Here is a 54,707-nt window from a genome sequence, read left to right on the forward strand (position 1 = left end):
CGCCGCGCCCCAGCAGGCCACCCGGCTGCGGGAGCCGCTGCCGCTGCCAGCCGTTGTCGGCGCCGGGATCGGGCCAGGTGGGGCCCCGCAGCAGCGAAATTCCGAGTGTTTCGGCCGTCGCCGACACCCCCTGGGGGCCGTCCAGCAGCACCGCCAGGCCATCGCCGCGGCCTGGCCCCACCGAGGCCAGCCAGCTGATGGCGCTCACCTCCCAGCGGGCCCGCTCCCTGGCGGTGCGGGCCGTGGCTGGCCGCTCGATCACCCCACCGGAGGTGTCGGCCGCCCAGCGACAAGCCGGAGCGGCCAGGGGGATCTCCAGCCGCAGCAGCTCATGGCGCTGCTGCCACTGGGTGCTCAGCACCAGCTCCAGCCAGGGGCTGCCCGCCAGCAGGCGGCCATCGAGGCGCACCGGGCTCGCGCCGCAGCGACCGCGCCAGACGAAGCGGGCACACAGCGGCCCCGTCTCCAGCCATTGCGGCGCCCCCTGCCAGCTCCACTCCAGCGGGTGCTGGCGGTAGTCGGCGGCCAGATCCCAGGCATCCCAGAACTCCCCCCGGTCGCGCCAGCGGCACCAGGCCAGCGGCCCCCCCAGCTGGGGCGTGCCGGTCCCGTCGAACAGCTGCTCCACCCCCCGCGGACCGACCAGCACGGCGAGCCGGCCGTTGCTCAGGCGCCAGTGGTCAGGCCCCCCGCCCCCGGCCCGCTCCACCTGCACCGCCCCCTCCACGGGCCGGGCCCCCGCCCCTGTGGCTTGGCGCCGCAGACGTTGCACCCCCACCCCGTCGATGCCGGGGATCTGCAGCCACTGGCCGCCCCCGGGGGCCGGCTGCCCGATCAGGCGCCGGTCGCCGTCCGTCTCTGACAGACACCAATCGCCCGCCGGCAGCCGCAGGGTGCGGGGCTGGGCCGGCAGGGGCTGGAGCTGCACGGCGCACCAGGCGTCAACAGCTCCGGCTGGCGCCCCCGCAGCCAGGCCACGCCGCAGGGCCCGGTCGCGGCGGCGGGCGGCCCGGCGGCGGGCGCCCCGCCACTCGGGTTCGGCCTGCTCAAACACCTCCGGGATCGAGGTGCCCGGCAGGATGTCGTGGAACTGCTGGAACAAAAGGCTGCGCCAGCCATCCTCGGCGGCCTCGGCCGGCAGAGCGAACAGCGCCGCGGCCAGATCCGCCTCCCGCAGCAGCCGCTCCAAGGTGCGGTTGTGGCGCTTCTGGTCCGGGCGGCTGGTGGCGCAGCCCCGGTGCAGCTCCAGGTAGAGCTCGTCGCGCCACACCGGCAGCTGCCCCGCTAGGGATTCCAGGGGATCGAGGTAGGCCCGCAGGCTGCCGTGCCGCTGGCCGGCGGCCACCGGCTGCCCCTGCCAGAGCTCCAGCTGCTCCAGCATTTCGGCGGTGGGTCCGCCGCCGTGGTCGCCGACCCCCGGCAGCCAGAGGGCATCGGCGCAGCCGCTGGCCTGCTGCCACTGCAGCCGGTAACGCTCCATCGCCACCGGGTCGCCATTGGTGCCGATCGGCGCCGTCATCAGGGCCAGCACCTCGGCGCCGCAGCGGCTGCGCCAGCGGAACAGGCGATGGGGGAAGGGGTTGGTGGCGTTCCAGGCCAGTTTGTGGGTGCAGAACCAGCGCACGCCGGTGGCGGCCGCCAACGCCGGCAGACCGGCGGCGAAGCCGAAGCTGTCCGGCAGCCAGGCCAGCCGGTGGCTCCACTCCGGGAAGGTGCGCCGGCTGTAGTGCTGGCCCTCCTGGAACTGGCGCAGCAGCGAGGTGGTGGACAGCAGAACGCAGTCGCTCTCCACCCACGGGCCATTGAGGGGTTCGAAGCGGCCCGCCGCCATGGCCTGGCGCAGGCGGGCGAACAGGGCCGGCCGGTGGCGCTCCAGCCAGGCGTAGAGGGCCGGGGTGGAATGGCCGAAATGGAGCGAGCCGAAGCGTTCCATCAGATCCAGCGCGGAGCCGAAGGTGCGCTCCGCCGCCTGCCAGGTGTCGGCCACCGGCCACAGCCAGGCCAGGTCGAGGTGGGCGTGGCCCAGCACCTGCAGCCGCCCCTCCCCAGGGGCCTCGCCATGGCCATGGGCACGGCGCAACTCACGCAGCTCTGCGGCGGTGGCGGCCAGCAGGCCGAGGGGATCGGCCGGATCGAGCGGCTCGAGCTCGATCCGGCTGCTGATCAGGGCGCCGTCATCGTGCACCGGGCTGCGCAGCCGCAGCTCCAGGTCCAGGGCCTCCCCCTGCCACCAGCGCTCGGGCAGGGGCCAACGGCAGGCGGTGTCGAACAGATCGCCGCTGTGGACCCGCTGTCCATCGACCCACAGCTCGGCCCGGTCGGCCCACCAGGACAGCACCAGCCGGGCCCGGGCGCCGGCCGCCAGGGGCCGCCAGGGCTCTGGGCAGGGGCAGCGCAGCTGCAACTGGCGCCACTGGCCGCCCCTGGGCCAGATGATCAGGCCCCGGGCCGCCCAGTCGGGGCGGTGGCTGCGTCCCCACGCCTCCTCCAGGGCCGGACCGCCTCCGCCCCCGGGCTGCAGGCCCTGCCAGAGCGGTTGGAGATCCAGGGGCCGAAGCATGGGGAACGTGACCGAAACGTTTCAATCGGAGCCGGTTGTCCCTGCCAAACGGCATCGGACAGCCTGGATGGCCAACCACCACCCATAAGATGATGCGGCTGCCGAGGGGTCATCGAGACCCGTACCGGCGCCTGTCACTCCCTGTCACCCGCCGGACAGACCATGCTCGCTCTCAAGATCTCGGTTTACTCCGTCGTCTTCTTCTTCATCGGGATCTTCGTCTTCGGCTTCCTGGCCAGCGATCCCACCCGCTCCCCCAGCCGCAAGGACCTGGAGGACTGAATTTTTTTCTGCCGCGGCGCCACCCGACACCCGTCCCGACAACCGGACCGCTGCGGGGGAAGCCCCCGATCTCCCATGGCAGGATCGGCCGCGTCCTCGCCGCTCATCCGCCACCTGTGGTGCTCCATCCCCGCTCGGGACGTCGCCAGGCCCCTGAAGGCCTGACCCCTGGGCTGGGCCTGTGGCTGGGTCTTTGCGGCGTACTGGCGCTGACCAGCGCACCGGCCCAGGCACGACCGGAACTCCCCTCCAGGCTTCAGGCCGCCCTGGCGCAGCTCACCCCAGCGACGGCCGCACCCGCCACGGCCAATCCCTTCGACGACGAGCCCCAGAGCGAGCCGCAAGGCCGGCCGCAACCTGAACCGCAAGCTGGGGTCGAGCCCCCAGCCGAACCAGCAGCCCCAGCTGCGGCCGCAACGACACCGGCGCCAGGCGTCGAACCCGCCACCGCCAGCGATGCGGTGCCCCTGGAGCTGGAGCTGACCGCCAACCAGCAGGGCTACGACAGCCAGCTGCAGCGTTTCGTGGCCACCGGCAGCGTCATGGCTCGCCTCGCCGGTGGCCGGCTGCTGGCCGACCGTCTGGAGTTCGAAGCCAGCACCCGCACCCTCCTGGCGGTGGGCAATGTGCGCTTTCAGCGCGGCCAGCAGTACCTACAGGGAAGCCGCCTGCGCTACTCCCTGCTGGAGGGGGTGGGGGAAATCGACGACGTCTACGGCGTCATTGATCTGGACAGCACCAAGGAAGACTTCGACCTCGAGCAGGCCGCCTCCACCCCCGTGCCGCCGCCGGAGCCGATCAGCTGCACGCCCTCCTATCCGGCCGTGCCCCAGTGGCAGCCGTACCCCTGGGCCGTCACCACTTGGGCCGGCCAGATGTATGCCGGTGAATTCGGCGACACCTTCACCTTCAGCGGCCGCTTCCGGCCCGAATACCTCGGAGGGATCGGGATGCAGCGCCGCCTGTTCCAGGCAGGCCCGCTGTCGCTGGAGTTCGATGCCAACCTGCTGGGGCACCGGGCCAATGCCCAGCCGGGGGGCGGCTTCAACCAGCTGATCCCCTTCTCCAACACCGCCGCCCAGAACTTCGGTGAGTTCACCGGTGGTCTAGGCCTGCGCTTCTGGCTGCGGCCCTGGCTGAATGTCTTCTTCGTGGAGGGCCTGAGCGTCACCTCGGCCAAGAGCAACTACGAGCAGACCTTCCGCCAGAACTCGGCGCGGCTGCTCAACTACCTGGCCTTTGAGGTCGAGGCCCTGGTCACGCCCCGCTGGTCGGCCGTGGGCCGCATCCACCACCGCTCCGGGGCCTACGGCACCTTCAGTGGCGTCAGCGAAGGCAGCAACGCCTACCTGCTGGGCCTGCGCTACCGCTTCGGCACCGACAAAATCGCCAGCCAACCGATGCCGGTGCCGCCCGCCCAGGGCTGCCCAGAAGCCCCGCCCCTGTCCAGCGAGCAGCCCGATGGGCTGGCCCAGCAGCTCGAGCAGGTGACGATGGGACCCGGCTGGACCGGCACCAGCGGCCAGCCCGCACCGCCGCCGCCGGTCCAGCCGGTCCAGGACAAGGGCGGGGTGTGGCGCAACGCCCGGTATCAGGAGCGGCGGCGGCGCGAGGCCATCGCCAGGATTCCCCAGCGGGTCGAGAACGTGACCTTCGAGCGCAGCCTCAAGGCCGAGCGTCGCTTCGGCTTCCCGCGGGAATTCACCACGCCGGACACGGCCAACGATTTCGGCACCACCCGGCCTGAGCAGCTCAAAGACCAGACCACCGAGGGCAACCAGGAACTGATCAAGGGCACTGTGAGCCGCTGGCGCATCCAGGCCCGGCGCCTCAAGTTCACCCCCAATACCCTCTCGGGCGATCGGGTGGGCTTCACCAATGACCCGTTCACTCCCGCCCAGTCGTGGATGGATTCGGAGAAGGTGGTCATCACCCTGCTGCCCAACGGCGACACCCTGGTCAAGGCGCGCCGCAACACGTTGCGGCTGGAGGATCGCCTGCCGATCCGGGTCACCCGAGAGCGCCGCATCCAGAAGCAGGAGGAGGTGAGCAATCCGCTGGTGCTCGGCAATGACCGCGAAGACCGGGACGGCTTCTTCCTCGGCTACAACGTGCCGATCAAGATCGGTCAGAAGGGGCTCCTCAACCTGCAACCGCAGGTGATGATCCAGCGCCTCTACACCGGCAACACCGACGCCTATCCCCTGCCGGGCGCACCGGCGGGGTCCACCACCATCGTCGAGCAGCCCGCCAAGGGTGGCGACTACCTCGGTCTGGATGCCCGGCTCACCGGGCCCCTGCTGGGCTTCAGCGCCGATGCCCGCCTCAGCCTCTCCACCCTCAACCCCGACAACATCGCCAACGGCACGCGCAGCTTCGGCGACCTGGCCCGGGTGTTCAACGTGCCCGTGCTGGGCCCCAGCACGTTCCGCCTCTTCGGTGCCTACCGCTTCCGCACCTGGAACGGCTCCCTCGGCGAGCAGGACGTCTATTCCGCCTACGGCGTTTCGCTCGAAAAGCAGGGAAGCCTGCCCAGCTGGGGCCAGTTGAGCCGCAGCTATTACTGGCGCATGGGGGTGGGCAACTTCCAGGCCGTCCAGACCAACGGCACCGATCTGCTGCAGTTGTGGCGCGCCAACGCCATCGGCTCCTTCAACTTTTCCTACCCGATCTGGACCGGCAAGCCCACCACCAGCCCGCCGGTGATCTCCCTGGCCAATTCACCGGTGCCGATCGTTCCCGGCCTGCGCTTCAACGCCAACCTGCTCGGCGTGGCCGCGTACTTCAGCGACGGCACCAACCAGAACACGGTCGGCCTCTCCGGTGGCCCCACCCTCACCCTGGGCCGCTTCGAGAAGCCCTTCCTCGACTACACCCAGCTGACGGTCACCGGCGGCATCACCCTGCGCCAAGGCCAGAGCCCACTCAACTTCGACCGCGCCGTCGACCTGGGCACGATCGGCATCGGCCTGTCCCAGCAGCTGGTGGGCCCGCTGGTCTTCAGCGGCGGCATCGGCTTCAACGTGGATCCCAATTCGGGCTTCTACGGCGATGTCACCGGCTCCTATGTGGAGCTCCGCTGGCAGCGGCGCTCCTACGAAATCGGCGTCTACTACAGCCCCTACGACGGCCTGGGCGGCATCCGGCTGCGCCTCAACGATTTCAACTTCAAGGGTCCAGGCACCCCCTTCATCCCTTACCACCCCACCCAGGGGGCCCTGCAGCGGCCCTTCTAGGCCGCCGCGAACGCGTTCATGTAGGGGAGACGGCTGGCGGTGGCCCGCAGCTCGCCGTCATGGGCCACCAGCTGGGCGGTGCCGTTCCATTCGCCGCTGACCAACATGCGGCGCGGGCCGGCAGGCAGGTTCAACGGCCACGCCTGAACGTCGCTGCCGGCGTCGAGCGTCACCCAGGGTGGCTCGAGATCGAGCTGGAGAACGGCACCGGGATGGGCGGCGATGGCGGCCTGCAGGGCCAGCACGGCGTCGTGGTCGGCGCTGAGACAGGGGATCCCCAGGGCCAGGCAGTTGCCGAAAAAGATCTCGGCGAAGCTTTCGCCGATCACCGCCCGCAGGCCCCAGCGCATCAGCGCCTGCGGGGCGTGTTCGCGGCTGGAGCCACAGCCGAAGTTGCGGTTGACCACGAGGATGGCGGCGCCCTGGCTCTCGGCCCGGTCGAAGGGGTGGTCACCGGCCCGCTCGGTGCGGTCATCGGCGAAGACACCCTCCGCCAGCCCGTCGAAGGTGACGCACTTCAGGTAGCGGGCCGGGATGATCCGGTCGGTGTCGATGTCGTCGCCGGGAACGACCACGGCGCGGCCCTCGCAGCGCTGGATCGGTCCGGCCGGGAAAGGGGTGGCGCTCATGCTCGGGTGGTGGCGGTCTCTGGTGCTGGGGTCATCGGGACGGCAACCAGGCGGCGCACGTCGGCGACATGGCCGCTCACCGCCGCCGCCGCCACCATGGCGGGGCTCATCAGCAGGGTGCGGCCCGTGGCCGAGCCCTGGCGCCCCTTGAAGTTGCGGTTGCTGGAACTGGCGCTGATCTGACGCCCCTCAAGGCGGTCGGGGTTCATGGCCAGGCACATCGAGCAGCCCGGTTCGCGCCACTCGAAGCCAGCGGCGCGGAACACCGCATCGAGGCCCTCGGCCTCGGCTTCGGCCGCCACCTGCTCACTGCCCGGGACCACGAAGGCCTTGATGCCGGCGGCCACCTGGCGGCCACGGGCAACGGCGGCGGCGGCCCGCAGATCGCTGAGGCGGCCGTTGGTACAGCTGCCGATGAAGCACACATCCACCGGCAGGCCCTCGATCGGCGCACCGGGACGCAGATCCATGTAGCGGTAGGCCTCCTCGGCGATCGGCCGCTCGTCGCTGTCGGTCTGCTCGAGGGTGGGCACGGTTTCATCGACGCCGATGGCCTGGCCAGGCGTGATGCCCCAGGTGATGGTGGGCGCGATGGTGGCCGCCTCGAACACCACCTCGTCGTCGAAGCTGGCCTCAGGACCCGAGGCGAGGTAACTCCACCAGGCCAGGGCCCGCTCCCAGGCCTCCCCGACAGGGGCGTGGGGCCGCCCCTTCAGATAGGCGTAGGTGACGGCATCGGGGTTGACGTAGCCGCAGCGGGCACCGCCCTCGATGGCCATGTTGCAGAGCGTCATCCGCTCCTCCATCGAGAGGGCCTCGATCGCCGGGCCGGCGAACTCATAGGCGTAGCCGACGCCGCCCTTCACCCCCAGAGTCCGGATCACGTGAAGCACCAGATCCTTGGCGTAGACGCCGCTCTGCAGGGCCCCGTCCACCCAGATCCGCCGCACCTTCAACTTGCCCATCGCCAGGCTCTGGCTGGCGAGCACGTCGCGCACCTGACTGGTGCCGATGCCGAAGGCGATGGCACCGAAAGCGCCGTGGGTGGAGGTGTGGGAATCACCGCAGGCCACGGTCATGCCCGGCTGGGTGAGCCCCAGCTCCGGAGCGATCACATGGACGATCCCCTGGCGGCCACTGCCCAGACCATGCAGGGTGATGCCATGGCGTGCACAGTTGCCCTCCAGGGTGGCGAGCATCGCCTCCGCCAGGGGATCGGCGAAGGGGCGCGCCTGGGAGGTGGTGGGGACGATGTGGTCCACCGTGGCCACCGTGCGCTCGGGATGGCGCACCGACAGGCCCAGGTCGTCGAGGGCGGCGAAGGCCTGGGGGCTGGTGACCTCATGGATCAGGTGCAGCCCGATGAAGAGCTGGGTGGCTCCACCCGGCAGCTCAGCGACCCGGTGCAGCTCCCAGACCTTGTCGTAGAGGGTGCCGGCGCTCAAGAGGAAGGATCAAGACGGTCTGAAACCACCCTAGAAGGCGTCTGTTCCGCCGGGGCGGGCTCACGCCGGAACAGGCCGTCGAGGTAGTGGCGGGCCACGGCGCGGTCATGGCTGGCGTGCTGGAACAGAAACCCGGCCAGGGCAGCCTGCATCAAGCGGTACTGATCCCACTGGGGGTGCACCCGGATGAACTCCCGCATGGCCTCGAAGAGGTCCTCCGGCATCTGGTTCTCGATGCTCACGGTCCGGGGGGCGTGGTCGGGGATCTGGCTCATGCGGCGCTGGTCGTCGGTCCCCCCCATCAGGCCATGGGGCTGCCCCCGGCGTCAAAGCGGACCCCACCGGGCCGGTCCCAAGGGACCGCCCCTGAGAATCACGGCAGGGGGCGGTTTCCCAGCCACCGGTCGGGGGCGGTGCTCGGACCTGCCTGCGGGGATGCGTCCGGTCAAGGGGGCACGGTCTTTCCCGCAGCAAGACGCGAGGGCCCCTGCGGCGGCTTTGGCCCGGCCTCAGCGACCTGTGGAAAAGACCCGCTCTTTCGGGGGAAAAGTGGCAGGCAGGGGGGAAAAGTCCATGCCACAGGATTCGTGATCGTTAGCGGCCGAGGCAGCAGATGTTCCGATGGGGCCCGATCAGATGGCCGCAATGTTCAGCCGTAACCGCAGGCGGTTCAGACTTTCCCCCACCGTGAGTGTCTGGATCCAGGTGCGTTCCCGGCCACTGCCGAAGCGCACCGCCTCGCTGCAGCAGCCATCGGGACCGGCCACGGCGATGTGGACCAGCCCCACGGGCTTCTGCTCGGTGCCCCCCCCGGGCCCGGCGATGCCTGTCACCGCAACGGCCCAGGTCGCCCCCGTCAGGCGCCGTGCCCCTGCCGCCATCGCCTCGGCCACAGGGTCGCTCACCGCCCCGTGCACGTCGAGGAGCTCGGCCGGCACCCCGAGCAGGTCCTGCTTCACGGCGTTGGCGTAGGCGATCACCCCACCAAGAAACACCTCTGAGGCCCCCGGCACTGCCACCAGGGCCGCGCCGAGGCCACCACCGGTGCACGACTCCGCCACCGCCAGGGTCTCGCCGCGGCGCCGCAGCTCCACCAGCACCACCGAGGCCAGACTGTCGCCATCGGCGCCGAAACAGCTGGGGCCGGTTCGGCGGCGCAGTTCCGCCTCCACCGGGGCCAGCAGGGCGGCGGCAGCGGCCCCATCGGCGGCCCTGGCCGTGACGCGCAGCTTCACCTCCCCCGCACCGGCATAGGGCGCCACGGTGGGGTTCTCCAGCGCCAGCAGGTCCTGCACCCGCTCCGCCAGGTCGGATTCGGCCACACCCCAGAAGCGGAGCATGCGGCTGGCGAACACCCCGCCGGCCAGGCCCGCCTGCTGGAGCCAGGGAGCGGCGGTGGCGGCCCACATCGCCCGCAGTTCGCTGGGCACCCCCGGAAAGGTGAGCACGGTGAACCCCGGCACCGGGGTCCAGATCATCCCGGGAGCGGTGCCCGTCGGGTTGGGCAGCACCGCGGCGCCGCGCGGCAGCAAGGCCTGCTTGCGGTTGCTGGCGGCGACGCTGCGGCCCCGGGCCGTGATCCGGGCCTGGATCGCCGCCCAGATCTCGCCGTGCTCCACCAGGTCGGCGCCGAAGGCCGCCGCGATCGCCTCGGTGGTGAGATCGTCGGGGGTGGGACCCAGGCCGCCGGTGGTGACCAGCACCCGGCAGCGGCCCGAGGCCTGCCGCACCGCGTCGATCAGCCGATCCCGGTTGTCGCCCACCACCTGCTGGCGGTGGTGCACCACCCCGAGGGCCGCCAGCTGTTCGGCCAGCCAGCGGGCATTGCCGTTGACGATGTTGCCGAGCAGCAGCTCGGTGCCGATGCAGAGCACCTCCACCCCGGCAGCGCCGGGGGGGCCGCTCACTTGGCCTCCTCCTGCATCTGGCGGCGGCACACCACCAGCACGGCGATCAGCACCGCCGTGGCCAGGGCCAGCCAGAGGAAACGCATCTCCGCATTGGCCAGCACCAGGGCGATGGACGCCAGCCACTGGGTGAAGGCATAGATGACCACCACGGTGCGGCGATGGCTGAAGCCAGCCCGCAGCAGGCGATGGTGCAGGTGACGTCGATCCGGATAGAAGGGCGAGCGGCCGGCCTTGAGGCGGCCCATGATCACCGCCGACATGTCGGCCAGGGGCAGGGACAGGATCAGCAGGGGCAGCAACAGGCTGACGCTGGTCAGACGTTTGGCCGGACCCACGATGCTGATCGCCGCGAGGGCGAAGCCGAGAAAGTAGGAGCCGCCATCCCCCATGAAGATGCGGGCAGGGTTGAAGTTGTGGCGCAGGAACCCCAGACAACTCCCGGCCAGGGCCGCCGCCAGCAGGCCGGCGGCGGGCTGGCTGAGGCTGAAACTCACCGAGAGCAACCCCACGGCGGCGATGCCGCTCACCCCGGCCGCCAGCCCATCGAGGCCATCGAGCCAGTTGATGGCGTTGGTGATGCCCACCAGCCAGACCACCGTGGCCAGCAGGCTCAGCCCCTCCGGCAGCGGCAGCGAAGAGAGCGAGTTCCCCAGGCCGAACGGCAGGTCGATGCTGCCGATGCGCACGCCCTGGTTCCAAACCGCCGCGGCCACCAGCACCTGGCCGAACAGGCGCGGCAGGGGAGGCAGGGCGAACAGGTCATCGGCCAGGCCGATGATGAAGTAGCAGAGGGCCCCCGCCAGGGTGGTCCAGATCAGCTGGTCCTTGTCCGGTGTCAGCTCGGCGAAGCCACCGAAGGCCCAGGTGCAGGCCAGCGAAAGGCTGAAGCCAGCCACGATGCCCACGCCACCAAGCCGCACCATGGGCAGGGTGTGCTGTTTACGTTCATCGGGCGGATCCACCAGCCCCCAGCGCAGGCCGAACCATCGGATCACCGGCACGATCAGCGCCGTGAGCAAGGCCGCCGCAGTGGCCGTGAGCAAAGCCGCCGCGTTGGGGCTGTAGGCGAGGGTCACAACGGCGGGCCGGAAAACAGCGGTCCTGAAGGCGACACGTTACGGGTGAACGGGGCCGTCAGGCGTGCTGGAGCTCACGTTGGCGCCCGTAGAGGGGAAAACGTCCGCAGAGGGACGCCACCCGTTCCCGGCAGCGCAGCTCGACGGCGGCATCGTCCTGAAGCAGCAGGCGATCGGCGATCACATCGGCCACCTCTCGGAAGGCCTCGGCATCGAAGCCCCGGGTGGTGAGCGCCGCGCTGCCCAGGCGCAGGCCGCTGGTCACGAAAGGGGACTCCGGATCGAAGGGCACCGTGTTTTTGTTGGCGGTGATGTTGACGTCGCTCACCAGGCGGTCGGCCTGCTTGCCGGTCATGCCGATGGAGCGCAGGTCGAGCAGCACCAGATGGTTGTCGGTGCCGCCGGAGACCACGGCGATGCCCCGCTCCTGAATCCGTTCGGCCAGGGCCTGGGCGTTGCGCACCACCTGCTGGCTGTAGCTGCGGAAGCTCGGCTGCAGCGCCTCACCAAAGGCCACGGCCTTGGCGGCGATGACGTGCTCCAGGGGGCCGCCCTGGGAGCCGGGGAAGACGGCCTTGTCGAACTGGCGGCCGAAGTCGGCGTCGTTGCAGAGAATCAACCCGCCCCTGGGGCCCCGCAGGGTCTTGTGGGTGGTGGTGGTGACCACGTGACAGTGGGGCAGGGGGCTGGGGTGCACCCCGGAGGCCACCAGGCCGGCGATGTGGGCCATGTCGGCCAGCAGGTAGGCGCCCACCTCGTCGGCGATGGCGCGGAAGGCGGCGAAATCAATCGTGCGGGGATAGGCGGAGTAGCCGCAGATGATCAGCTTCGGCCGGTGCTCCAGGGCCAGCTGGCGGATGGTGTCGAAGTTGAGCTGGTGGGTGTCGGGATCGACGCCGTAGTGGACGGCCTTGAACCACTTGCCCGAGACGTTCACAGGCGAGCCGTGGGTGAGGTGGCCGCCGTGGGAGAGATCCATCCCCAGGATCGTGTCGCCGGGCTCGAGCAGGGCCAGGAAGACCGCGAAGTTGGCCTGGGCGCCGCTGTGGGGCTGGACGTTGACCCAGGCGGCACCGAACAGCTGCTTGGCCCGCTCGATCGCCAGCTCCTCGATGATGTCGACGTGCTCGCAGCCGCCGTAGTAACGCTTGTGGGGCAGGCCTTCGGCGTACTTGTTGGTGAGCACCGAACCCTGGGCCTCCATCACGGCCCGGGAGGCGAAGTTCTCGCTGGCGATCAACTCCAGGTGACTCTGCTGACGCCGCAATTCCTTCTCGATCAGGGCGGCGATGGCCGGATCGCCACTGGCCAGGGGGCTGTCGATTGGCGCAGGTGCAAGGCCGTGATCCGCTCGGTCCGCCATGGGGCTACTCAATGTGAGACTGATCGTAGGCAAACGGCGCTGGACTGACCGGCCCCCTGGCGCGGACCCGCCCAGTGGCCAAAAAAAACCGCCCCGGAGGGCGGTGAGTCAAAGAACGCGCCTGGAGAGATTCGAACTCCCGACCCTCTGATCCGTAGTCAGATGCTCTAATCCGCTGAGCTACAAGCGCCTGCCAGGTCATTCTCACCCCACGGGGTGCCGATCCGTCAACAACGCCCCCACGGCCCCCGCCCCGATAGGGTCCGATCCAGAGCCCAGACCTTCACCCATGCCGATCCGCTGGTACGGCCCCGCCGATCCCGACGATCCCACCTATCGGCACTTCGCCCGGATCGTGAACCTCACCCTCCATGCGGCCCTGTTCGCCGCCGTGAACAGCGGGCTCTGGTTCGTCCAGGGGATGCGGCACCCCTGGTCCCACCTGAACTGGCTCACGCTCGGCTGGGCCGGATTGCTGCTGATCCATGGCAGCGTGGTGGTGCTGCAACGCCCCCAGCCCCAGCCATGACGCTTGCCGCTGCCGATCTCGAAGAACTGAGCCGGGCGATCGCCGATCGGCTCTACGTGCAGGTGGCCGGCTGGCATCTGTACCTGGGCGATGCGGGCCTGGCCCAGACCCTGGCGATCGAATGCGCCGCCCGGCTCGACCAGGGCGCCGAGGTCTGCGCCCGCCAGGCCCTGGAGGCTGTGCAGGTGCCGATCGGCGGCGGGGCGACTCGGCTGCCCCTGGCGCGGCTGGTGCCCGCCGGCCAGTTGAGGGATCTCGAAGACGTGCTGCAACCCTTTTGCTGACAGCCGCTGCCGGATGGCCCCTCTACCGATAGGGTGACGCCCCACGCAGGCGGGTCGTGCTGGTCATCGAAGTCACCAATGCCCGCGACGTGGTGCGCCAGCGCATCGGCAGGCTCGGAGGTCGTCTGATCGGCAAGGTGGTCGATGCGGAAGCCCAGGTGGAGAAGGCCCTGATCCAGGAGCTGGAGACGGCCTTCCGGGATTTCGGCATCGAAGCCAGAATCTTCTCGATCGATGGCCCGCAGATGATCGGCCGCTCCCATCTGGAGATTCCCGTGCAGGTCCGCGAGGAGCGCCAGGTGAGGCTCTCCCAGTAGGACGCGCAGGAAGGCCCCTGGTCAGGAGCGGCGACGCACCATCTGCAGCAGTTGGCGGGTTTCCGGCACCCCGGTGAGGCTCGCCAGCAATCCGTAGAGGCCCAGGGCCAGCCCGGCACAGAGCGCGTTCTGCAGCAGCAGCCCCCCCAGGCCCGGCGGCCAGGCCACCCCGATCGAGAGCCCCCAGCAGACGGCCCCGCCGGCCATGGCGGCCAGCATCAGCTTGCCGCTGTCCGCTGCCCAGAGCCGCAGGGGCAGGCCGCCCAGCCGCTTGCCCAGGGCCAGCAACAGCCCTGTGCAGGTGATCAGATTCACCGCCACGGTGGCCAGTACCAGGCCGGCGGCGCCGGCGTTGAGCATGGGCAGCTGGTTACCCCAGGCGGGGGTGGGGCCGCCGGTGAAGGCCCAGCAGAACACGGCGTTGAGCCCGATCCCGGCCAACGACCAGCGGAAGGGGGTGTTGCCGTCACCGAGGGCATAGAAGACGCGCACCAGCACGTCACGGCCCAGGTAGGCCGGCATGCCGATCCCGTAGGCCATCAGCAACTGGCCCACCAGGTCGGCGGCGCTGCGGTCGAAGGCGCCGCGCTGATAGATCAGCGCCACGATCGGCACCGCCAGCGCCACCATCAGCGCCCCCAGCGGCAGCATCGTGGCGTTGGAGAGCATCAGGCCCTGGCGGATGCGGGCGATCAGTTCGGGCCGGTCCTCCGGCGCCGTGAGGCGGGCGTACACCGGCAGCAATGGCACCAGCAGGACATTGGAGAGCAGGCCCAGGGGGGTCTGGACCAGCAGGTTGGCGTACCCCAGGCCGGCCGCCGCCGCGGGCATGCCCGAGGCGAAGAACAGCGACACGAACACGTTGATCTGCAGCATCCCTGAGGAAAGGGTGGCAGGACCCATCACCTGCAGCACTTCCCGCACGCCGGGATCACGCCAGTCCCACACCAGCTGCAGCCTGTTGAGACCCTCCTTCGCCAGGGCCGGCAACTGAATCAGCCACTGCAGGATCGCCCCCACCGTGGTGCTGGCCGCCAGCACCACCCCACCGATCAACGCCGTGGCGGGCAGGGTGATGCTGCTGCCCAGCTGCCACCAGAGCACGCCGATGCCACCGATGACGGCGACGCTGGAGAGCAGCGGGCTGACGGAGGGCAGCCAGAACACGTCGGCGGCGTTGAGGGCACCGAAACCGAGGCCGATCAGACCGGCGAACAGGGCCATCGGCGCCATCCAGCGCAGCTGGAGCACGGCCAGGGCATGGCGCTCCGGGTCCAGGCCTGGACCCACCAGATCAATGAGCGGATCGGCGGCCACCAGCAACAGCAGGGTGACGACGATCAGGCCGGCGCCCACCAGGGTGTTGATGCTGGCCAGCACGTGGGCGCCCTCGTGGCGCGGCCGCCGGGCCAGCACGCTCACCATGGCGCTGTGGAAGGGCCCGTTGATGCCCCCGAGCAGGATCAGCAGGAATCCCGGCAGCACGTAGGCGTAGTTGTAAGCGTCGTAGGCCGCCCCCACGCCGAAGGCGGCGGCGATCACCTGCTGGCGCACCAGACCGGCCACCTTGCTGAGGGCCGTGGCCGCTCCCACGATCAGGGCAATCCGGCGCAGGGATCGGGCCATGGCGGCTGGGCACTGCCCATCGGAACGCACGGCAGTATGGCCTTCCTCCCCCGGGCACCCCGTCCCATGGCTCCAGCGACCGTTGCCGTGCCCGTGCTGCCCACCGGTCCGCTGCTGGAAGGGGTGCTGCTGAAGCGCTACAAGCGCTTCCTGGCCGATGTGGCGCTGGACGATGGCCAGACGGTGACGGCCCACTGCCCCAACACGGGCCCGATGACCGGGGTGCTGCTGCCGGGCGGGCGGGTGCGCCTGCGCCACGACCCCTCCCCAAGCCGCAAGCTGGCCTGGACCTGGGAACAGGCCCAGGTGGGAGCCCATGGCGGCGGCCTGGTGTGGGTCGGGGTCAACACAGCGCTGCCCAACCGTCTGGTGCGGGCCACGATCGAGGCGGGGGGCCTGGAGCCCTGGTTGGGCCCCATCGGCAGCATCAGGGCCGAGGTGCCCTACGGCGAAGGCCGCCGCAGCCGCATCGATCTGCTGCTGACGCCGGCGGCAGGGGCCATCGATCCACGGCCGATCTATTTGGAGGTGAAGAACACCACCTGGAGCGACGGCGATCTGGCGCTGTTTCCCGACACGGTCACCGAACGGGGCCAGAAACATCTGGTGGAGCTCACGGCCCTGTTGCCCGGGGCCCGGGCGGTGCTGGTGCCCTGCCTGAGCCGCAGCGACGTGAGCCGCTTCGCGCCGGGGGACAGTGCCGACCCCCGCTACGGGGAACTGTTCCGAACGGCGGTGGCGGCCGGTGTGGAGGTGCTTCCCTGCCGCTACAGCTTCACGGACGCCTCAGTGACGTTCCTGGGCCTGGCCGCTCAGGCGTGGTGAGGGTGGTAGTGGGTGCCGCGATAGACGAGATCAAGCTCGACATCCATGTGGGAGGGCTGATGCAGCAGCGGCGAGGCGTAGTGATGGCCGCGGTAGACGTGCTCCATCGGCGCCGCTGAGGGGCGCTGGTCGTGGGAGTGGTCGTAGGGGAGACCGCGATAGCAGAGGGCGGAAGGGGCCATGGGGACAGGAGCGGTGACGGGAAGGCCGGGGCTGGGGCCCGCTCTGGTCGCGCCGGAGCGCGGAAGGGGGGACATGGACCGACCTCATACATTTCTAGCGCTTTTGCACTGTTCAGTCTGAACACTAATGGAAACTCTTTGCATTCCTTAAGGCCTGCAGGCCCGGGCGCCACCCCGCTTCGGAGGTGTATTCCGGGATTGCTTTGGTATCGAATCAGACATTGAACGGGCAGCACGTCATGGATATTCGGAACTTGTTGATGCCGGTACTGGCGTCAGAAGTCGGACATTCTCTTCACCACGTTCCCATGAACCATTCAAGTCGGCAGCCCAAGGTTCGACCGCCAAGAAGCCTCAGTGAGGTCAGTCTTCGAGAGGCTCCAGCCCTGTTAATGCGCAAGGTTCGTGGTCTTTCCTCGCAGGAGGGGCTCACCTGGCTCGCCTGCGTGCCTCTGGCTCTGTTCGGGCTGGGCGTGTTCAACCTCTCGGCCCACGCCGCCGAACTGCCCGAGCTCACTCCCGCTTTCCTGATCAACAACCTCTGGTTGGCCATCGCGGCCTTCCTGGTCATCTTCATGAACGCCGGGTTCGCCATGGTGGAAGCGGGCCTGTGCCGTCAAAAGAACGCCGTCAACATCCTGGCCAAGAACCTGATCGTCTTCGCCCTGGCGGTGACGGCCTACTGGTTCATCGGGTACTCCCTGATGTACGGCGATTCGATCGCCGGTGGCTGGCTGCACTTCAAGGGTCTGTTCTTTGACCCCACCGTCACCCCCGAGATGGTGACGGAAGGCAAACTCACCCCGAGCGTCGACTTCCTGTTTCAGGCCGCCTTCGCCGGCACCGCCGCCACGATCGTCTCGGGCCTGGTGGCCGAGCGGATCAAGTTCAAGGAGTTCGTCATCTTCTCCCTGATCCTGGTGGGCGTCCTCTACCCGATCGCCGGCAGCTGGAAGTGGAACGCCAACGGCTGGCTCAACCAGCTCGGCTTCATCGACTTCGCCGGTTCCACCCTGGTCCATACCGTGGGTGCCTGGGCGGGCGTGGTCGGGGCCATGATCCTCGGCCCCCGCATCGGCAAATACATCGACTCCAGGCCCCAGGCCATCCCCGGCCACAGCCAGGCCCTGGCCACCCTGGGCTGTCTGATCCTCTGGCTCGGCTGGTACGGCTTCAACCCGGGTTCCGTCCTGGCCATGACCGAAGCCGTTCCCTACATCGCCGTCACCACCACCCTCGGCGCCGCCGGCGGCGGTATCGCCGGCACCCTCTTCTCCCAGATTCACTCCGGCAAGCCCGACCTCACGATGACCATCAACGGCATCCTGGCCGGACTGGTGGGCGTCACCGCCGGCTGCGACGGCTTCCCGATGTGGGCCGCCTGGGTCGTGGGCTTCATCGGCGGTGCCCTCGTTGTCTACGCCGTGAGCTTCGTCGACTCGATCGGCATCGACGACCCCGTGGGCGCCTTCTCTGTCCACGGCATCGGAGGCATCTGGGGCACCCTGGCCGTGGGTCTGTTCAACAAGGACGCCGGCCTGCTGCTCGGCAAGGGCTTCAACCAGCTCGGCCTGCAGATCCTTGGCAGCTTTTCCTATTCCCTGTTCACGATCGTCACCGCCTGGCTCCTCTGGAGCATCCTCGGCGCCTTCGCCGGTGGCATCCGGGTGCACGAGAAGGAGGAGGAGCTCGGTCTCGACATCAGCGAACACGGTATGGAGGCCTACCCGGACTTCGTTTCGTCCTCCAACTGACCCCACCGGTTCAGTCTTTTGGCGCACCGCGGCTTCGGCCGCGGTTTTTTTTCGCTCGTCCCTGCACCGCTCCCCATAGAGTCGGCCCAATTGGTACTTGCCTGTGGACACCCGTGCCTTCAAGCGCTCCCTGCACCATTCGGATCGCTACAACCGCCGCGGTTTCGGTCTGGGTGAGGAGGTCGCGGGCAGCCTTGAGCAGGCCTACCAGAGCAATCTGATCGCCAGCCTCAGGGAGAACGGCCACGTGCTGCAGCGCGGTCGCCTCAAGATCCGCCTGGCCGAGGCCTTCGGCTTCTGCTGGGGCGTGGAGCGAGCCGTGGCGATGGCCTACGAAACCCGCCGCCACTACCCCAGCGAACGGATCTGGATCACCAACGAGATCATCCACAACCCTTCGGTGAACGCCCATCTGCGCCAGATGGACGTCCGGTTCATCCCCGTCGACGACGACGTCAAGGACTTCTCCGAGGTGGGCACCGGCGATGTGGTGATCCTGCCCGCCTTCGGCGCCACCGTGCAGGAGATGCAGCTGCTCAACGAACGCGGCTGCCACATCGTCGACACCACCTGCCCCTGGGTGTCGAAGGTGTGGAACACCGTGGAGAAGCACAAGAAGCATGCCTTCACCTCGATCATCCACGGCAAGGTGAAGCACGAGGAAACGCTGGCCACCAGCTCCTTCGCCGGGACCTACCTGGTGGTGCTCGATCTGGCCGAGGCCCGCATGGTCAGCGACTTCATCCTGGAGCGGGGCCAGGGGGCCGTCGATCGGCAGGCCTTCATGGACCATTTCGCCAAGGCCTGTTCCCCCGGCTTCGACCCGGACCGGGACCTGGTGCGGGTGGGCGTCGCCAACCAGACCACCATGCTCAAGAGCGAAACCGAGGAGATCGGCCGCCTGTTTGAGCGCACCATGCTGCAGCGCTTCGGCCCCAGCGAACTCGATGAGCACTTCCTCGCCTTCAACACCATTTGCGATGCCACCCAGGAGCGCCAGGACGCCATCTTCGCCCTGGTGGACGAACCCCTCGACCTGATGGTGGTGATCGGTGGCTACAACTCCTCCAACACCACCCACCTGCAGGAGATCGCCGTCAGCCGCGGCATCCTTTCCTTCCACATCGACACCCCCGAGCGCATCGGCCCGGGCAACCGCATCGAACACAAGCCCCTGGGGGGCGCCCTGGAGACCCTGGAGCCCTTTCTGCCAGCCGGACCTGTCCGGGTGGGCATCACCTCCGGCGCCTCCACCCCCGACCGGGTGGTGGAGGATGTGATTGAGCGCCTGGTGGGCCTCAGCGAGGAGTGAGCCACCAGCCCGGATGACCCTGCAAAGAGCCGGGGCCAGGCCGGTGGCTTTACATTCGTAAAAGCTTTTTCTCCCCTCCAGGGCCGCAGGGGAGAGCGCAACCACGGTCCTTTCCAGTAGCTCCCCTCTGACCCACCGCACGCCCCAGATCACGATGGCGGCAGGTTCTTCCCTGCACCAGGCTCCCGACGATCCAGGGGCCCCCAACAGCGAACCCCTGCGGGAGAGGTCCGACCCCTCCGTGCGTCGCTACGCCAGCGCCTTCGCCGATTTGATGGAGATGCGGGCCCCGGCCGCCGTGGTAGGCGCCTACCTCGACCGCCACGAAGGCTGGTTTCGCCGCTGCGCCGCCCCGATGACGGTCGAACCGATCGGCAGCCAGGGCTACGTGCTCACCCTGGGCCGGTTCGGCAACTTCGGCTTTGAGGTCGAACCCACGATCGGCCTGGAACTGCTTCCCCAGACCGCCGGCGTCTACCGAATCATCACCGTGCCCCTGCCCGAGGTGGATGAGGCCCTGCGCGGGCTCTATGACGTCGAATTCGCCGCCTCCCTGAGGCTCGATGAGGCCGGCGGGGCGGAGGTCTCCACCGAAGAGGTGGATGGCGTCATGCTGCACACCCTGGTGCGCTGGCAGCTGGATCTGGCCGTCTGGCTGAGGCTCCCGGGCATGCTCTCCATCCTTCCCGACCACCTGGTCCAGAGCAGCGGTGACCACCTGCTGCGCCAGATCGTGCGACAGATCTCCCGGCGGCTCACCTGGAAGGTGCAGGAGGATTTCCATGCCAGCCACGGCATCCCCTGCCCGCCCAGGCGCCGGGCCCAGTTCTGAGCGACTGATCCTTCCGTGAGAGAAAGGAGCCCCGAGCCCCTCAGGCCGCCGGAGCGGTGAGGATCTTGTTGACGATCTGCATGCCGGTGACGGCCTGCCAGAGGAACAGGGTCATCACGGTCATGTTGAGGCCCACGTGCACTTTGCGGGCGATCAGGTTGCCCGCCTGCATCAGGGGGGAGAGGGCCGCCGCCATGGCGATCAGGGAAGCCATGGCCAGTCCAACCAGCAGGTGCGGACCGACGAACAGCTTGCCGTTGTTGATGTAGGTGACAGCCATCCCACCGACCAAGCCGAGCACGAGCACGGCCAGCACGAGGCTGCCGAAGAGGTAATGGCGCTTGGCGAACTGGCCCTTGATCAGGTCCTTGCGGTCCTCGGGCGTGGCGGTGCGGGTCTTCTTGGCCTTGATGCCCAGAAACATCGCGTAGCCCGCCAAGCCCAGCAGCACCCACATCAGCAGGGGATGCACGAAGTTGAGGCCGAAGGCAAGGGAACTGGGAAGGGCAGCAACCATGACGCGTGGGAACTCCACCGGGCCAGGGCCGGCTGTGAGTCCAATGAATTTACAACTGCAAGCGGCCTCAGTGCAGAAAATGACGACGACCGGTGATCACCATCGCCATGCCGTTGGCCTTGCAGGCGGCGATCGAATCCGGGTCACGCTTGCTGCCGCCGGGCTGAATCACCGCGGTGATGCCATGCCGTGCCGCCAGCAGCACGGTGTCATCGAACGGGAAGAAGCCGTCGCTGGCCAGGACGGCGCCTCTGGCAGCGTCGCCGGCGGCCTCCAGGGCCAACCGGGCCGAGCCCACCCGGTTCATCTGGCCGGCCCCGACGCCGAGGGTGCGGCCGCCCTGGGCCACCAGGATCGCGTTGGAGCGCACGTGGCGCACCACCTGCCAGGCGAAGCGCAGATCGCGCCACTCGTCCTCGCTGGGCTGGCGGTCGCTCACCACCTGCCAGCTGTCGAGATCGGCGCGGCCATCGTCCGCCTGCTGGGCCAGCACGCCCCCGAGCACGCTGCGCAGCTGCAGGCGCCCGGAGGCCTCCGCCAAGGCCACGGGGTCGAGCTCCAGCAGACGCAAGTTGGCTTTGGCCGCCAGCCGCTGGCGGGCCTCCTCCGAGAAGGACGGCGCCACGACACATTCCAGAAACAGCCCCGCCAGGTGATCGGCGGCGGCCCTGTCCACCCCGCCATTGAGGGCGACGATGCCCCCGAAAGCCGAGACCCGGTCCGCATCCAGGGCCCGCAGCAGCGCGTCAGCGGTGTCGGCGCCGAGGGCGACGCCGCAGGGGTTGGTGTGCTTGATCACCACCGCTGCCGGCTCCGCCCCGGGGCCGTACCCGAAGGCCGCCACGGTGGTGAGAGCCGCTTCCAGGTCGATCAGGTTGTTGTAGCTGAGCTCCTTGCCCTGGAGCTGGCGGGCCGCCCCCCAGCCCACGCTGGACTCACCGAACCAGCGGGCGCTCTGGTGAGGGTTCTCGCCGTAGCGGAGCACCTGCCGCAGGGGCAGCTCCAGCCGCAGGGGCTGCTCGGTCCACCCGGCGGCAACCTCCTCGCTGGCCCCGGCAGAGCCGGCCTCACTGGCAAGGCGGCCCTCGATCCAGGCCGTGATGGCGGCGTCGTAGGCGGCGGTGTGGGCGAAGGCGGCCAGGGCCAGCCGGCGCCGCAGGGCCCCATCGACCTGGCCGGCCGCCAGGGCATCCAGGAAACCGGGGTACTGGTCGGGATCGGTGAGCACCGCCACATCCGCGTGGTTCTTGGCGGCGGCGCGGACCATGGTCGGTCCACCGATGTCGATGTTCTCGATGGCGGTCTCCCAGCTGACGCCGGGATCCGCCACGGTGGCCTTGAAGGGATAGAGATTGACCACCACCACATCGATCGGGGCGATCCCCTGCGCGTCCAGGTCGGCTCGGTGGGCAGGGTCGTCCCGGCGGGCCAGGATGCCGCCGTGGATGCGGGGATGGAGGGTCTTCACCCGCCCGCCCAGGATCTCCGGGGCTCCGGTGTGCTCCGCCACCGTCGTGACCGGCAGGTCGGCGGCCGCCAGGGCCGCAGCGGTACCGCCGCTGGAGAGCAGCGCATAGCCCTGGGCCAGCAACCCCTCCGCCAGCGGCACCAGGCCCCGCTTGTCGGACACGCTCAGAAGGGCCGTGGGAGCCATGACGGCGGAAAGGGCGGGGGAGGAGCCAACCTACGCAGCAACAGCCGAACGCCACCGTGCCCACGGATCCCTCCGCCGAAGCCCAGCTGAGTGAAGACGACGGCACCGCCCTCTGGCTGGGTCCCCGTCAGGCCGAGCACCGGCTTGTGCTGCTGCACGGCTGGGGCGCCGACGCCGATGACCTGCTCGAACTGGGGGCGGAACTGATCGGCGCCGATCCCGCCAGCCTCAACCTGAGCGTGGTGGCGCTGCGAGCGCCCCTGCCCCATCCGGGAGGATTGGGTCGCCAGTGGTACGACCTGCATCAGCCCGAGTGGCCCCAGTTGCCCCAGGCCCGCCGCGACCTGCGGCAACGGCTGCTGGCGCTGGGTGGCAGCGTGCCCCTCGAGAACACCTGCCTGCTGGGCTTCTCCCAGGGGGCCGCCATGGCCATCGACGTGGCCACCGGCTGCGGCGCCGACGCCTGCGACCCCCTCGCCCTGTCGGGCCTGATCGCCTGCAGCGGCTACCCCCACCCCGACTGGCAGCCCAAATCTCCCCGCACAGACATCCTGCTCACCCATGGAGAGCAGGATCCGGTGGTGCCCTTCGCGGCGAGTCAAGCGCTGGAGAGTGCCCTGGCGGACGCCGGGGGATCGGTGCGCCGGATCGCCTTTCCAGGCGGCCATTGCATCGATCCCGACCTGATCGCCACCATGCGGGATTTCCTGTTGGCTGGCTGGCGGGGAAGCTGACCCCCCCTGCCAACCCCCGGAATCAGACGAAGGCGTATTCGTACTCTTCCATTTCCTCCCAGTCATCGGAGGCGAGGGCTTCGAGGCCTTCGAACAGGACCTCTTCGCCGATGCCGTCGACGATCAGTCGCAGGGACGGGAACAGGAAGTGGTTCTCTTCGGCGTACTGGGCGCTGAACAGACCTTTCTCCCCCCAGAAGAAGCGGTCGGTGGTGTGCTCGTTGCGACGCACGTTGAGGATCGCCGGGGCCATCAGCTCCGTTTCGGCGATGTAGCGGCGTGCCGCTGTGACCGGTTTGTGGGCGCCGGTTTCGAGGTTGAACGTGGGGACATGGGCGAGGACCCGCTGACCCGCGAGACGACGGCGACTGATCCGCTTGCGCTTCTTGGACATGGAATGGATCCCGGCGAAGGGAGACCGAAAGGTGGAGTTGGGGGGGGGGCTGCAGACGAGCGAGCGTCGGCAGGAGCCGACGACGAGCGTCATGGCGGACCTGCCACCCTTGAGAGATGGCGGGTCCACGTCCACACGACTGTCGACCTGAAGCGGGTCGGAGAGGATCACCGTCGGTAACGCCGGCCTGAACCCCTGGAGGGGTGGTGACCGGAACAGAGGCGGTACGCAGCTACCTCTGCTGTAGCCTTGGATGCGAGCGAAGCGCAACACTGGCCGTTACGACTGCAACTTTCCGCCCGTCCGAGGACTGCGAGGTAGTGGTCGTTACCGACAGCTTAAAACAATTTTTGCGTTTCTACACGCCTCTTTTCAAAATTCCCGGCACGGACGCGGTCCGCGGGTCGTGATGCCTGTCTCAGAGCGGTTTCTGGCCCTGGTGGGCTTCCAGCTAGGTCAATTCATCGACTGCCCGGAGGTCCGGTCCTTGGTGGTCTACGTCACCCAGCAGGGCGAAACGGGCCAGCCCAGCCTGCTACCGGTCGGCCACTGGCCCCCGGACGAGCGAGCCCTGCCTCCGGTGGACACGGTCAGCCGTCTGCGGGTGCCCGCCGAGCAGCGGCGCTGGCTGCCCCTGCGCGATGGCCAGCGCCTGCTTGGTGCCCTGCAGGTGGAGGCCTCGCGCAACCCCTGGCCCGAGCCCCTCGCCCAGCGGCTCCAGGCCGTGGCCCTGGCCCTCACCGAAGCGCTGCGGCTGGATCTGGAGGGCGGGGAACTGCGCCAGCGGCTCACCGAGCGGGAGGAACAGCTGGGTCTGCTGCTCCACCAGTTGCGCAACCCCCTCACCGCCCTGCGCACCTTCGGCCAGCTGCTGCTGCGGCGCCTTGGCCCGGATCACAGCGACAGCTCCCTGGTGCGGGGCCTGCTGGCCGAGGAGCGCCAGATCAACCGCTATGTCGATGCCATCAGCGAACTGGTCCACCCCGAAGGCCTGCTCGCCGGCAGCGCCTCCCCTCAGCCGCTGCTGCTGCCGCCGCTGCTGAGCGGGCCGGAGGGCCAGCCCCTGGCCGGGCTGCTTGAACCACTGCTGCAACGGGCAGCCGCCACCGCCACCCTGCAGGGCCGGGACTGGCACGGACCCGAGGCCCTGCCCGACTGGAGCGGTGACAGCGGGGCGGTGGCGGAAATTCTGGCCAACCTGCTGGAGAACGCCTTCCGCTACAGCCCCCATGGCGCCGGCGTGGGCCTGCACACGGCCAGCGACGACGCCCTGCTCCACCTCACGGTGTGGGATGGCGGGCCGCCCATCGCCGCGGCGGAGCGGGAGGCGATCTTCGGGCGGGGGGTGCGGGGAACGCGGGGCCAGGACCTGCCCGGCACCGGACTGGGGCTGGCCCTGGGGCGGGATCTGGCCCGCAGCCTGGGCGGCGAGCTGGAGCTCGTGGTGCCGCCGCGGGCGCTGGCCGAGACGCTGCCCGTGCAGGGCAACGCCTTCCAGCTCAGCCTGCCGCGGCCGCCAGCCGCAGCGCCGCGGCGATGAGCAGCAGGCCGAGGGATTCGCTCCACTCCACGCAGGCCCCATAGGTGTCGCCGCTGTGGCCGCCCAGGCGGCGGCCCAGGGCCACCGGAACGAACAGGGCCGGCACCAGGGCCACCAGGCCGGCCAGCACGGGCCAGGGCGCCAGGCCGGGCCAGGGCAGCAGCAGCAGCAGTGGCAACAACAGCAGCGTGGGCCGCAGTTCCACCGCCAGGGCGGCGCCGTGGGCGCGATGGAAGGCGGCGCTGCCACCGGGCCGCAGGTAGGGGAACCAGGCCATGGCGGGCAGGGGCGCCACCCGCCCGCAGACCGCCGCCCAGACCAGGGCCATCGGCGCCGCCGCCCCCAGCAGGGCCAGGGCCGCGGTCCGCAGCAGCAGCACCAGCACCAGGGCTTGCACCCCGCTCGCTCCCACCCGGCTGTCGGCCATCGCCTCCAGGCAGCGATCCCCGGCGGCCAGGCCATCGGCGCTGTCCATCACGCCATCCATGTGCAGGCCACCGCTGAGCCAGAGGCCCAGCGCCAGCACCAGGGCCACCTGGGCCACCAGGGGCACCCGTCCCTGCAGCCCCCACCACAGCAGGGCCTGCAGGGCGCCGAGAGCGGCACCGATCCAGGGCGCGAAGCGGGCGATCCGCTCGAAGCGGGGCGCCGGCGCCGACCAGGCCGGCAGCACCGAATAGAAGATCCAGGCTCCGGCCAGATCCCGCAGCCACGGTGGAGCGCTCAGGCGAGGCATGGGGGCACGGGGCGGGGAGCGGCGGGGAGGTGGCGGCAGGAACCCCGCGTAGCGTCGCAGCAGAGCAGGTTCGGCGCCATCGCCTTCGACTTCACGATCACCGCCCGCTGCCCGCGGACCCGGGCCCGCTGCGGCTGCTTCACCACCCCCCACGGAACCGTGCAGACGCCCCGGTTCATGCCGGTGGGCACCGCCGCCACGGTCAAGGGCGTCACCACGCCCCAGCTGCAGGAGACCGGGGCACAGATGGTCCTGGCCAACACCTTCCACCTGCATCTGCAGCCGGGGGAGTCCGTGGTGGAGGACGCCGGTGGGCTGCATCGCTTCATGGGCTGGGAGGGCCCCCTGCTGACCGATTCGGGCGGCTTCCAGGTGTTCAGCCTCGACGCCATCAACCGGATCGACGACGACGGGGTGGTGTTCCGCTCCCCCAGGGACGGCTCCCGGATCGACCTGACCCCCGAGCGCTCCATGGCGATCCAGCGGGCCCTGGGCGCCGACGTGGCCATGGCCTTCGACCAGTGCCCGCCCTATCCCGCCAGTGAAGCGGCGGTGGCCGAGGCCTGCCGTCGCACCCATCGCTGGCTGGAGCGCTGCGTCGCCAGCCACACCGGCGGCGACCAGGCCCTGTTCGGGATCGTGCAGGGGGGCTGCTTCCCCCATCTGCGTGAGGCCTCAGCCCGGGTGGTGGCGGCGATGGACCTGCCCGGCATTGCCGTGGGCGGCGTCAGCGTCGGGGAACCCGTCGAGGAGATGCACCTGGTGGTCCGGCAGGTGGGTCCCCTGCTGCCGGAGCAGCGGCCCCACTATCTGATGGGGGTGGGCAGCCTGCGGGAGATGGCGATCGCGGTCGCCAATGGCTTCGACCTGTTCGACTGCGTGCTGCCGACCCGGCTGGGCCGGCACGGCACCGCCCTGGTGGGCGGTGAGCGCTGGAACCTGCGCAACGCCCGCTTCCGTCACGACCACGGCGCCCTCGATCCCAGCTGTCGCTGCCTGGCCTGCCGTCAGCACAGCCGCAGCTACCTGCACCACCTGTTCCGCAGCGAGGAGCTGCTGGGCCGCACCCTCTTGAGCCTGCACAATCTCACCACCCTGCTGCGCTTCACGACCGCCATGGCGCGGGCGATCAGCGAGGGATGTTTTGCAGAGGATTTCGCTCCCTGGGAGCCCGACTCCCCGGCCGCCCACACGTGGTAGGTTCCGGTCCTTGCAATGGTTTTCCTCCAGGCATGGCTCTCTCCCTGCTGGCCGGCTCCTCGCCCCACACCCTCGCCCAGCTGCCCGAGGCCTACCAGGCCTTCGGCCCCCTGGTCGACATCCTGCCGATCATCCCCCTGTTCTTCCTGCTGCTGGCCTTTGTCTGGCAGGCCTCGGTCGGTTTCCGCTGATCAGCGTCGTTCGCACAGCACCGCCCAGGCAAAAGCCGGCAGCGAAAGCATGCGCCGCCAGCGGCTGGGTTCCTTGATCAGCCGATAGAGCCACTCGACCTGCAGGGCCCCCATCCAGCCGGGGGCCCGCTTCTTGACACCGGCCCAGACGTCAAAGCTCCCCCCCACCCCCATCCAGAGGCCGGTGCGGGGTGCAGGAAGCTCCTGAATCCAGGTTTCCTGGCGGGGCACGCCCAGGGCCACCAGCACCAGATCAGGGCGGCACTGAAGCAGCTGTTGCTGGAGGCCAGTCCAGGTGTCTGCGGACTGGTAGCCGTGGACGCTGAAGACCAGATCCAGTCCCGGCAGGTCTTGGGCCAGGCGCTCCCGCAGCTGGTCCATCACCGCCGGACTCGCCCCCACCAGGGCCACCCGCCAGCCCGCGGCCGCCGCATGCTCCAGCAAGCGGCGGGCCAGCTCGATTCCCGGGCTGCGGCGGACGCGATGGGACTGAAGACCCAGGGCCCAGACCACACCGGCGCCATCGGGGATGACCATCCGGGCCGCCTCGATGGCCGCCCCCAGGGCAGGGTCCGCCCGGGCCGCCATGGTCATCTCCGCATTGAGGGTGACGATCTGGCCGCCACCAGCCCCGTGCAGGGCGACGGCATCGCCGAAAACGTCGTTGCTTACATTCACGGGAATGCCCAGGACGCGGGCACGGACCGGCTTGGTCGCGAGGGCTGCCATGGGAGGGGACGACGGCGGGGAGAATCTATGGCCTGGCTTCACAACAGCACCCTCCGGCACGCCCCGTCCTGACGCGACCATGATCACCACGGCGAGCACTGGCGACATGGGGGGGGAGGAGGCCCGCCAACTGCTCGACCGGCTGGACCGCCAGATCGAGCACGTGGTCCTGCGCCGGCAGCATCCGATCACGGGTCTGCTTCCCGCCAGCACCGCCAGCACCGTTCACGGCAACTACGGCGACGCCTGGGTGCGGGACTGCGTCTATTCGATCCAGTGCGTCTGGGGGCTGGCCCTGGCCCACCGGCGGCTGCAGGGACCCTGCCGCCGCTCCTTCGAACTGGAGCAGCGGGTCCTGCAGCTGATGCGAGGTCTGATGCGCTCGATGATGCGCCAGTCGGCGAAGGTGGAGCGCTTCAAGACGAGCCTTGAGCGGCTCGACGCCATCCACGCCAAGTTCGACACGGCCACCGGCGATCCGGTGGTGGCCGACGACGGCTGGGGCCATCTGCAGCTCGATGCCACGGCACTGTTTCTGCTGCAGCTGGCCCAGCTGACCCGCTCGGGGCTGGTGATCGTTCAGACCAGCCACGAGCGCGATTTCCTCCAGAACCTCGTCTACTACGTGGCACGCGCCTACCGGGTGGCCGACTACGGCATCTGGGAACGGGGCGACAAGGGCAACCACGGTCAGCCGGAGCGCAACGCCAGCTCGATCGGCATGGTCAAGGCCGCCCTCGAATCCCTCATCGGGCTGGATCTTTACGGGCCCCATGGCGACGGCAGCAGCTGCCTGACCATTCCGCACGACGCCATCGTGCGGCTGCGGCGTGCCCTGCGGGGCCTGCTGCCCAGGGAGTCAGCCAGCAAGGAGGCTGACAGCGCCTGCCTCTCGGTGATCGGCTACCCGGCCTGGGCCGTCGAGGATCCGGCCCTCGTCGCGCGCACCCGGGAAAAGATCCGCAGCGAACTGGCGGGGTCGTACGGGTACAAACGCTTCCGCCGTGACGGCCACCAGACCGTTTTGGAGGACGTGAGCCGGCACCACTACGAGCGGGAGGAGCTGGCCCAGTTCGAGCACATCGAATGCGAGTGGCCCCTGTTCCTGGCCTACGAGCTGATCACGGCCTGCTGCGAGGGCCGCTGGGACGAAGCCCGCCAGTGGCGCCAGCAGTTGGAGGCGCTGAGCGTTCAGGTCGACGGGGAGGCCCTGCTGCCGGAGCTCTATCTGGTGCCAGAGCGGCTGATCGAGGCCGAGCGGCGCCAGCCCGGCAGCCAGATCCGGGTGGCCAACGAGAACGTCCCGTTGCTCTGGACCCAGAGCCTCACCTGGTTGTCGGATCTGCTGTTGCACGGCCTGATCACCGCCGACGACCTCGATCCCTGTGGCCGTCGCCACCCCAACCCGCCGGGGGCCCAGGAGGTGCTGGTGGCCCTGGCTCCCGCCGATGCCAGCGTCGCCGCGGCCCTGGCGGACGCCGGTCTGCCGGTGAAGACGCTGCCGGCGAGCGAGACGCCCCCCCTGCGGGTGGCCAGTTCCCGTGAGCTGGCCCGGCGCCTGGCGACGGTGGGCGCCAATGGGCGGCTGGGGCTCTCCGGCCATCCACCCGTGCGGATGGAGACCCAGGCGACCGCCAGGCTCTACCGCCACAACGGCGAACTGATCGGCTTCCTGCCGGCGGTGCTGGAGGAGGACACCTTCTACCTGGCCGACGATGCCCAGGTGCTGGTGGACACGGTGGCCACCGAGGTGCGGGTGCTGCAACGGCATTGGCGGGGCGAGGGAGCCCCCCTGCTGCTCGTGCCGGTCCACGCCGGTCCCTTCCGCAGGGACCCCGACGCCTTCCTGGACCTGGGCCGTGATCTGCTGCAGGGCCAGCTGGGCTCGGTGCCCGTACGCCTGGTCTCCCTGGAGGAGCTGGTGCCGCAGGCCACTCTGATCGACCTGCCGCCCCAGGCCCTGGCCGCCTGCGACCTGGTGCCCGACGGCCACACCTTGCTGCCGGCCAGCGCCAGCCACCAACCGCTCACCGCCCGCCAGGAGCAGGAGCTGGAGGATGTCCCGCTGGCCCATCTGGTCGACCGGCTCTGGAGCAGCCGCTCCCTGGAGGAACAGGCGGAGGTGCTGGAACTGCTCAGCCGGCGGCTGGGTCCCAATGCTCGCCTGCAGGGGCCCCGCAGCGGTCCTGGGGTGCGGCTGATGGTGTTGCTGGAGGAGGTTTACCGCCGCGGCCTGGCCGATGCCGACTGGAGTGTGGTGCGCCGCGCCGCCGGCGCCATGGGCCTGGTGCACCCCCAGCTCGAGGATGCCCTCACCGATCTGCTACTGCGCCAGAAGCAGGTGGTGGTGGGCCGCAACTACACCCACGACTCCCTGCTCAGCCAGCCGGAGGGCAGCCTGGCCATCGCGGCGATGGTGCGCCGCTTCAGCGGCGAGGACGGCCGCGAATGGATGCTCCAGCAGGAGCTGCTACTGGCCATCGATGCCCTGGCCCGCTCCAACGTGAACCTGCTCAGCGGCAGCCTGACCCTGCAGCTGGGCCAGTTCCTGCTGTTGCTCACCGGTGAACTGGCGGCCGAGGCCAACCTCAGCCCCAGCGAAGCCTTCGAAAGTCTTTGCAGCCTGCCCCCCCACGCCATCCGCCGCCGGCTCCAGGCCGTGCTGGCCGACGTGGAACACGCCCGGGCCTCCCTGCAGCGCAAGGAGCAGCTGCACCTGCGCGGCCGGGTGCGCTGGGAGGTGCCCGATCCCCTGGCCGAGCTGCCGAAGGACGGCAGCTGGCTGCAACACCGCATGCGGCTGGGGGCGCTGCAGCGGGTGCCGAAGGACTTCTACCCGGGCATCTGGGACCTGCTCCACCACTGCCGGGGCCTGGTGATCGGCGACAAGCTGGAGCGACGCAACCGGCTGGAGAGCGCCCCCCTGCTGCGCGAGAAAACGCCCGGCGAAAAGAACTTCGCCATGTTGGTGGAGCACCTCCTGAGCAAGATCGAAGCCCCGGAATACCGCCGGCTGTGCATCGAAACCCTGCTCACCCTGATGGCCTTCATGGCCGCCAACCCCCAGGTGCAGTTCGACGACGACCTCGCCCTCGACGTGGTGATTGGCCACGCCGTGCGGGTGGGCTGGCAGCAGTGCCATCCCGAGGTGCCCAGCGACCAGTACGGCCCCCACAAGGCGGAGGCCTGGGATCTCTTCTATCGCTCCTCCACAGCCGACTGCCGCCGCTGGCAACTGCTGGCTCTGCAGGAGCTGACCGACCGGGAGGTGGTCCCCCTGGACCGGACAAACCGGCGACAGGTGACCTAGATCGGGGCCTCCAGGGCCATGCAGAGGTTGGGCTGCTCAACACACTGCTCGATCAGGTCGGCCAGCTGCAGCGCCCGGGAGGCCTGAAGGCCATCGACGGCAGGGGTTTCCCGCCCCCGCACGCACTGCAGGAAGTGCTCCAGCTCGGCATAGAGGGGTTCGATGGAGGTGGTGCTCACCTCCTCGATGAAGCCATCGTTGCGGTACAGAAGCTCCCCGTGGTCGGCGCTCACCGACTCATGGGAGCGCCTGTGGATGCGCAGATTGCGGTTGAGGAAATCCGTCTCCATCAGGCTGCTGCGGCAGTGGGCGCTGAGGCTGCGGATCTTGCGGTGGGCCATCTTGCTGGCCGTGAGGCTGGCCACCACGCCGTTGGCGAAGCCGAGGGTGGCATTGACGTAATCGATCGGGCCATCTGAGCTGCGGCCACCGGCCGCGGCCAGTCGCACCACGGGGGAGGCGGCCAGTTCAAGCACCAGATCGATGTCGTGGATCATCAGGTCGAGCACCACCGACACATCGTTGGCCCGGTCGGCGTTGGGGCTGTGGCGCCGAGCTTCCAGCACCACCACCTCCTCGTTGGCCACCACCCGCAGCAGCTCCCGGAAGGCGGGATTGAAGCGCTCGATGTGGCCCACCTGCAGCAGCCGACCGGCGGTTTCGGCGGCGCGGATCAGGTCGGCCGCCTCCTCCTGGGTGGCGGCGATCGGCTTCTCGATCAGCACATGCAACCCCGCCTGCAGGCAGGCCATGCCGACGCGGTGGTGCAACAGGGTGGGAACGGCGATACAAACCGCTTCCACCTCGCCCAACAGGTCCTCGTAGGTGGGGAACCAGCGACAGTCGAACTGCTCGACCGCCAGACGGCCTCGGGTCTCGTCGGGGTCGGCGACGCCCACCAGTTCGGCATCCCGCAGCAGGCTGAGCACCCGCGCGTGGTGCCAGCCCATGTTGCCGATGCCGATGACACCCACGCGCACTGGGTTCATGGCAGGGGCTGAGCAGGTGGGCGCATTATCGATGATCAGGTTCCTTCCATGCTGGCGAGGGTGATCTGGACCCGCTCGATGCGGGGTCCGTCCATGGTGAGCACGTCGATGCGGACGCCGTGCCAGCTGAGGCCTTCCCCCGGGGAGGGGATGTGCTGCAGACGCTCGAGTACGAAGCCGGCCAGGGTGTGATGGCCTTCCGCTTCTGGCAGCTGCAGGCCCAGCTGGCGGTTGAGTTCGACGATCTCCAGATCGCCCGCCGCCGACCAGGTGCCGTCGACGAGTTGCAGCAGATCCTGGGCGGTCTCGAGGGGGTTGTCGTCCTCGCCCACAATTTCACCGGTGAGGTCAGACACGGTGACCAGCCCTTCGGTGCCGCCGTGCTCGTCGACCACCACCAGCAGGGGCTGTCCACTGCGGATCAGGGGCAGGAGGTCGGCCAGCGAGGCACTTTCCTGCACCTGGGCCACCGGCAGGATCCAGGGAGCCAGCGGGGTCTCGGGGCGCAGCAGGCCCCGGGCGATGGGCTCGGCCAGCCGCCTGAGGTCGAGCATGCCGCGCACATCATCGAGGGAGCTGCCGATCACCGGGAAGCGGGCGTGCTGGCTGGCGTGCACCGACTCCATCATCTCGGCGAAGGTCACCTCCACCGGCAGGGTGACCATGCCGGAGCGCGGCATCATCACCTCACGGACCAGCGTGTCCCGCAAGGAAAAGACCCCCTCCAGGATGCTGCGCTCATCCGGCATCAGGCCGGTCACGCTACCGCTCTCGATCAGCGTCTCCAGCTCACCGGCCGAGAGCACCGGCACCAGCTCATCCCAGTTGCGCGGCAGCCCGAGCAGCCTGAGCAAGCCCCCGCTGAAGCGCTCGATCAGCAGCAGCAACGGTGCCAGGGTGCGGGTAAGCGACTCGAGCAGCGGCGCCAGCCGCAGGGCCGAGACTTCCGGACGATGGAGCACCCAGGCCTTGGGCACCAGACCGCCCAGCAGGGTGGCCAGCAGCGCCAGCGCCAGGAAGACACCGGCATCGATCCAGGCCTGTTCGCGCCAGACCATCCAGCGGGCGACCTGCTCCGCCAGGCCGCGGGCCAGCCAGCCCATGGCCAGCAGCGCCAGCACCAGGCCCAGCTGGGTCGCCACGAGCACGCTGCGCAGCCGGTGCTGCAGCCGGGCCACGGAACGGGCCCCGGGCTCCCCGGCCTCCTCGAGCTGCTGGACCCGGCTGGGCCGCAGGCGAATCAACGCAAGCTCCCCGGCAGCGAAGAAGGCCAGCAGAGCCAACAGGATCGCCAGGACCAGGAAGCGCATCGATGGGCTGAATTAGAAGCAGGTTAGGCCCCACCGCCAGGCTCAGCCTTCGCCGCCCTCGCCGCCCTCGCCATCTTCGTCCTTGCGGCCTCCATCTGGGGCCTCGGCAGCCGGCTTGTCCGGGGCAGGCGCACTCACGCCGTTCTCGCCGCCCTCTGGATCCTTGGGCTCGGGGGCCTGGCCACAGCCCATGGTGGCCGTGATCAAGCCGGTGGTGACCAGGAACAGGGCAACGCTCGAGCGGGCTATGGCAGAACAGCAATGGACGCGATTGTGCCGCAGCTCCGCCCCGGCAACTGATTCGATGCGACGGTGGCACACGACTGATCAGCCAGGAGGATGCACTTCCGTCTCGAACCGCTGCTGAGCGACGGCCAGGTGGAGGAACTGCGCCTGGCCCTTCTGGAGGACGCCGCACCCTGGCGGGACGGAGCCGAAACAGCGGGGTGGCACGCCCGGGGCGTGAAGCGCAACCGCCAGTTGGACCCCAGCTCCGCCCTGCACCAGAGCCTCGCCTCCGCCCTCAGCGGCCAGCTGCTGGCCCATCCCCTGCTGCAGGCGGCGGCCCTGCCGGTGCAGCTGCACAACCTCCGCTTCAGCCGCTGCGGCATCGGCGAGGGCTATGGCCGCCACGTCGACAACGCCTACATGGCCGGGGGCCGCTCCGATCTTTCCTTCACCCTGTTCCTCAGCGCGCCCGACCACTACCGGGGCGGCGATCTGGTGCTGGAGGACCCGGGCGGCGAAAGCCACGTCAGGCTGCCGGCCGGCCACGCCCTGGTGTATCCGAGTTCCCTGTTGCATCGGGTGGAGCCGGTGACCTGGGGCGAACGGCTGGTGGCCGTGGGCTGGATCCAGAGCCGGGTCCGCCGCAGCGACAGGCGCGAACTCCTGTTCGAGCTCGACACCGCCCGCCGCGCCCTGTTCCAGTTCCAGGGAAAGGATGAAATCTTCGACCTCCTCACCCGCAGCTACACCAACCTGCTCCGGATGTGGGGAGAGTGAGGGGGATGGGGGTCCCGGGGATCGAACCCGGCTAAGGCGAATTATGAGTTCGCTGCATTCACCAGATTGCTAGACCCCCCCGATGCCGTCCGGATGGCTGCCGAGACGACTTACCAGAGACCACGGATCGGCGGGGTCCAGGTGGTGCTGGCCGGCGGGTTGATGTAGGTGGGTCCGGCGCCGGCACCGAGGCTGCTACTGAAGCCGTTGGTGATGTCGGAGGTGCGCAGGGGCATCAGGCCGCTCTGATTGGTGAGCATCACCGAGGCGGTGTTCTCGACGGCGGTGCCATCCCAGATGATGTTCTGGTCAGAGAAACCGAAGGCGACGATCTTGCCCCCATCCCGACCCGGGATCGAGAGGCCGAGGGGATCGGTGATCTGATGCAGAAGGTTGACGCCCTGGGCAAAGGGCGCCGAGAAGCTGTAGTAGCGCTGCTCCATCACCTCGGGGGCCGAACGGGTCACGCCGCAACGGGTGACCTCCACCGGCCCCGTGCCGGCCGAGGCGGGCATAGGCGCTTCAAGGGTGGTGGTGCAGAGCACCGGCCCGGCGACGGCAGGAGCTAGCAGGGAAACCGCCGCGAACGGCACCAGGGCCGACAAGGGTGCGGCAAGGAAAGCGGGCACTGCCAGGATCGGTGCTGTCATGGGGTCGCGCGGCCCCAGCTCCGGGGCAATTTGTCCGCAGGTTAGCGACCTCTGACGCTCTTCACCATCCATCTTCCGTCGCAGCCGCCGCTTCGACAACGCGCCCCATCGACACGCCCCTTTACAAGCTCCGTCACCACCGATGGTCTCCCTGCTCTCCAGCCCTAGCCAACAGCGCTCCGCCCTGCTCGCCCTGCTGGCGGAGCGGGCCTACCGGCTGGGCGATTTCACCCTGGCGTCGGGCCGCCGCAGCGTGCACTACGTCAACTGCAAGCCGGTGAGCCTGAGCGGCATCGGCCTGGCCCTGCTGGGCCGCCTGATGCTGGAGCAGGTGGAGGCCGAGGCCGCCGCAGTGGCGGGCCTGACTCTGGGGGCCGATCCCCTGGTCAGCGCCGTGGCCCTCCAGGCCGCCCTCTCGGGCAGGGATCTCGATGCCCTGATCGTGCGCAAGGAGGCCAAGGGCCATGGCACCGGCGCCTGGCTCGAAGGACCCCTGCCTCCCTCCGGCGGCCGGATCACCGTCCTGGAGGACGTGGTGACGACCGGCGGTTCGGCCCTGAAGGCCGTGACCCAGTTGCAGGAGGCGGGTTACGCGGTGAACCGGGTCGTGGCGATCGTTGACCGCCAGGAGGGCGGGGCCGAGGCGATGGCGGAAGCCGGCCTCGACCTGCGCAGCCTTTTCCTGCTCGAGGAGGTGGCCGCTACGGCCGCCGGTCTGGATGGCGCGGCAGGCTGAACCCCGCCCCAAGCGACGCCATGACCTCCCCCACCGCCAAGATGTCCGCCGCGGCCGATCCCTGGCACTGGACGCCTCCGGCCCTGAGCCGCTGGTCCCGGCCGGTGGGGCTGCTGCGGCTCGACGGTCCCGACACCCTGCGGGTGCTGCACGGCCAGACCAGCCAGGCGCTCGAGGGGGCCCGCCCCGGCCAGTGGCTCGGCACCTGTTGCATCAGTCCCACGGCCCGGATGCGGGCGGTGGCGGAAGTGCTGGTGGACGCCGACGGGGCCTGGCTGGTGATCATCGACGGGGATCCCGAGGCGGTACGCCTCGCCCTCGACCGGGTGCTGTTTCCCGCCGACAAGGTGCGGCTGGGGCCGGTGACAGCGGCCACGCTGCATCAGCCACTGGGATCGGCGGGTCTCGCCGCCACACCCTCCGGGACCTGGGCGGCGTCAGAAGGCTCACCGGGCTGGCAGCTGGGGGACGCCCTGCTGCTGCCGGCGGACGCGCCATTGCCTGCCTGGTTGGACGAGCGTCGCCCCCTGGAGCCGCAGGAAGCGGAACGCTGGCGGCTCCAGCAGGGCCTGCCGGCGGCACCGGGGGAGATCAACGAGGACACCAATCCGTTTGAACTGGGGCTGGCCGCACGGGTGAGCCTGACCAAGGGCTGCTACGTGGGCCAGGAGACCCTCGCCAAGCTCGCCACCTACGACGGGGTGAAACGGCAGCTGCGGCGCTGGCAGGCCACCGGCGTCAGCGCCGAGGCCGTCGCCCCGGGCACGCCGCTGCACGACCCCCAGGGGGGCCGCGCCGGGCTGATCAGCTCCAGCCTCGAACTGCCTGATGGCGAAGGGTGGATCGGCCTGGCCCTGGTACGCCGAGCCTGCCTGGAGGAGCCGCTGCTGCAGGCCGGGGCCGCGCCCGGTGCCAGCCTGCAGCTCTCGGTTCCAGCGGCGTTTCAACCGCCGCCGGTCGGGGCTGGGGGCACTGGGGGGGGCGCTGCAAAGGGCGCTGTAGAGGGCGTTAAGGCGTCCTGATCCAGCAGCCAGCGCACCACCGCCCAGGTGGCCAGGCTGTCGTCCTGGTTGTAGCGGAAGATGCGTTGCAGCTTGCGGACCAGGGCCGCCCGGCTCGGACGCCGCGGCCCGCCGGAGCCCTCCCGCCACTGGCGCCACCAGAGCAGGCAGCGGGCGCCGTCGACCCCCTTCTGGCTCCACGAGAAGCCCAGCCAGCCCGCCACGGCCTTCAGCCCGTAGCTGTTCACCGGCAGCAACCAGTGGCGCCGCAGCCGCTGATGCACATCCACCAGCCGTGTCCGCAGGCGCTGCCGCTCCGCCTCGCTGGCTCCCTGGCGCTCGGCCAGGCGCAGCAGGGACACCGATTCGGTCTCGCCGTAGTGGAGAACGGGCCAGTCGGGATAGCGCGCCAGCAGGGTGCTCAGGCGCCCCCAGAGACGGGCCTCGCCGTGCTCCTGCAGGGCTAGCAAAGGGTGGTAACGGCCCAGGATCTCGCCCGGAGCTGGAGCCTCGGGCCAGCGTCCATCCGCCCCGCGCTCCAGCCGCACCAGCCCGTGCAGGAAGTCATCGCGGGCATCGGGGTCGGATTCGATGTCATAAAGCAACACCCCGGGGGCCGCCGCCAGCTCGGGCAGGGCTGGACAGGTCCCCTCGTCGCTGCGCCGGGGAACGCCCTCCTGCTGCACCCTGGCCTGGGCCACCAGCTTGGGTGCCACCTCCCGGTGCTGCTCCCCGTGCGCGGCCAGGTCCTCGGCCAGCCGATCCGGATCGGTCGCCGCCAGCTGGTCGAGGCTGGCGATACCCAGCTCCAGCAGGAGCTCGCGGCGCTTGCCGCCGATGCCACTCACCTCGCTCAGGTGTCCCTCGGAGGCCGCGACCCGATCACAGGCCCCGCGCCAGCTGCACAGGGTGCATTTCTTGCGATCGCTGACCAGCGGCGGCGGCTCGCTGCGCTCCAGCTCGAGGGCCAGGCGCTCCAGGCTCTCGTCGAGTTGACGCTGCAGGGAGCCCCCGAGGGCCAGCCGCTCCCGCTCCAGTCCCCGATCGCCCCCTGCCACCACCAACCCATGGGGCACGGGGGCCTGCTGATGCTCCGCCAGCAACCGCCCCCAGAGGGCGAGCAGTACCCGGTGTTCCCGGGTGAGACGCCGGCCCTGGCGGGCCAGCACCGGCCGGTAGCTGTGGGCGCCCCAGCGGCTGGGCTCCTCGACCCGCTCCAGCAGGCTCGGATGGGCTTCCAGCCGCAGGCCACGGGGGCCGGTGCCCACCAGCCTCAGACCCACCACACCGGGCGCCCCGGCCCGGCAGGCCTCTTCCCCGTGGCCGGGGCGCTGGGGTAACAGGCTCTGGAAACTGCGCAGCTGGTCGTCGAGGGCCAGGGCGCGATGGGCACTCCACGACCGCTCCTGGGATGGTCCATGGAGGTCGAGCCAGGCCCGCCGCCGGCAGCGCACCCAGCTGCGCAGCAGGCGGTCGGTGAGGACGGGGGCGTCCGGGGGCTGGGGCATGGGCTGCAGGCTAGGGGGGCCGGTGGCCTGCCATCAGGCCGGCACCCCCTGCAGCCATCAGGTGGCGCCAGCCTGCTACGACCGGCGTGCCCCTACCCCGCGTCCGCGCCGCGCCATGGCCTCCGCCCCCCTGCCCCTCGAGGCCGGACCGATCCACTTCGGCACCGATGGCTGGCGCGGCATCCTCGGGGTGGACATCACCATGGAGCGCCTGCTGCCGGTGGCCGCTGCCGCCGCCCGGGAGCTGGCCGCCAGCGCCCCGGCGGACCTGGAGAGCCGGGAGGTCGTGATCGGCTACGACCGACGCTTCCTGGCGCCGGAGCTGGCCGAAGCCATCGCCGCCGCCGTGCGGGGGGCGGATCTGGTGCCCCTGCTGGCCGCCAGCCCCGTGCCCACGCCGGCCTGCAGCTGGGCGGTGGTGGAACGAAAGGCCCTGGGGGCCCTGGTGATCACCGCCAGCCACAACCCGCCGGAATGGCTGGGGCTCAAGATCAAGGGTCCCTTCGGGGGCTCGGTGGAAGGCGACTTCACCGCCCGGGTGGAGCGGCGCCTCGAGGCAGGGGGCCTGAGCGTGCCGATCCCCGGCGACACCGAGCGCTTCGATGCCATGGGCACCTACCTGGCCGGACTCGGCGCCAAAATCGATGTCCCTGCCCTGGTGACGGGCCTGGCCGGCATCGGCCTGCAGGTGATCGTGGATCCGATGCATGGCTCGGCCGCTGGGGGGCTGCCGGCCCTGCTGGGGGAGGCGGGCGCCGCCGCCGGTGTGATCCGGGAGATCCGCGGCGAGCGGGATCCCCTGTTCGGCGGCCACCCGCCCGAACCGCTGGCGCCCTACCTGGGGCAGCTGATCGCCGAAGTGCGCCAGGCCACGGCGGCCGGCCGGCCGGCGGTGGGCATCGTCTTCGATGGCGACGGCGACCGCATCGCCGCGGTGGATGAACAGGGCCGGTTCTGCAGCACCCAGCTGCTGATGCCACTGCTGATCGACCACCTGGCCAGGGCCCGCCGACTGGGCGGCCGCGTGGTCAAGACCGTGAGTGGCTCCGATCTGATGGCCCTGGTGGCCGCGGACCTGGGCCGGGAGGTGATCGAGATGCCCGTCGGGTTCAAGTACATCGCCGCCGAGATGCTGAGCAGCGAGGTGCTGGTGGGGGGAGAGGAATCGGGCGGGGTGGGCTTCGGCATCCACCTGCCGGAGCGGGATGCCCTGTTCGCCGCCCTGCTGCTGATCGAAGCCCTGGTGGAAGGGGGGCTGCCCCTCGGTGCCCGGCTGGCTGCCCTGCAGGAGCGCTGCGGTGGCGCCAGCGTCTACGACCGCCTTGATCTGCGCCTGCCGGACATGGCCAGCCGCGGCCGGCTGGAGGCGCTCCTGGCCCAGGATCCGCCCCAGGAGGTGGCCGGTGCCGCCGTGGTGGAGGTGAACCGCACCGACGGCGTCAAGCTGCGGATGGGCCCCAGCCACTGGCTGATGCTGCGCTTCTCCGGTACCGAGCCCTTGCTGCGCCTCTATTGCGAAGCCCCCGATGCCGAGCGGGTGCAGGCGGTACTGGCCTGGGCACGGCAGCTGGCGGAGGCGATCTGATGGCAGACCCACTGGAGCCCCCATTGGAGCCAAGGGTGGACCCCACCGTGCTGGTCATCGCCAGCGGCAACGCCGGCAAGATCAGGGAATTCGCCCACCTGTTGGCCTCTCTCCCTCTGGCGGTGCGGCCCCAGCCCGACGGCCTTGAGGTGGAGGAAACGGGCACCAGTTTCGCCGCCAATGCTCGGCTGAAGGCCGAAGCGGTGGCCAGCGTCACGGGCCAGTGGGCCCTGGCCGACGACTCGGGGCTGGCGGTGGCGGCCCTGGGCGGCGCCCCCGGGGTGCATTCGGCCCGCTATGCCGACAGCGACGCGGCCCGGATCGCCCGGCTGCTGAAGGAACTAGGAGAGAGTGATCGTCAGCGCCACGGGCAGGCTCTGCCATCGGATCGCCGGGCGGCCTTCGTGGCTGCCCTGGCGGTGGCCGATCCCACCGGAGCGATCCGGCTGGAGGTGGAGGGCCGCTGCGAGGGGGAGATCCTGGAGACTCCGCGGGGCAGCGGCGGCTTCGGCTACGACCCGGTGTTCTTCGTGCCCACCGAAGGCCTGAGCTACGCCGAGATGGATCAGGGACTCAAGGGGCGGATTGGTCACCGGGGCAGGGCCTTCGCCCAGCTGGAGCCGAGGTTGCGGGACCTGCTGGAAGCCCTCCGGCCCCCAGCCCCCTAACGAAGGACGGGAGCCGGTCTCCCGCTCTCTAGGGCCATGGTCAGGTCATCGGCCATCGCCGCGGCCCGCTTTTCCCAGGTGCATCCCGTCGCGAACCGATGACGCACGTCTGCCCGGCCGTCCCTGAAGTTGGCGGCGGCCAGGCGTTCGAGGGTGGCCATGAGGGCCTGACCGTCGGCGCAGTGATAGGCAAGGTGAGGGGTTTCGGCGATCTGATCGCAGGTGCCGGTGTACAGGATGGGCTGACCGGTGGGTAGCTGGGAGAAGAACCGGACCGGGCTGCTGCAGGGGTTGATGTCGTCGTCCGTGAGGGGTAGTACGGCCGCGTCGACGGAGGCGAAGTAGGCCTGCAGGCTCTCGTAGGGCTGGGCGCCGACGAAGCGGCAGCGAGGGCTTCTCTGGAGGTGGGCGAGCCCGGGAACCTGGCAGCGGACAGGCCCCACGAATAGCCAGCGAAGCTCGGGCAGGCCATCATGGGCCTGCACGATCGGCTGTAGGTCGATGCGTGTGCCGATCACGCCGATGATGCCGATCAGGGGCCGGAAATCCGCCGGCAACAGCTCCGGTGGCGGGGCGGGGTGGGGAGGGAGCTCGGGAGGTAGCCAGGCCTCGGGGATGCCGTTGGGAATGATGTGAAAGCGGGATTCCTCCAGTCCGTACCGATCGCGGAGCACCTCGGCGAGCCCACGCGACACCGTGAAGATGAGATCGGCATGGCGGGCAAGAAGTTTCTCCTGATCAAGCCGGACATAGGGATAAGCCGCATAGTCATCAAAGACGTGATAGGCGATGACGGAAGCCAGACTGCGGAAGTGAATGGCATAGGGCCAGAAGTAGGGATCGGTGATGATCAGCGCATCGGCTTGGCCGTAGGTGCGCAGCAAACGCCGTTCCACCAGGGGGGCAAGCAACCTGACCAGCCAGCGATGACGGGAGAAGGCGCCGCGGGGGATGACGCAGTTGAGGCCGCGGCGGTGGCCAAACTCAGGCAACCATCCCCGCAAACTGAGCCGTGGGGTGAGGTGCTGCACCTCCCAAATCTGCTCCAATGCAGCGAAGAGTTCCCGATGATAGGGCTCTTCGGAGCCCACCACAAAGAGGCGTCGAAACCGGGAAGTCGTCCTCGCTGAATCAGTCACGTCAGGACGAGTTGATCATGGCTAAATCATCATAGACGACCCCAGAGGTCAGCATCCGACCTGTGCTACCGACGCTGAAACAAACGGCGATACGAAGGCCAGGACCAGCGAAGACGTCCTGAGACGCAAGTCTCCAGGAATTTACTGTGACAACAATTCAGGCTAAGGCGTGTATCCTTGCCGTAGATGAAGTCTTCCCGAGTCGCCGGTCATGCCAGATTCTGCTGAGGCGGACGGAGATCATCGACCAACAGTCGTTTTCCTGCCGGACAAGCGACTCTTCAACCCCTACCAGACCAGGTTGGCCGAGGCGCTATCCAGCCAGGGGTTCAATGTTGTCGTCAAGGACCATCCGCCACTTCTGGGAGCCTTCTGTCGACAGCAAAGGTTGTACGAAAATAATGTCATCGTTCATCTTCACTGGCTCAACGGCCTGACTGACAAGGCAGTGTATGCCCAGTCCGGAATCCGATTCCTCATCTGGTACGTACTGGTCACAATCGACCTCACCATCTTCAGGCTACGTGGAGGCAAGTTGTTCTGGACCGTCCATAACCTGATCAGCCATGAATGTCCGAACCCCTCAAGAGAGATGGAAATGCGGCGCCTGGTCGCCAGGTTGGCCGATGGAATTCATTTTCACAGCCAGTCTGCGGTCACACGTGCCCAAGAGGAGTACACCATCCGGCTTCGGCACAAAGCGGTTGTCGCTGCTCACGCCGGCTACCCGGATGACTACCCGCCAGACAGCTCCAGAACAGAATCAATGGCACTTGAGACCGGCATCAGGAGCGACCACTTCACGTTTCTTTTCTTTGGCACCATTCGCAGCTATAAGGGCCTGGAGTCCTTGGTCGAGGCCTTCAGTCGGCGTCCGGGACCCCGCTACAGGCTGCTGATCGCAGGTGCCGCCATCCCAGGTGTTTCCATCCAGTGGCTCGATCAGGCTTCGGCCCGGGACCCTCGCGTCCTGGTTCGCTCCGGCTATGTTTCCAACCTAGATGTGTCCGCTCTCTTTGCCATCTCCGATGTGCTGGTGGCACCTTACAGCGCAACACTGACATCGGGGGTTGTCTCCCTTGGTCTCACCTTTGGCATACCCATGGTGCTTCCAGACGCTGCAAAGGTGTATGACCTTCCTGGCGACGCCGGCGCCGAGTTTTTCGCACCAGGCAATCTCCCAGAAGCCCTTGCGATGATCGAGACGCGGAATCTGGCCCTGATGCGGGCCCACAACACGACACTTGGGCAGTCTCTGACCTGGGGGAGCATGGCCGAGACGATTGCCATGGCCTACCGGAAGGCCCTTCCAGCGCGTTAACGCACCGGCGGCGGGGTGTTCAGGACCTCGAGCAGGACCCGCCTTGCTTCGCAGCACATCGCATCAAGGTGCTGCGAGGCGGCGGCACCGGCTGCCTGAGGATTCCGGAGATACCGGATCATCTCAGGCGCGAAATCGAAGGTTCTGGCGGCCACGGAAACTACTGGAGAAACTGGCATTCCCTCCACACCAGCCGGGGGGCAGACGATCGCCCTGCCATAGGCCATCGCTTCCACGATCCTGGATTCAAAGGATCACGTCTGATCGCCTCAATCCTCGGCGCTCATCATCCTGACTCGGAGAAATCCAGAAGTCGCCTGGTACTAGCTTGGAATCACGTAGCAACATGGTGCGATCCGCGAATACGTCGCGACAATCAAGAATCTTCAGACACCTTGAGCCAAAGGCCGCATAAAAGGCTAAACCAAAGACATCAGGCATAGGCATACGCCTGTAATCAGCTGCTCTCTGGATGCGACGCGCCTGGGCAAGCCAGACTGAAAGAAACCATTCATGCAAGGGGCGATTACTGAGTGAACTGCCACGCTGCCCTCCCGCCGGGCGGCAACGGGAACGGACCCGAGCAACAGCAATGCGACGTCCGTCCAGGGACACCAAAGAGTGCTGGACACCAGCTCGCCAGACGAAGACGTGGATCCATTGGTCAACGACTCTGCTGGTCTGCTCCTTTTCCTCTGTGGAAAGGTCAACACCAGCGAGGTGGATTTCTCATCCCCTAGAACGCTGATCGTCAAGCAAAGCAGCCGAGCGGCTTCGATTGCCGGTGCAGGGAGGGCCGACGCCGATCCTTGAGATCAGCAGGAGGCCTCGATCGGTCATCAGCCCACCCCCAGATCCCCCATGGCCGGAACCCACCCCTGCAAGGTCCAGTCAACGCTGCCGCTGACGATCATCGGATCCTGAAGCACCAGTGACTTGGCGGCTTCATGGTCCAAGGCCTCAAGCACCAGCAGGCCGCCGCCACCGGGCTGCCCATGGCCATCCACCAGGTAGCCGCTGCTGATCCTGCGCCCTTCCCGGCGGAGCCGCTCCACCCAACGCCGGTGCTCCTGCAGGTGCGGGATCATCTGGTCGTAGGGGAGAAGAAAGGATTCGGTCTTGATGAACCAGGCCATGGCTTGCTCAAGATGCGAGGCGGGATCAAGGGATCCGCCCTGGAAGGGAGTAGAACGGAGTAACCCAATAGATCGTCCCATGTCTAAATCTCAGCTCAACGCCTTTCTCGCCAAGGTGGCCGCCGACCCCGGCCTCAAGGCACGGGTGGATGCGGCGGCTGATGCCGATGCCGTGGTGGCCCTTGCCCTCTCCGAGGGTCATCTCTTCTCCCCCGCCACCTTCACCCGCTTCTCCCGCGGCTGAAGCCTGCACATTCTGTATCAATCCCTGGCAAAGCCCTTAGGGTTTCCAAGTGCTCCCGTTGTGCCGCGACGTTGAACGATGCAGGAACGGAGTGAAACCAACCAGGCCATCCCTTGGCTGCTCTCCACCGCTTCCCTCAAGTCCCATCCAGTGGCTTCCCGAGGCGTTCCCAGGATCATCCACCAGACGTTCAGCGAAAGGAGTCGTCTGCAGCCCGTCTTGGAGAAAAATTGCCTTGCGATAGAAGCGCTCAATCCCGACTTTGAGTATCGCTTCTATGAAGATCGCGACTGCAAAAGCTTCATCGAGGAGACCTTCGGAAAAGCAATCCTGGCCAGGTATCTCCGAATTGATCCCAGTTTCGGTGCCGCCCGGGCAGATCTTTTTCGCTATCTTTGCCTCTATCACTATGGTGGCGTTTATCTGGACATCAAGGCCAGGCTTACGTTGCCCCTCTCCGGCGTTCTACGCGACGATGATTCGTTTCTGCTGAGCCAATGGGATCACTCGCTAGACAGTCAATATGCCGGCTGGGGGACCCATTGGCGACTCAATGGCATTGCCGGAGGTGAATACCAGCAGTGGTACATCATCGCGTCACCAGGGCATCCCTTTCTTGCGGCGGTGATAGCCAACGTGATAAAGAACATCGATTCCTTTAATCCCTTCTCCTTCGCTAATCCATGGGAAGCGGTCATCTGCACCACTGGCCCTGTGGTGTACACGAGCAGCATTGATCAGATCCTGGATTCCCATCCGCACCGTCGGCTCAGCAACAGCGAAGAGATTGGGATCAATTACAGCATCTTTGCTGAGAGCAAAGACCCAGATGCCCATCGGCGGCTCTACAAGGATTACCGAAAAGCCGAAACCCCACTGATCCGCCAGTCTTTCCCCCTCTACCTGCTGTGGGTCCAGCTGACCTGGGGCCGGAAAGTGTGGCGCAGAATCCGCAGACTCCTGAGCCGCTGACTTAGGCCGCCACCCAGCTGCCATGCAGGCCATGGGGGATCGCCAGTGGCAGTTCCACCAGCGCCAGCTCCTCCATGGAGGCGGCATCCAGCACCACCAGATCACTGGCGCTGCGGGCCCCGTTCCAGTACAGGCCGAGCACCCAGCCGTCATCCTCGGCGGTCGCTCCGGGACGGGGAACCATGATCGGCTCGCTGACGAACCCCCGCGGAGCGGCGCTCCAGACCCGGGTCTCGCCACCGTGGAGATCCAGCTTCATCAGAGCCTGCAGGGGGTCGTTGCCCTGCTCCCGCTCGGCCACCGCCATCCAGCCGTAACGGCTCTCGAGCCCCACCCGTGCCGGGGCCACCATGGCGAATTCGCAGGTGCGTTCACTCAACCTGGAGGACGTGACCGTGCCGCTGGCCAGATCAAGACGGCAGCGCTCCAGCAGACCCGCCGGAATTCGGTCGAAATCCACTTCCTTGTAGTCCTGGTCGGGGCCGATGGAGGGGAAATCGGCGTAATAGATGCTGTCGATCACCACCGCACCACCGTCTTCCCAGGCGTTGAGGTGGTGGAACACGAAACCTTCCGGAGCCTCCAGGAGCCGCGGTTCCTGGCCGGCGAAGGCACCGTCCTGGCGAGGGATCAACCAGAACTGGCCCCGGGCGCCGGGGCGTGATTTCAGGCACTGGGCGGCCCCTTTGCGGCCGAGCACGAAGGGAAGGGGATTGAAATCGATCGCGTTCTGCAGGAACACCGCCCAGTTGGGGGTGATGGCGAAATCGTGCAGAAAGGCAAAGCCAGGGAAGCTGTGGCTGGAGTCGGCCAGGAGAGTGCCCGCCTCAGAACCTTCAGCGGCGAACTCCATCAGCCGCACCGTGCTGCGGGGGCCGGCTTTCACCCCGAAAGTGACCATCCGCGGCGCTCCGTGATGGCCAGGATCGAAGCGGGGGTGGGCACTGAAGGCCTCACCTGGCTTGAGAACGCCGTCCAGCAGGGTCAGGCCCTGCGTTTCCAGGCTGAGCGGATCCAGGGCATGGGGGGAACTGGCCTCCCAGAGGGCGAGGAGCTGGTCGCCGAGCCGCACCACGTGCGTATTGGCGATGTTCTTGAGCCGCAGGTCGAAGGCATTGGCCAGGACCCCACCCGGCTTGGGTGTGCCGAACACGCCGCGATACAGATAGGCACCAGCCTTTTCTTCCTCCAGCCAGCCCTCGGTGCGCACGAAGCGGTTGCTAAGCCGGGCGCCGCCAGCGGTGAACCGCAGGGCGGTGATCATCCCGTCGCCATCGAAGGGATGGTGGACCCAATGGCCGTCGCGCTCAAGCCGGCCGGGGCCGTTGCGATAGAGCGTGCCGCTCAGCTCGGCAGGGAGCGTTCCCCGGCTGGCCACCAGGGGCACATCAGTGAGCTCTTCGGTGACATTGCGAAAGGAGCTGGCCCAGTCGGAGCGTTCGTAGGAAGGCGAAGCCGCGGCAGCAGGGGAAGCAACGGTCATCGGGTCAGGCCAAGGCGGGGAACAGCGTCAAGCGCTGTCCCAATTATCACGTAACAGAGTGTGAAGACGTGGGCGGTCGTCCCGACCTCAGACGTCGCAGGGCAGTTCCACCACCGGGCAGGGGGGCTGGGAAACCGCACAGGGCGAGACCTGGGCCTGGCTCGGCAGGCAGTTGGCGGCACGGGCCGGAGCGGCCAGAGCGATGGCGGCGGCAAGACCCGCAACAAGCAGTTGAAGAGGAGGCATGGGGCCTAAAAGACTTTTGAAAGGCTAGTCGCCACCAGCGGGGTTGCCTCCAGCGCGCTCCAGCACCCCCTTGCTGCTTGGCACGGCCCCGCCCCGGCGGGGATCGATCTCCACCGCCTGGTCGAGGGCCCGGGCGAACGCCTTGAAACAGGCCTCCACGATGTGGTGGGAGTTCACTCCCGCCAGCTGGCGGATATGGAGGGTGAGGCCGGCATTGTTGGCCACGGCCACGAAGAACTCCCGCACCAGTTCGGTGTCGTAGGTGCCGATGCGCTGGGCGGGGATGGCCAGGTCGTAGCTGAGGTGGGGCCTGCCGGAGCAGTCGAGCGCCACTTGCACCAGGGCCTCATCCAGGGGAGCCAGGAAGTGGCCGAAGCGACGGATACCGCGCCGGTCGGCCAGGGCCTGGGCAAGCGCCTGACCCACCGCGATGCCCACGTCCTCATTGGTGTGGTGATCATCGATGTGGGTGTCGCCCCTGGCGGTGATCTCCAGATCCAGCAGGCCATGGCTGGCGAGCTGGTGGAGCATGTGGTCGAGGAAGGGGACGCCGGTGGCCACCTGGCAACGGCCGGTGCCATCCAGATCAAGCGCGACATGAACGTCCGTCTCGCCGGTGACGCGATGGATCTCGCCGGTGCGCGGTGGGCCGGTTCGCGAAGAGCTGATGGTCACGCGGGCGAAGGCGACGGGCCTGATCCGAATCATGCCAAAGCCCTGGCGGCCACGCCCTGACGACCGGACGCCCACATGGTGTGGAGCGCTACGGCACGGGGCCGCCGGGGATGGTGGTGTGGGCCCTATGCCGACCTGTCCCGGTGCCGTCCTCGACCAGCTACGCGCCGGGCACCAGCGCTTTCTTGACGGCCATTCGCTCCACCCCCACAGCGATCGCCTGCGGATGCTGGAGGTGGAAGCAGGCCAGAACCCCGTGGCGGCCGTGCTGGGCTGCGCCGATTCGCGGGTGCCAGTGGAGCTGCTGTTCGATACGGGCTTCGGGGATCTGTTCGTGGTGCGCAACGCCGGCACCATGAGCACCGTGGCCGCCATCGCCTCGCTCGAATACGCCGTGAGCTATCTGGAGGTGCCTGTGATCGTGGTGCTCGGCCACGCCGCCTGCGGCGCTGTGGCGGCGGCCTTCGATCGGGGGCTCAGCCTGACGCCGAGCCTGGCCCAGGTGGTGGGCCAGCTGCGCATGGAGCTGTTCAGCCTCGGCGGTGAACACAACCTGGAGGAGGCCTGCCGCCATCACACCCTCAATGCGGCCCGCAATCTCGTCGATTCCAGCGTGATGCTCACCGACAGGCTCAGGTCTGGCAGCTTGCAGGTGGAGGCGGCTTACTACAACCTCCACACCACCAGCATTGAGTGGATGGGCACTGTGATGCCGATGCGGCAGGGGTGAACCCTCGGTGTGCCTGGCGAGTGGACGAGACATCCGCTCAGGCAGACATCCGCTCAGGCAGACTTCCACCCCATGGCGACGTCCAAGGCCGCCAGGATCCGATCCACCCGACTCTCCCAGGTCTGGGCTCTGGCGAAGGCCACACGCGCCTTGAACTTGTCAGGCCCATCGGATGCCAGTTCTTCATCAATGGCCTGCAGGAAACGCTCGGGATCGCTTTCGATCCGAATCAGGTGACTGGCCAGGTCCAATCCCTCCACGGCTGAAGAGACGACCGGCTTTCCACTGGCAATGTACTGAAAAAGCTTCAGTGGGCTCATCGATCTGGAAAAGGGAGTATCGAGATGTGGAATGAGGCAGAGATTCATCCTTTTCAACTGCGACGGCACCTGATCGTTGGGGATGCTCCCGAGCCACTCGACATTATCGAGGCCTAGCAGCCCCGAGTCCGAAAGACGCCTGTTGAGTTCCGGGCCGACCAAAAGGAGCTTGCAATGCCGCCGCTCCAGAGCGAGTCTGAGGAGCAGATCGATATCGGTTCGGTCCCAGAAGGTCCCGACATAGCCGAGGACCGGTTGGGGGCCACAGGGCCGAAAGTCCGAAGCCTCCGCCAGAAACGAGGAGCTCACGGCCTGATCGATGCGAACGCAGCGAGACTGAAGCGAAAACTTCTCCTCATTGACTCTGGAGGTGACCGCGATGAGATCAGACAGGCCACCCAGACGCGGATACTGATCAATCGCAAAGGGGTAGTACCAATCATCTTTATCAACCAAGGTAAAATCATCCACAACCTGCATGATTCGTGCTGCAGCAGGAACTTGCCGCACCAACTCATCAACGATTGGATGGGCAGGGAACAACCAAAGCAACGTATTCGACTTACTAAATCCATAAGCTTTGATCAGTCGCTTGAGCGCGATTCGCTCCCGCTCAAGCTTCATTCTGGAACCCAGGCTTCTTAACCGAAAGGGCGTGATTCCACCCAGCCTCCAATACAAACGGACGACAGCCAGCTTGTCGGAAGCCGTCTGCCTGGAATTCGCGAGGCACTCCCCTTTTGAGGAGGGCAAGACAACCAGAACCTGTCGCACATGGTCCAGCCGGCTCAGCGTCGTGGCAATCTGCTCGTAGGTTCGGCCAAAAACTCCCCAGTCGTCACCGAACCAGAACAACAGGATATGGGTGAGCTTTCGATGACTGGAAGTTCCAGGATCCCGGGCTTGAATCATTGCGGCTTCTGGCGGAAATCAGAACAAAGGAATCTCAGAATCGGCAGAACGCAAAGAAAGTCTGCTGGTGGGGAAGTCAAGAAGGACTGCAGAGGAAAGAACTCAGTCAATGATCCAGCCAAGTTGCCTTCCCCGTCGCGTTTTGTAACTAAGCTGACATCGTTCAAGAGCCTGGGCGACCTGCACATTGGCCCAGGACATGAGGTTTAATCGCTCGCCAAGTAGCACATATCTGAACCAGGAGACTATCCTGCCACGATAAACGAAAGAGCTGAAGCTCGAACGCTGGCAGGTCCCCCAGAAGTGACGTGACAGACCAGCGATCATGAGATCGGTGACGACCGAACGGTTGATGTCCTGCTTTGAGAGTCCCTCCTGCCGGAGCCGTTCCTCATCAAGATGATGAATACCAAGCCCATCCCCGACCTTGACCACAGGGACTATGGAGGGGCATGAGATATTGAACTGACGGCACATGTCGACGACTTCAAAGCTATCCGTGATCACGACCGATCGGCGTCGGCCTGAATATCCAGCGATGGCTCTCAGTATCTCTTTGGGGCAGCCGCCAGAAGCATCCGTATGCCGAACATGCCAGCATTCATAGGCACCCGGCACCAGGTCCATCTCATTCATTCGACTCATCACCGCCTGCTTGATGTCCTGATGCAACCGAAGGATGCGGAACAGTCGATTGGAGTAGCGAGCCAGATAGCGGCAAACGACAAGAGTATCCCACGGCCCATCAGGATCCTGATCAGGTTCCGTGAGGAAGTCACCATTCAGCGCCCCGTGGCAATTCAGGGGATTTTTGGTTATCGAGCAGGCGTAGCGTGATGGCATCACCTGGCCAAAGCCGTCCTCAGGCCGCACAAAAGCCATTTCAGAAGGACAAGAAAGCTGGAAATAGTTCTCGAAAGAATCACTCCATGAGTTGTGCGTCCAATCAACGCAGAGAGCGGCATTCCAATGGCTGGCAAGATCACAGCAGTACCCCAGGACCTGCAGGCGATTACCAAGTCCCGCAATCCCCTTGACGACGACAGTTCGGCGCATCAACACAACTCCCATGATCCACCCTAGCCATAAAATTTTAGACCTGGTCATCCAGAACAACAGCAAGCCCCGATGGGGATCCCCGGCCTATCCAGCACCCAGGGCTCCCATGATCGGGGAGACGCCAAGTCAAACCCGTTGTCGACGCTTCACAACCAGCCCCCCCAACCTTTCCGCACGCACTGCGAGCCCAACCCTTAGTGATAAGCCGGCAACGACTTACCGAGGCTCCGAACGTTGTGGCTCTGCCAGCTTTCCCCATCGCCCTCCAAGGCAGGCCGACAGAGTGGTTGCCCTGGGATCCAGTGCAGATCGAGGCGGTGATCGAGGCCCTCGCCGCCATCACCACTCCGCCCCGACGCGGCGAGGTCCAGCATGATCGCGGTGCCCCGACCTCAGCCGCCCAAAGCCTGGGCAACCCCGTGGCGGTCGTCGAACCCGCAGCCATCTTCGGGGGTTGTCCTCCGCGACATATCGGCCATTTCCTGCACGAGGGCCTCAGCCGACCCTGGAGGCTGGGTCAATGGGAGAACAGCGATCCTCTGATCACAGGCCTCCGGAGCCGGGTGCAGGCGAAAGGGGCGGATGTGGTGGTCTTCATGCTCCGCTGGCTGGATGGCGGCAAGGACCTTCCCGCCTCCATGGCCGGGGTGCTCACGGGACTGCGACTGCCCCCCGAGTGAATCCGCACACTGGTGGAACCGACACTGGTTCTCCATCTGCTGATCCCGGCCCAGTTCTGGGGATTGAGTTTCGATCCGCCCGCGCCCGGCTGGAACGACCGCCTCAGCTGTGGCTGCCGTCAACCGAAGCGCGCACTGCTGGGCAACGACGCCATTCCTGCCGCCCCTGGCGAAGATGGGTTGCTGCCCCTGGAGAAGCTCTCGATCACCCGCACCGGGTGCCCCTCCAGCACGGTCTTCAGAGCGGCGACGTCTTCCTCGACCGGCTGATGGAGGCCGCCGGCGTTGGAATCGTCCACCCGAACGCCACACAGATACATCTGTATTCGAGGGCGCGGGAGCTGGTCTTCATGCAAGGTAGGGGTATGTACCCGCTCTTGTTCGATCACCTGCGGCCAGGGGTTCGCATCCGGGGATTCTGCGACATCGTCTGGGGGCCTGAATGTGCGCTCAGCTGAAGCGCCTGCTGCGACCAACTGCAGGCCTGCGCTGGCGGCTCCTCGATGCCCTGAAGGCGGAAATCCTCACCTCCCCGAAGGACTGGGAATCCCGCACTCTCGCGGACATGCCTGCACTGGCCAACCAGCTGGCCCCGACAACCTTCCTGCCAAGTGAGCAGATATGGCACACGTTGATGGCCCATACCAAAGAGCTCGTGGCCCACGGAGACGCTGCTCAAATGGAAGGAGTCCTGGTTGCACTGCTCAGCCAGTTAGTTGCTCCCACCGTCGGAGCGGCCAATGTGGGGCACGCGTAGACGGCTGCGGCGACTGACGGGCAGGGTGAAGCGCCGACTCACATCCCCGTGATGCAATACCCCGCATCCACGTAGATCACCTGTCCGGTGATGCCGCTGGCCAGGGGGCTGGCCAGGAAGGCGGCGGTGGCACCCACCTCGTCCTGGGTGACGGTGCGGCGCAGGGGGGCCTTTTCCTCGACGTTGTGGATCATGTCGAGGATGCCGCCGATCGCCGAGCTGGCCAGGGTGCGGATCGGGCCGGCGCTGATGGCATTCACCCGCACCTGCTGTTCAGGGCCCAATTCGGCTGCCAGGTAGCGCACCGAAGCCTCCAGGGCCGCCTTCGCCACCCCCATCACGTTGTAGTTGGGGATCGCCCGCTCGGCGCCTAGGTAGCTCAGGGTGATCACGCTGGCCCCCTGGCTGAACAGGGGTTTGGCATGGCGGCACAAGGGCGCCAGGGAATAGGCGCTCACCTCCAGCGCCCGGGCGAAGCCCTCCTGGCTGATGGCGCTGAAATCACCCACAAGCTCGTCCTTGCCGGCGAAGGCCAGGCAATGGATCAGCACATCCAGCGAACCCCACTGCTGGGAGACGCGCTGGAACAGGGCCTCGATCTGGGCCGGGTTCTGCACATCCAGGGGCTCGAACAGGGTCGGGTTCAGGGGCGCGGTGAGTTCGCGCACCTTGCCCTCGAAGCGGCCCCGGTCGTCCGGCAGGTAGGTGATGCCCAGCTCGCAGCCCGCCGCCGCCAGCTGCTGAGCGATGCCCCAAGCGATCGAGCGGTTGTTGGCGATGCCGGTGACGAGGGCCTTCTTGCCGCGCAGATCAAGGAGCATGGGGAGCAGGGCGCCGGAGGGCGAGGGGATGCAATCCGGCGATTCTCCCGTATGCGCGGCGATTCCTCCCCTGGCCTGGCCTGACCCCGGCGGCCGTCTGGTGCTGCCGCCCTGGCCCTCCCCCGCAACCGACGCTCCTCCGTTACTTCTGCTGCTCGATCGACGCGAGTCGCAGCTCCAGGCGCTGGTGACGCCCCTGGGGGATCTGCTGGATCCAGGCGAACGGCAACGCCTGCGACAACTGCGGCGCCAGGGGGATGGCGAGCGGTTCCTGCTCGGTCGCGGCGCCCTGCGGCTGATCCTGGGGGGCTGGTTGGGATGCGATCCCGCCGGCCTGGTTCTGGGGGCGGGGCCCCAGGGCAAGCCTGAGCTGAACTTCCAGCAGGCCGTTGGGCAGGCAAAGGGGGGGCATCCCCCCCAGTTCAACGTCTCCCATTCCGGGGATCTGATCCTCCTGGGCTTTCACTCCCGGCGGCCGGTGGGGGTCGATGTGGAGCAGCGACGGCCGGTGCCGGAGTGGGAGGGCATTGCTGGCCGCTGTCTGCCACCGCAGGAATCGGAGCGGATTCGGGCCCTGCCCGAGGAGCGGCGCAGCGATGCCTTCCTGGCCGCCTGGTGCCTGCTGGAGGCGGGCCTCAAGGCCAGGGGGCTGGGCCTGTTCACCGGCGAGCCAGCAGGCCCAGGAGCAGGGGAGGATCCGCATCCGGACCACTGGCCCCTGGTGCTGCCAGAGGGGTACGTGGGCGCCGCGGCCCTGGCCTGAAGGGTCAGGAGCCCCCGGGCTGGGACTCTTCCGGTTCCTCCAGGTCTTCGGGGGTGAGGGGCAGGCCCAGCAGACGCTTTTCGGCCCGCCGGATCGCCCGTGGGTCACTGAGCAGTTCGGGCTCCTCCAGCAGGGGCAACATCGGCGGCCGGTGCTGCGCCGCGGTGCGGGGAGGCGGCTCCCAGACAAAGACGCTGGCGGGGGCCCGCTCGCGGCACAGACCCTCCGCCTGGCGCCGCAGGGCCAGCCGCACCGGCCCCCGCTCCTGGGCCAGGAAAAACTCCTGGCGCGGGGCCAGCCCGAAGCTGGTGGGCTCGGGCCCGTTTCCGCCCTGGAGCCGGGCGGCATCGGGAAGCCAGCGGGGCCGGCAGACGCCTGGACGGCTGGTGTCGGTCTCGATCCAGATGTGCAGGCCCTTGCCGCCGGGCCGCGTCACAACGGCCAGCCCGTCGTGGGGCTGGTGCCGAGGCAGGGGGTACACCCGGCCACTCGAGCGCTGCTCGGCCGGCACGCAGCCGGATAACAGGATCGCCACCAGAGGCAACCCCAGCAGGGGCCTTCCCAGCGGGCCGCGGGCCAGCGGGCAAAGGGGCGGCACAGCAAAGGCAACACGATCACGGTGATGATCCTGACCCAGCCTCCCCATCCGCTCTGCAGCAAGGGCGGCAGATCCACGGTCCTCACTGCCGTCACCACGCTGGCAACGAGCACGCCGCTCAGCAGGGGACGTGCGGTCGGCATGGGTCGGATCCCCAGGCTTAATGTTGCCGCCATGCAAGTGCCCCCCTTCAGTCTCAGCGAGCAACTGCAGCAGCTGGGAGACGCGCTCG

56 protein-coding genes and 2 tRNA genes (1 of these 58 running past the window's edge) are annotated in these 54,707 nt (G+C 68.1%); 28 read left to right on the top strand and 30 right to left on the bottom strand.

The genetic code is table 11. The features are described from left to right. Positions 1-2,560, bottom strand: a 2,560-nt coding sequence (locus KQ305_RS11905) for an alpha-mannosidase (RefSeq protein WP_259725623.1), incomplete at its 3' end; no start/stop codon positions are given. Between the two features lie 162 nt (positions 2,561-2,722). Between KQ305_RS11905 and KQ305_RS11910 the strand changes: the two genes are divergently transcribed. Then, the gene (locus tag KQ305_RS11910; protein ID WP_015109632.1) at positions 2,723-2,842 is read left to right on the top strand and encodes a photosystem II reaction center protein I; all 120 of its coding nucleotides are present in this window, start codon (positions 2,723-2,725) and stop codon (positions 2,840-2,842) included. Between the two features lie 116 nt (positions 2,843-2,958). After that, positions 2,959-6,078, top strand: a complete 3,120-nt coding sequence (locus tag KQ305_RS11915; protein ID WP_259725624.1) for a DUF3769 domain-containing protein — start codon at positions 2,959-2,961, stop codon at positions 6,076-6,078. Here KQ305_RS11915 and KQ305_RS11920 read toward each other — a convergent pair. From KQ305_RS11920 to KQ305_RS11950, 7 genes are all read right to left on the bottom strand, one after another. After that, a complete protein-coding gene (locus tag KQ305_RS11920) occupies positions 6,075-6,707 on the bottom strand; it encodes a 3-isopropylmalate dehydratase small subunit 2 (protein ID WP_259725625.1) in 633 nt (210 codons plus the stop codon). The two genes, KQ305_RS11915 and KQ305_RS11920, sit on opposite strands and share 4 nt — an antisense overlap. Continuing rightward, the gene (leuC, locus tag KQ305_RS11925; protein WP_259725626.1) at positions 6,704-8,152 is read right to left on the bottom strand and encodes a 3-isopropylmalate dehydratase large subunit; all 1,449 of its coding nucleotides are present in this window, start codon (positions 8,150-8,152) and stop codon (positions 6,704-6,706) included. The genes KQ305_RS11920 and leuC overlap by 4 nt, the downstream gene beginning before the upstream one ends. Continuing rightward, entirely contained in the window at positions 8,149-8,454 is a 306-nt protein-coding gene (locus tag KQ305_RS11930) for a DUF2811 domain-containing protein (RefSeq protein WP_399231483.1), read from the bottom strand. Before KQ305_RS11930 ends, leuC begins: the two co-directional genes overlap by 4 nt. Before the next feature lie 330 nt (positions 8,455-8,784). Next, entirely contained in the window at positions 8,785-10,059 is a 1,275-nt protein-coding gene (locus tag KQ305_RS11935) for a competence/damage-inducible protein A (protein WP_259725627.1), read from the bottom strand. Beyond that, positions 10,056-11,138 (bottom strand): MraY family glycosyltransferase, encoded by a 1,083-nt coding sequence (locus tag KQ305_RS11940; protein ID WP_259725628.1) that lies wholly within the window; start codon positions 11,136-11,138, stop codon positions 10,056-10,058. Before KQ305_RS11940 ends, KQ305_RS11935 begins: the two co-directional genes overlap by 4 nt. A gap of 58 nt (positions 11,139-11,196) precedes the next feature. After that, positions 11,197-12,501 carry a serine hydroxymethyltransferase gene (gene glyA, locus KQ305_RS11945; protein ID WP_311134351.1) on the bottom strand — a complete coding sequence of 435 codons (1,305 nt, stop codon included), beginning with the start codon at positions 12,499-12,501 and terminating at the stop codon, positions 11,197-11,199. 116 nt (positions 12,502-12,617) lie between these two features. Continuing rightward, positions 12,618-12,691 (bottom strand) — tRNA-Arg (locus tag KQ305_RS11950). Between the two features lie 99 nt (positions 12,692-12,790). Between KQ305_RS11950 and KQ305_RS11955 the strand changes: the two genes are divergently transcribed. The 3 genes from KQ305_RS11955 to KQ305_RS11965 are packed head-to-tail and all read left to right on the top strand — an operon-like array spanning position 12,791 to position 13,631. Further along, positions 12,791-13,030: a 2TM domain-containing protein gene (locus KQ305_RS11955; RefSeq protein ID WP_259725629.1), complete on the top strand. Its 240-nt coding sequence runs from the start codon at positions 12,791-12,793 to the stop codon at positions 13,028-13,030. Continuing rightward, on the top strand, positions 13,027-13,314 hold the full coding sequence (locus KQ305_RS11960; protein ID WP_259725630.1) for a DUF3181 family protein: 288 nt from the start codon (positions 13,027-13,029) through the stop codon (positions 13,312-13,314). The genes KQ305_RS11955 and KQ305_RS11960 overlap by 4 nt, the downstream gene beginning before the upstream one ends. Before the next feature lie 56 nt (positions 13,315-13,370). Next, positions 13,371-13,631, top strand: a complete 261-nt coding sequence (locus tag KQ305_RS11965) for a cytochrome-c oxidase (protein WP_259725631.1) — start codon at positions 13,371-13,373, stop codon at positions 13,629-13,631. 21 nt (positions 13,632-13,652) lie between these two features. On the opposite strand, the gene murJ is transcribed toward KQ305_RS11965, so the two are convergent. Further along, positions 13,653-15,257, bottom strand: a complete 1,605-nt coding sequence (gene murJ / locus KQ305_RS11970; protein ID WP_259725632.1) for a murein biosynthesis integral membrane protein MurJ — start codon at positions 15,255-15,257, stop codon at positions 13,653-13,655. Between the two features lie 66 nt (positions 15,258-15,323). Between murJ and sfsA the strand changes: the two genes are divergently transcribed. After that, complete coding sequence (gene sfsA / locus KQ305_RS11975; RefSeq protein WP_259725633.1) at positions 15,324-16,082, top strand: DNA/RNA nuclease SfsA; 759 nt, start codon at positions 15,324-15,326, stop codon at positions 16,080-16,082. Here sfsA and KQ305_RS11980 read toward each other — a convergent pair. Continuing rightward, on the bottom strand, positions 16,070-16,264 hold the full coding sequence (locus KQ305_RS11980; protein ID WP_259725634.1) for a DUF4278 domain-containing protein: 195 nt from the start codon (positions 16,262-16,264) through the stop codon (positions 16,070-16,072). The two genes, sfsA and KQ305_RS11980, sit on opposite strands and share 13 nt — an antisense overlap. A gap of 308 nt (positions 16,265-16,572) precedes the next feature. Here KQ305_RS11980 and KQ305_RS11985 point away from each other — a divergent pair, with 308 nt between their 5' ends. The 3 genes from KQ305_RS11985 (at position 16,573) to KQ305_RS11995 (ending at position 20,162) form a co-directional block, all read left to right on the top strand. Beyond that, complete coding sequence (locus KQ305_RS11985) at positions 16,573-18,018, top strand: ammonium transporter (RefSeq protein ID WP_399231491.1); 1,446 nt, start codon at positions 16,573-16,575, stop codon at positions 18,016-18,018. 103 nt (positions 18,019-18,121) lie between these two features. Next, positions 18,122-19,330: a 4-hydroxy-3-methylbut-2-enyl diphosphate reductase gene (locus KQ305_RS11990; protein ID WP_259725708.1), complete on the top strand. Its 1,209-nt coding sequence runs from the start codon at positions 18,122-18,124 to the stop codon at positions 19,328-19,330. A 154-nt stretch (positions 19,331-19,484) separates the two neighbouring features. Then, on the top strand, positions 19,485-20,162 hold the full coding sequence (locus KQ305_RS11995; protein ID WP_259725636.1) for a DUF1997 domain-containing protein: 678 nt from the start codon (positions 19,485-19,487) through the stop codon (positions 20,160-20,162). 40 nt (positions 20,163-20,202) lie between these two features. Here KQ305_RS11995 and KQ305_RS12000 read toward each other — a convergent pair whose 3' ends face one another. Together KQ305_RS12000 and purH are read right to left on the bottom strand one after the other, a co-directional pair. Continuing rightward, positions 20,203-20,679 carry a DUF4079 domain-containing protein gene (locus KQ305_RS12000; RefSeq protein ID WP_259725637.1) on the bottom strand — a complete coding sequence of 159 codons (477 nt, stop codon included), beginning with the start codon at positions 20,677-20,679 and terminating at the stop codon, positions 20,203-20,205. Between the two features lie 67 nt (positions 20,680-20,746). Next, positions 20,747-22,333 carry a bifunctional phosphoribosylaminoimidazolecarboxamide formyltransferase/IMP cyclohydrolase gene (gene purH, locus KQ305_RS12005; RefSeq protein WP_259725638.1) on the bottom strand — a complete coding sequence of 529 codons (1,587 nt, stop codon included), beginning with the start codon at positions 22,331-22,333 and terminating at the stop codon, positions 20,747-20,749. Positions 22,334-22,389: 56 nt separating this feature from the next. On the opposite strand from purH, the gene KQ305_RS12010 reads away from it, so the two are divergent. Further along, positions 22,390-23,067: an alpha/beta hydrolase gene (locus KQ305_RS12010; protein ID WP_259725639.1), complete on the top strand. Its 678-nt coding sequence runs from the start codon at positions 22,390-22,392 to the stop codon at positions 23,065-23,067. Between the two features lie 22 nt (positions 23,068-23,089). Here the strand turns inward: KQ305_RS12010 and KQ305_RS12015 are convergent, their stop codons facing one another. Further along, the gene (locus KQ305_RS12015) at positions 23,090-23,461 is read right to left on the bottom strand and encodes a DUF3155 domain-containing protein (RefSeq protein WP_259725640.1); all 372 of its coding nucleotides are present in this window, start codon (positions 23,459-23,461) and stop codon (positions 23,090-23,092) included. Positions 23,462-23,870: 409 nt separating this feature from the next. Between KQ305_RS12015 and KQ305_RS12020 the strand changes: the two genes are divergently transcribed. Continuing rightward, positions 23,871-25,001 (top strand): HAMP domain-containing sensor histidine kinase, encoded by a 1,131-nt coding sequence (locus tag KQ305_RS12020; RefSeq protein ID WP_259725641.1) that lies wholly within the window; start codon positions 23,871-23,873, stop codon positions 24,999-25,001. Here KQ305_RS12020 and KQ305_RS12025 read toward each other — a convergent pair. After that, positions 24,961-25,737, bottom strand: coding sequence for an adenosylcobinamide-GDP ribazoletransferase (locus KQ305_RS12025; RefSeq protein WP_259725642.1), 777 nt, complete (start codon positions 25,735-25,737; stop codon positions 24,961-24,963). The genes KQ305_RS12020 and KQ305_RS12025 overlap by 41 nt on opposite strands. Before the next feature lie 78 nt (positions 25,738-25,815). Here KQ305_RS12025 and tgt point away from each other — a divergent pair, with 78 nt between their 5' ends. Both tgt and KQ305_RS12035 read left to right on the top strand, forming a co-directional pair. Then, complete coding sequence (tgt, locus tag KQ305_RS12030; protein ID WP_259725709.1) at positions 25,816-26,937, top strand: tRNA guanosine(34) transglycosylase Tgt; 1,122 nt, start codon at positions 25,816-25,818, stop codon at positions 26,935-26,937. 32 nt (positions 26,938-26,969) lie between these two features. Next, a complete protein-coding gene (locus KQ305_RS12035; protein ID WP_259725643.1) occupies positions 26,970-27,128 on the top strand; it encodes a photosystem II reaction center protein K in 159 nt (52 codons plus the stop codon). On the opposite strand, the gene KQ305_RS12040 is transcribed toward KQ305_RS12035, so the two are convergent. Further along, entirely contained in the window at positions 27,129-27,857 is a 729-nt protein-coding gene (locus KQ305_RS12040) for a WecB/TagA/CpsF family glycosyltransferase (protein ID WP_259725644.1), read from the bottom strand. It abuts the gene before it with no gap. Positions 27,858-27,936: 79 nt separating this feature from the next. Between KQ305_RS12040 and KQ305_RS12045 the strand changes: the two genes are divergently transcribed. Further along, positions 27,937-31,167 carry a glycoside hydrolase family 15 protein gene (locus tag KQ305_RS12045; protein ID WP_259725645.1) on the top strand — a complete coding sequence of 1,077 codons (3,231 nt, stop codon included), beginning with the start codon at positions 27,937-27,939 and terminating at the stop codon, positions 31,165-31,167. Here the strand turns inward: KQ305_RS12045 and KQ305_RS12050 are convergent. From KQ305_RS12050 to KQ305_RS12060, 3 genes are read right to left on the bottom strand one after another with little or no spacing between them, the layout of a single operon-like run. Then, positions 31,164-32,156 (bottom strand): Gfo/Idh/MocA family protein, encoded by a 993-nt coding sequence (locus KQ305_RS12050; RefSeq protein WP_259725646.1) that lies wholly within the window; start codon positions 32,154-32,156, stop codon positions 31,164-31,166. The genes KQ305_RS12045 and KQ305_RS12050 overlap by 4 nt on opposite strands. 35 nt (positions 32,157-32,191) lie before the next feature. Then, positions 32,192-33,466 carry a hemolysin family protein gene (locus tag KQ305_RS12055; RefSeq protein WP_259725647.1) on the bottom strand — a complete coding sequence of 425 codons (1,275 nt, stop codon included), beginning with the start codon at positions 33,464-33,466 and terminating at the stop codon, positions 32,192-32,194. A 42-nt stretch (positions 33,467-33,508) separates the two neighbouring features. Then, the gene (locus KQ305_RS12060) at positions 33,509-33,673 is read right to left on the bottom strand and encodes a hypothetical protein (RefSeq protein WP_259725648.1); all 165 of its coding nucleotides are present in this window, start codon (positions 33,671-33,673) and stop codon (positions 33,509-33,511) included. A gap of 132 nt (positions 33,674-33,805) precedes the next feature. Here KQ305_RS12060 and KQ305_RS12065 point away from each other — a divergent pair, with 132 nt between their 5' ends. Beyond that, positions 33,806-34,471, top strand: coding sequence for a Fe2+-dependent dioxygenase (locus KQ305_RS12065; protein ID WP_259725649.1), 666 nt, complete (start codon positions 33,806-33,808; stop codon positions 34,469-34,471). Positions 34,472-34,477: 6 nt separating this feature from the next. On the opposite strand, the gene KQ305_RS12070 is transcribed toward KQ305_RS12065, so the two are convergent. Together KQ305_RS12070 and KQ305_RS12075 are read right to left on the bottom strand one after the other, a co-directional pair. Next, a tRNA-Ile gene (locus KQ305_RS12070) sits at positions 34,478-34,550 on the bottom strand. Positions 34,551-34,581: 31 nt separating this feature from the next. Beyond that, entirely contained in the window at positions 34,582-35,121 is a 540-nt protein-coding gene (locus KQ305_RS12075; RefSeq protein WP_259725650.1) for an Occludin/ELL family protein, read from the bottom strand. A gap of 142 nt (positions 35,122-35,263) precedes the next feature. Here KQ305_RS12075 and pyrE point away from each other — a divergent pair, with 142 nt between their 5' ends. Together pyrE and KQ305_RS12085 are read left to right on the top strand one after the other, a co-directional pair. Beyond that, entirely contained in the window at positions 35,264-35,857 is a 594-nt protein-coding gene (gene pyrE, locus KQ305_RS12080) for an orotate phosphoribosyltransferase (RefSeq protein ID WP_259725651.1), read from the top strand. Between the two features lie 20 nt (positions 35,858-35,877). Continuing rightward, entirely contained in the window at positions 35,878-36,879 is a 1,002-nt protein-coding gene (locus KQ305_RS12085; protein ID WP_259725652.1) for a folate-binding protein YgfZ, read from the top strand. Here KQ305_RS12085 and KQ305_RS12090 read toward each other — a convergent pair. After that, positions 36,801-38,366 carry a TM0106 family RecB-like putative nuclease gene (locus tag KQ305_RS12090; protein WP_259725653.1) on the bottom strand — a complete coding sequence of 522 codons (1,566 nt, stop codon included), beginning with the start codon at positions 38,364-38,366 and terminating at the stop codon, positions 36,801-36,803. The two genes, KQ305_RS12085 and KQ305_RS12090, sit on opposite strands and share 79 nt — an antisense overlap. 115 nt (positions 38,367-38,481) lie before the next feature. Between KQ305_RS12090 and KQ305_RS12095 the strand changes: the two genes are divergently transcribed. Then, positions 38,482-39,951: a phosphoglucomutase/phosphomannomutase family protein gene (locus tag KQ305_RS12095; protein WP_259725654.1), complete on the top strand. Its 1,470-nt coding sequence runs from the start codon at positions 38,482-38,484 to the stop codon at positions 39,949-39,951. Continuing rightward, positions 39,951-40,619, top strand: a complete 669-nt coding sequence (gene rdgB / locus KQ305_RS12100; RefSeq protein WP_259725655.1) for an RdgB/HAM1 family non-canonical purine NTP pyrophosphatase — start codon at positions 39,951-39,953, stop codon at positions 40,617-40,619. Before KQ305_RS12095 ends, rdgB begins: the two co-directional genes overlap by 1 nt. Here the strand turns inward: rdgB and KQ305_RS12105 are convergent. After that, entirely contained in the window at positions 40,616-41,758 is a 1,143-nt protein-coding gene (locus tag KQ305_RS12105; protein WP_311134352.1) for a glycosyltransferase, read from the bottom strand. The genes rdgB and KQ305_RS12105 overlap by 4 nt on opposite strands. 211 nt (positions 41,759-41,969) lie before the next feature. Between KQ305_RS12105 and KQ305_RS12110 the strand changes: the two genes are divergently transcribed. Continuing rightward, positions 41,970-43,079 (top strand): glycosyltransferase, encoded by a 1,110-nt coding sequence (locus KQ305_RS12110; protein WP_259725656.1) that lies wholly within the window; start codon positions 41,970-41,972, stop codon positions 43,077-43,079. Positions 43,080-43,918: 839 nt separating this feature from the next. On the opposite strand, the gene KQ305_RS12115 is transcribed toward KQ305_RS12110, so the two are convergent. Next, a complete protein-coding gene (locus tag KQ305_RS12115; protein WP_259725657.1) occupies positions 43,919-44,215 on the bottom strand; it encodes a YciI family protein in 297 nt (98 codons plus the stop codon). Positions 44,216-44,294: 79 nt separating this feature from the next. Here KQ305_RS12115 and KQ305_RS12120 point away from each other — a divergent pair, with 79 nt between their 5' ends. Continuing rightward, entirely contained in the window at positions 44,295-44,459 is a 165-nt protein-coding gene (locus KQ305_RS12120; RefSeq protein ID WP_259725658.1) for a Nif11-like leader peptide family natural product precursor, read from the top strand. Positions 44,460-44,537: 78 nt separating this feature from the next. After that, on the top strand, positions 44,538-45,431 hold the full coding sequence (locus KQ305_RS12125; protein ID WP_259725659.1) for a glycosyltransferase family 32 protein: 894 nt from the start codon (positions 44,538-44,540) through the stop codon (positions 45,429-45,431). Between the two features lies 1 nt (position 45,432). Here KQ305_RS12125 and KQ305_RS12130 read toward each other — a convergent pair whose 3' ends face one another. The 3 genes from KQ305_RS12130 to hisB form a co-directional block, all read right to left on the bottom strand. Beyond that, positions 45,433-46,914: a carotenoid oxygenase family protein gene (locus KQ305_RS12130; RefSeq protein ID WP_259725660.1), complete on the bottom strand. Its 1,482-nt coding sequence runs from the start codon at positions 46,912-46,914 to the stop codon at positions 45,433-45,435. A gap of 87 nt (positions 46,915-47,001) precedes the next feature. Further along, entirely contained in the window at positions 47,002-47,160 is a 159-nt protein-coding gene (locus KQ305_RS12135) for a hypothetical protein (protein WP_259725661.1), read from the bottom strand. Positions 47,161-47,184: 24 nt separating this feature from the next. Further along, positions 47,185-47,868, bottom strand: a complete 684-nt coding sequence (gene hisB, locus KQ305_RS12140; RefSeq protein WP_259725662.1) for an imidazoleglycerol-phosphate dehydratase HisB — start codon at positions 47,866-47,868, stop codon at positions 47,185-47,187. 94 nt (positions 47,869-47,962) lie between these two features. Here hisB and KQ305_RS12145 point away from each other — a divergent pair, with 94 nt between their 5' ends. Next, positions 47,963-48,565 carry a carbonic anhydrase gene (locus KQ305_RS12145; protein ID WP_259725663.1) on the top strand — a complete coding sequence of 201 codons (603 nt, stop codon included), beginning with the start codon at positions 47,963-47,965 and terminating at the stop codon, positions 48,563-48,565. A gap of 53 nt (positions 48,566-48,618) precedes the next feature. Here KQ305_RS12145 and KQ305_RS12150 read toward each other — a convergent pair whose 3' ends face one another. Together KQ305_RS12150 and KQ305_RS12155 are read right to left on the bottom strand one after the other, a co-directional pair. Beyond that, positions 48,619-49,797 carry a glycosyltransferase gene (locus KQ305_RS12150; protein ID WP_259725664.1) on the bottom strand — a complete coding sequence of 393 codons (1,179 nt, stop codon included), beginning with the start codon at positions 49,795-49,797 and terminating at the stop codon, positions 48,619-48,621. 102 nt (positions 49,798-49,899) lie between these two features. After that, positions 49,900-50,919: a hypothetical protein gene (locus tag KQ305_RS12155; RefSeq protein WP_259725665.1), complete on the bottom strand. Its 1,020-nt coding sequence runs from the start codon at positions 50,917-50,919 to the stop codon at positions 49,900-49,902. Positions 50,920-51,143: 224 nt separating this feature from the next. On the opposite strand from KQ305_RS12155, the gene KQ305_RS12160 reads away from it, so the two are divergent. The 3 genes from KQ305_RS12160 to KQ305_RS12170 all read left to right on the top strand — a co-directional run bounded on the left by KQ305_RS12160 (position 51,144) and on the right by KQ305_RS12170 (position 52,293). Continuing rightward, positions 51,144-51,536 carry a hypothetical protein gene (locus tag KQ305_RS12160; protein ID WP_259725666.1) on the top strand — a complete coding sequence of 131 codons (393 nt, stop codon included), beginning with the start codon at positions 51,144-51,146 and terminating at the stop codon, positions 51,534-51,536. Between the two features lie 12 nt (positions 51,537-51,548). Further along, positions 51,549-51,806 carry a hypothetical protein gene (locus KQ305_RS12165; RefSeq protein WP_259725667.1) on the top strand — a complete coding sequence of 86 codons (258 nt, stop codon included), beginning with the start codon at positions 51,549-51,551 and terminating at the stop codon, positions 51,804-51,806. A gap of 172 nt (positions 51,807-51,978) precedes the next feature. Next, positions 51,979-52,293, top strand: a complete 315-nt coding sequence (locus KQ305_RS12170; RefSeq protein ID WP_259725668.1) for a hypothetical protein — start codon at positions 51,979-51,981, stop codon at positions 52,291-52,293. Between the two features lie 38 nt (positions 52,294-52,331). Here the strand turns inward: KQ305_RS12170 and fabI are convergent, their stop codons facing one another. After that, the gene (gene fabI / locus KQ305_RS12175; protein WP_259725669.1) at positions 52,332-53,114 is read right to left on the bottom strand and encodes an enoyl-ACP reductase FabI; all 783 of its coding nucleotides are present in this window, start codon (positions 53,112-53,114) and stop codon (positions 52,332-52,334) included. Positions 53,115-53,142: 28 nt separating this feature from the next. Between fabI and KQ305_RS12180 the strand changes: the two genes are divergently transcribed. Beyond that, positions 53,143-53,877: a 4'-phosphopantetheinyl transferase superfamily protein gene (locus tag KQ305_RS12180; protein ID WP_259725670.1), complete on the top strand. Its 735-nt coding sequence runs from the start codon at positions 53,143-53,145 to the stop codon at positions 53,875-53,877. Positions 53,878-53,881: 4 nt separating this feature from the next. Here KQ305_RS12180 and KQ305_RS12185 read toward each other — a convergent pair whose 3' ends face one another. Beyond that, positions 53,882-54,412, bottom strand: a complete 531-nt coding sequence (locus KQ305_RS12185) for a hypothetical protein (RefSeq protein WP_259725671.1) — start codon at positions 54,410-54,412, stop codon at positions 53,882-53,884. 237 nt (positions 54,413-54,649) lie between these two features. On the opposite strand from KQ305_RS12185, the gene KQ305_RS12190 reads away from it, so the two are divergent. After that, positions 54,650-54,707, top strand: partial view of a DegT/DnrJ/EryC1/StrS aminotransferase family protein gene (locus tag KQ305_RS12190; protein WP_259725672.1) — the start only. The gene runs 1,145 nt beyond the window's last position; the window shows 58 of its 1,203 coding nt (coding positions 1-58); the start codon lies at positions 54,650-54,652; its stop codon lies off the right edge, out of view.

The organism is Synechococcus sp. CS-1332 (genome assembly GCF_025127995.1).
Taxonomy (GTDB): Bacteria; Cyanobacteriota; Cyanobacteriia; order PCC-6307; family Cyanobiaceae; genus Cyanobium.

Bases quoted from the DNA above. Each gene is read 5' to 3' on its own strand.
- KQ305_RS12135 (WP_259725661.1), bottom strand. From the start codon at position 47,160: ATGCCTCCTCTTCAACTGCTTGTTGCGGGTCTTGCCGCCGCCATCGCT.
- pyrE (WP_259725651.1), top strand. From the start codon at position 35,264: ATGGTCTCCCTGCTCTCCAGCCCTAGCCAACAGCGCTCCGCCCTGCTC.
- KQ305_RS12075 (WP_259725650.1), bottom strand. From the start codon at position 35,121: ATGACAGCACCGATCCTGGCAGTGCCCGCTTTCCTTGCCGCACCCTTG.
- purH (WP_259725638.1), bottom strand. From the start codon at position 22,333: ATGGCTCCCACGGCCCTTCTGAGCGTGTCCGACAAGCGGGGCCTGGTG.
- KQ305_RS12145 (WP_259725663.1), top strand. From the start codon at position 47,963: ATGCCGACCTGTCCCGGTGCCGTCCTCGACCAGCTACGCGCCGGGCAC.
- KQ305_RS12115 (WP_259725657.1), bottom strand. From the start codon at position 44,215: ATGGCCTGGTTCATCAAGACCGAATCCTTTCTTCTCCCCTACGACCAG.
- KQ305_RS11960 (WP_259725630.1), top strand. From the start codon at position 13,027: ATGACGCTTGCCGCTGCCGATCTCGAAGAACTGAGCCGGGCGATCGCC.
- KQ305_RS12040 (WP_259725644.1), bottom strand. From the start codon at position 27,857: ATGGCAGCCCTCGCGACCAAGCCGGTCCGTGCCCGCGTCCTGGGCATT.
- hisB (WP_259725662.1), bottom strand. From the start codon at position 47,868: ATGATTCGGATCAGGCCCGTCGCCTTCGCCCGCGTGACCATCAGCTCT.
- KQ305_RS12125 (WP_259725659.1), top strand. From the start codon at position 44,538: ATGCAGGAACGGAGTGAAACCAACCAGGCCATCCCTTGGCTGCTCTCC.
- KQ305_RS12090 (WP_259725653.1), bottom strand. From the start codon at position 38,366: ATGCCCCAGCCCCCGGACGCCCCCGTCCTCACCGACCGCCTGCTGCGC.
- KQ305_RS12020 (WP_259725641.1), top strand. From the start codon at position 23,871: ATGCCTGTCTCAGAGCGGTTTCTGGCCCTGGTGGGCTTCCAGCTAGGT.
- KQ305_RS12035 (WP_259725643.1), top strand. From the start codon at position 26,970: ATGGCTCTCTCCCTGCTGGCCGGCTCCTCGCCCCACACCCTCGCCCAG.
- KQ305_RS12025 (WP_259725642.1), bottom strand. From the start codon at position 25,737: ATGCCTCGCCTGAGCGCTCCACCGTGGCTGCGGGATCTGGCCGGAGCC.
- KQ305_RS12150 (WP_259725664.1), bottom strand. From the start codon at position 49,797: ATGATTCAAGCCCGGGATCCTGGAACTTCCAGTCATCGAAAGCTCACC.
- KQ305_RS12110 (WP_259725656.1), top strand. From the start codon at position 41,970: ATGCCAGATTCTGCTGAGGCGGACGGAGATCATCGACCAACAGTCGTT.
- glyA (WP_311134351.1), bottom strand. From the start codon at position 12,501: ATGGCGGACCGAGCGGATCACGGCCTTGCACCTGCGCCAATCGACAGC.
- KQ305_RS12055 (WP_259725647.1), bottom strand. From the start codon at position 33,466: ATGCGCTTCCTGGTCCTGGCGATCCTGTTGGCTCTGCTGGCCTTCTTC.
- KQ305_RS12050 (WP_259725646.1), bottom strand. From the start codon at position 32,156: ATGAACCCAGTGCGCGTGGGTGTCATCGGCATCGGCAACATGGGCTGG.
- KQ305_RS11930 (WP_399231483.1), bottom strand. From the start codon at position 8,454: ATGGGGGGGACCGACGACCAGCGCCGCATGAGCCAGATCCCCGACCAC.
- rdgB (WP_259725655.1), top strand. From the start codon at position 39,951: ATGGCAGACCCACTGGAGCCCCCATTGGAGCCAAGGGTGGACCCCACC.
- KQ305_RS11920 (WP_259725625.1), bottom strand. From the start codon at position 6,707: ATGAGCGCCACCCCTTTCCCGGCCGGACCGATCCAGCGCTGCGAGGGC.
- KQ305_RS12170 (WP_259725668.1), top strand. From the start codon at position 51,979: ATGTGCGCTCAGCTGAAGCGCCTGCTGCGACCAACTGCAGGCCTGCGC.
- KQ305_RS11985 (WP_399231491.1), top strand. From the start codon at position 16,573: ATGAACCATTCAAGTCGGCAGCCCAAGGTTCGACCGCCAAGAAGCCTC.
- KQ305_RS12095 (WP_259725654.1), top strand. From the start codon at position 38,482: ATGGCCTCCGCCCCCCTGCCCCTCGAGGCCGGACCGATCCACTTCGGC.
- KQ305_RS12015 (WP_259725640.1), bottom strand. From the start codon at position 23,461: ATGTCCAAGAAGCGCAAGCGGATCAGTCGCCGTCGTCTCGCGGGTCAG.
- KQ305_RS12085 (WP_259725652.1), top strand. From the start codon at position 35,878: ATGACCTCCCCCACCGCCAAGATGTCCGCCGCGGCCGATCCCTGGCAC.
- KQ305_RS12120 (WP_259725658.1), top strand. From the start codon at position 44,295: ATGTCTAAATCTCAGCTCAACGCCTTTCTCGCCAAGGTGGCCGCCGAC.
- murJ (WP_259725632.1), bottom strand. From the start codon at position 15,257: ATGGCCCGATCCCTGCGCCGGATTGCCCTGATCGTGGGAGCGGCCACG.
- KQ305_RS12000 (WP_259725637.1), bottom strand. From the start codon at position 20,679: ATGGTTGCTGCCCTTCCCAGTTCCCTTGCCTTCGGCCTCAACTTCGTG.
- KQ305_RS12130 (WP_259725660.1), bottom strand. From the start codon at position 46,914: ATGACCGTTGCTTCCCCTGCTGCCGCGGCTTCGCCTTCCTACGAACGC.
- sfsA (WP_259725633.1), top strand. From the start codon at position 15,324: ATGGCTCCAGCGACCGTTGCCGTGCCCGTGCTGCCCACCGGTCCGCTG.
- fabI (WP_259725669.1), bottom strand. From the start codon at position 53,114: ATGCTCCTTGATCTGCGCGGCAAGAAGGCCCTCGTCACCGGCATCGCC.
- KQ305_RS12180 (WP_259725670.1), top strand. From the start codon at position 53,143: ATGCAATCCGGCGATTCTCCCGTATGCGCGGCGATTCCTCCCCTGGCC.
- KQ305_RS11995 (WP_259725636.1), top strand. From the start codon at position 19,485: ATGGCGGCAGGTTCTTCCCTGCACCAGGCTCCCGACGATCCAGGGGCC.
- KQ305_RS11955 (WP_259725629.1), top strand. From the start codon at position 12,791: ATGCCGATCCGCTGGTACGGCCCCGCCGATCCCGACGATCCCACCTAT.
- KQ305_RS11980 (WP_259725634.1), bottom strand. From the start codon at position 16,264: ATGGCCCCTTCCGCCCTCTGCTATCGCGGTCTCCCCTACGACCACTCC.
- KQ305_RS12065 (WP_259725649.1), top strand. From the start codon at position 33,806: ATGCACTTCCGTCTCGAACCGCTGCTGAGCGACGGCCAGGTGGAGGAA.
- KQ305_RS11910 (WP_015109632.1), top strand. From the start codon at position 2,723: ATGCTCGCTCTCAAGATCTCGGTTTACTCCGTCGTCTTCTTCTTCATC.
- KQ305_RS12045 (WP_259725645.1), top strand. From the start codon at position 27,937: ATGATCACCACGGCGAGCACTGGCGACATGGGGGGGGAGGAGGCCCGC.